Genomic DNA, 54,885 nt, shown 5'->3' on the forward strand with positions numbered 1-54,885 from the left:
GGGCTTGATGCCGGATGGAAGACCCTGACCGCTCTACAGTCGCGGGGTCGGCTGTGATGAAGGCGCCCGGCTTGGGTCCGCCCCGTCACATTCCCTTTTCATCCGGAAGGGCGTAACACCGATCCGGAACCATCCGTTATGTCAGGATGGTCAGTCGACCATCCGTTATCGGGATGGTTAGGCAAGCGCAGGGGTGAAGTCAACCGGCCTTGGCGGCCGCTCGATCACCGGCTACGAGGCGTTGCCACGCCAACACGACTTACTCTACCTAAAATATCGTCTTTTATCAGAGACTTACGTCATAAATATTTATCCCGCGCGCCGGCTTTTCGCCGCAATTGCGTCGCAAGCGGAGTGCCCGACCATCTCCGCCCTTGACCGGGCCTCTCCCCGCCTAGTTGTCTAGCCATGCTTATGAAATTGGATCGGCGCCGTTTCCGCGCGCTGCGTGTTTTCTTCGATCCGGGACGCCTGCGGGCGCTGACCCGGCGTAGCGAGGTCGGCCTGTCGCTAGCGGGCGCCGTTGTCGGCATCATCTCGGGTCTTGCCGTCACCGGCATGAGCTACGTCTCCAATGAGCTGCATCAACTGGTCTTCGGCATCGCCGACAGCGAACGACTGAGCTCGTCCGAGATCGAGAATAAGATGCTGCTGCTCACCGCCCCCGTCATCGGCGGCGCCCTGCTTGGCCTGTTGCTCCTGGTGCTGGCGAAACGGCGCAAGAAACCGATGGTCGACCCGATCGAGGCCAATGCGCTGCATGGCGGCCGCCTGTCCTTGACCGACAGCATCATCGTTGCCGTGCAGAACCTGATCTCCAACGGTTTCGGCGCCTCGGTCGGCCTGGAGGCCGGCTATACCCAGCTTGCCGCCGGGCTCGCCTCGAAATTCGGCCTGAAGCTGCAGCTTCGCCGCTCGGACCTGCGCACCCTCGTTGGCTGCGGCGCGGCGGGCGCCATCGCCGCCGCCTTCAACGCGCCGCTGACTGGCGCTTTCTATGCTTTCGAGCTGATCATCGGCACCTATACGATCGTGTCGCTGACGCCTGTCGTCGTCTCTGCCCTTGTCTCCACCCTGATCGCAAGGCTGCTTGCCGGCAGCGATTTCACCATCGATATCGGCAGCTTCGGCTCGGTCGTGCCGGCCGATTATATCCCGGCACTGCTGCTCGGTGCTTTCTGCGCCGGTGTCGGCATCCTGATCATGCAGGGCGTCGCCTTTGTCGAAGAGCTGGCGCGCAAGAGCTCGATCGCCCCCCCCTTCCGCCCGGCCCTCGGCGGCATCATCGTCGGGCTGTTGGCGATGATCTCGCCGCAGGTGCTCTCGGCCGGCCACGGCGCGCTGCATCTCAATCTTTCCCGTGAGGTGGCAATCCCGACGCTGATCGGCCTCTTCCTCTTGAAATCCTTCGCCTCGGCGATCTCGATCGGCTCCGGCTTCAGGGGTGGGCTGTTCTTCGCCTCGCTGTTCATGGGCGCCCTGCTCGGCAAGCTCTTCGCCTATTGCGGCCCCTATTTCGCCGATGCGACGCTGACGCCCGTCATCTATGCCGTGGTCGGCATGAGTTCGCTCGCCGTCGCCGTCATCGGCGGGCCGCTGACCATGACGTTCCTGGCGCTCGAAATCACCGGCGATTTCCCGATCACGGCGCTGGTGCTCGCCGCCGTCATCACCTCCTCGCTCGTCGTGCGTTCGACCTTCGGTTACTCCTTCGCCACCTGGCGCTTTCATCTTCGCGGCGAAAGCATCCGCAGCGCCCATGACGTCGGATGGATCCGCAACCTGACGGTCGACAAGCTGATGCGCGCCGACGTCAAGACGGCAAGGGCGGGCATCTCTCTGGAGGAATTCAAGCAGGCCTTCCCGATCGGCTCGACCCAGCGCGTCATCCTCGTCGAGGAGAGCGACAAATATGCGGGCCTTGTGCTGGTGCCGGAGATCTACGCCAATCCGACCGACGCCCAGGACGAGGGCAAGGCGCTTGCCGATTTCATCCGCTACCGCAACGATTTCCTGCAGCCGCAGATGAATGCCAGGCAGGCGGCGGCGATCTTCGACAAGAGCGAAAGCGAAGCGCTCGCCGTCGTCAACAACCTGATCGAACGCAAGGTGATCGGCCAGCTCAGCGAAAGCTATACGCTGCGCCGCTACAGCGAAGAACTCGACCGCCGCCGCCGCGAGGTCTCAGGCGAGATCTGATCCGTCGTCGCGCCATCGGATCGACGCTTCAGGATACGGCGTCGGCGAGCTTGAACACGTTTACCACTTTCGAAACCCCGCGCAACTCGAAGGATCCCAGACATTCGTTGGCGACGGCGCAGGTGACGGCGAAGCTTTCCGACATCAGAAGGTGATGTCCGAGCGTGCTGCAGAGTTTTTCGAGGCGCGAAGCCTCGTTGACGGCGCTGCCGATCACCGTGAAATCAAGCCTGCCGCGTGCGCCGATATTTCCGTAGAAGACCTCGCCGAGATGCAGCACGACATCGACGCCGATGTCAGGACCTCCATCATTCCTCCGCTGACCGTTCAGCACCTTGTTGGCTTCCAGAATATTCTTTGCGGAAGCCAGTGCGGCCATGCAGGCCTTTTGCGGATCTTCAGCATCGGTCGGAAAGATCGCCAGCACGCTATCACCCATGAACTTGAGGATCTCGCCCGAATTTTCCTCGACATGCCAGCCGATCAGCTCGAAATGTTCATTCAGAAACCCGGCGATTTCGCCCGGCTGATAAACCTCGGTCAGCGCCGTGAAGTTTCTCAGGTCCGCAAGCAGGATCGCAGCATTGATCGCCCCTCCCTTTCCCCTCTGAATATCGCCTGCAAGGATGCGTGCACTTGTCTTGGCGCCTGTATAGACGGCGAGGATATCCGATGCGGTTTTCGTTGCCGCGATACGGTAACAAGCCAGCCCCAGCGCCGGGAAGAGCTTCGCGACGATCGCCAGTTGATCATCAGAAAATCCGCCCGGCCTGTTGCTTGTGAGAGACAGACTGACTCCGCGTAGCGCAGCCTCCTTCGGGAACTCCAGCAGGCTGACCAGGTGATCCGTGCCGCCGCTATGCGCGAATTCCGCAAGCTGCGGGTAGTCATCGACACCCTCACCCTTGGCGATGTTCCAGCGACCTGACGTTTCGCCACGGCCCAAAAGAAAATAGATCGGGGTCTTTTCGAAATTCAGCACTCCTGCAGTGCCATATTCGGCATTCTCGATCGTGGTCGCACCGCCGCGCACGAAATTGGCCGAGACGCCGCCATACATGGGATGAATAGACGGCATTGAAATGCTTCCCCGCCAGATCGGAAAGCCATCCGCGATCAGCCGATCGCACAATCCGGCTATCAGCTCGGCTATATGCTCGGCCGTGATTCCATGTTCTATAAGCCACTGAATATGATTGTTAATTTTCAAACCTCCACATGAGCCGCCACAATCTTAAGATGGCAAATCGGGCAAATGGGCGGCAATCCGAACCGGGTCGCCACGACATCCAGTGATAGCCCGACCAAACCGATGTTTCTAGCCATCGAGCTCAGCCACCACAACCGTAGGGCAGATGGCAGAGAGATTGATACCGGTATCGACGCACTGCGAGGTTTTACGCCCGATGCGGACGCCCGCCGTGAGACACTAGCGGAACCTGCTCCAGTCTGCATCCTGGGAGGCGACGAAGGGTATTTCGCCCCTCGACACGGCAATGTCTTTCAGCATGTGATCTGGCAAGGCGCCAAGCTGATTTGCCGCCGATCGCCTGCGCCGCCGGACGACAAGGGCGCGCAGCGGAGAGGTAAGCAGCGCCATCACTTTGCGCAGTCGCAGCTCGACCGCGCCGGACAAGAGCTTCTCGTTCATTGTGATCCCCATGAATTTGCGCATGCCGATGGCAAGATCGCAACCCGGAGAACCGGCCGGTGACTCGTTCGCCGGCCGGTTCCGACATCCTAGCGCGCCGAATGAGGGCCGATGAGCGTCGTGATCTCCGTCACCCGGTCCGCCGGAAAGCCACCCTTTTCCGCGTGCCGATAGACCGCTTCCGCGCTCTCGGCCTCATGAACGCAGTACATCTTGTCCCCGGTCACATAGCTGGTGATCCAGGTATAGGGTTCGCCAAGGGACGCCACGACGGCGTTGGATTTCGCCGAGATCTCGCGCAGGGTTTCCTTGTCCATGTCCCCGAGACCTGGAATGTTTCGTTCGACAACGAATTGCGGCATTGTTTTATCCTTTCATGATGTTTTGAGTGAGCTGGCGCTTCATCAACCGTGCGCATGCCGGCAACTGACGTCAGGGTTCATGTCGGCGAACGGTCCCTTCGGATTGTTCTTCCATGCCCAGACGTGCAGCTCGTAGAAAGCTGGAAGGCCGTAGCGGTTCGGGGCGTTCGTGAAACTGAACAGCTGGCCGCCGAGATTGGCGGGACCTTTCGTGGTGATGTATTCGACAGCGACGAGTTTCATCTTGCCGTGTTCGTCAGGCTCGTACATCACGGCCTCCGGCCTGGTGAGATCAATGGCCTCATCCTTGATGAGGTCGGCACTGACATAGTGGATACCCATCGCACCTCCATCTATGCCGCTGGTGCATGGGATCGGCGAATAGCCTTCCTTGACGGCTTGGTTGACGTCCCGGAAGCGCGCATTGGCCTCCCGGACCTGTTCCGGCAGGCCGCCGCCGCCGAGCGCTGCAGCCGGAAGAGCTGCCATAATGAGAAGCGCCGCGATCGGCGCTTTTGTCGCTTTCATGAAGATTGCCCTCCAATTTCTGGTTGTCCAAGCCGATTGGATTCCGGCCGGCAGTGCGTTGTAAAAAATCCGCGCGATGAAACATCTCCCGCATGGGGGATGAAATCTTCCGCAAATCCCGGAAATGAAGGCGCCATGGCCGGCGACAATTGACCGGGCTGGCCGGGCTGATGCAGGATTGTGATCATGGAACAGCAGCTGTCGGAAATTATTGGCGCTATTTATGATTGCGTGGCCCGGGAGGATGCCTGGCCAAACGCTCTTCGTCTGATCAATGGTCAGGTGAATGGTTTTCTAACCACGCTTGCCGTCTTCGACACCACCACGCGGTCCGCACGGCTGGCCCAGATCGCCTGCGACGACGGAGAGGCCATCCGCACCCTCGTCGCGCATGCGAAGGACGTCCCGTTCTTCCACCTTCTCCACCGAATGGAGATCGATCAGCCGGATACGCTGGAGCGGATGTTTTCCCTCTATGGACCCGATGGCGAAGCCGTCTGGAAGAGTGGTGCGCTCTACCAGAACTTTCATGCCAGGTATGGGGTTCTAAACTCGATCGACATGGCCGTGCTGAAGCGCCCGACCCGTGTCGGGACGATCAACATTTCGGTGCAATACGAACCGAGCGAACGACGTGTCTTCGACATCGTCGGGCTGCTCGGTCCGCATATCCGCCGTGCCGTGACGATCCACGACATGTTCGAGATGGAGCGCGCCGAAGCCGCCGTCCTCAGGGAGGTCATCGACGCCCTCGATCATGCGGTCTTCATCGTTGCAGAAGACATGACAATCCTCTTCGCCAATGAAGCCGCCGAAGCACGGCTGCGCGAGCAGCACGTGGTCCACTCGCTTTCAGGCCGTCTGGCCGCTCGCTACAGTTATGCAGGCGCCGCCCTTTCCAACGCCGTGGCGCTTGGCGCGCGCGACGAAATCAGTCTCGCAGCCGCTGGGATCGATGTTCCTCTTGCCTCGGCGGAGCGCCCCGCCGTCGCTCACGTTCTGCCGTTGCAGCGGCGCTCCGAAAGGGGACGCTTTGAAAGCCGGGCGGCGGCGGCGATCTTTCTCGCCGCGGCGGGAACGGTGATCCAGTCGGCCGTCGATGCCGTTGCTGCCCTTTTTGCTCTCACGCCTGCCGAACGGCGCGTGGTCGGCTACGTGTCCGAAGGCATGACGCGATCCGAGATCGCAAATGCACAGGGCGTTGCCGACGGCACCGTGAAATCGCAACTGGCCGCCATCTACGACAAGACGGGAGCGGAAGACCAGCGCAGCCTGCAGCAGCTCGTACGCGAACTCAGCCCACCTGTCAGGCGCACCTAAGAAGTCGACATCAACCTTCGGCCGACTGACAGCAGATGCGAAAAGGCACGCCGGCGCGACAGCAGATGCGGGCATCTCCGCTCACATCCTGACCGTCATTCCGCCGTCGACCGTCAGCACATGGCCGTTGACGAAGGAAGCGGCGCCGCTTGCCAGAAACAGCGCCGCGCCAGCGATCTCGTCTGGCCGTCCCCAGCGCTGGACCGGGATGCGCTGGCGCACGAAGGGCATCAATTCCTCGTTCTGAGCCATCACCGCATTCGTCTCGGTGGCGAACCAGCCGGGCGCAATCGCGTTGCTGGTGATGCCGTACGGGCCGAACTCGACCGCCATGCCGCGCATCAGGCCGGTCAGGCCCTGCTTGGCTGCTGGATAGACGCAGTCGCCAGGCATGACGACATGGCCGCTGATCGAGGTCACCGCGATCAGCCGGCCGTGATTGCGTCGCTTCATCAACACGGCAGCGTCGCGCGAAAGCGTGATCGCCGCCGCCAGATCGGTGCGCAGCAGCTCTATGATCGCATCATCGTCGAATTCAGCCAGCGGCCGCCGGTCGCGGGCACCGACATTGTTGATCAAAATATCGAGACGACCATGGATCTTGTCGATATCGGCCACCGCAGCACGCTGTGCCTCGCGATCGGCGATATCGAATGCGGCGGCCTCCGCCGTGCCGCCCGCGGCACGGATGGCCCTGACGGCGCCTTCCAGCGTCGCCGCCGTGCGTCCGTTGACGATGACATGCGCGCCGGCTTCTGCGAGGGCGCGCGCCATCTCGAAGCCCAGACCACGGCCGCCGCCGGTCACCAGCGCTACCTGCCCTGCCAGTGAAAATCTATCCAATACGCTCATAGTTTTCGTCACTCTCAACCGGGTCAGTCGCGACAATTAATGGACTCAGTCAACTAATTTGGCAATAGCCGAACGACGGCACCAAATGATGGAGAGGCAGCCCCGTCCGGTACACATCGGGCCTAACCGAGCAGCCCGGCCAGCCAGCGTGGATCGAGATGACGTTCCAATTCCCGGGCGACGTCGTCGAGCGCCTGCTCGACGCTCTCGCGGTAATTCCTCCGCTCGCCTGATAGCCCGAAGCTTTGAAGCAGCCGGGCGCGGTAGGCGTCGCTGCCGAAGAGCCCGTGCAGATAGGTGCCCATGATCCGGCCGTCGGCCGACAGCGCCCCGTCGGGCGCGCCATCGATGATCGCCGAAGGCCTGATGCAATCCGGACCGCGGGTGATGCCGAGATGGATCTGGTAGCCGGCAAGCGGCGCGTCAAATTCCGCGGAGCGAGCCTGGCTGTTGCGCACGGTCTTTTCCGGCGCCATCTCGGTCTCGATGTCGAGCAGCCCAAGCCCCGGCGTCTCGAGCGTCCCGCCCTCGATGCCGAGCGGATCATGTACCGCGCGGCCGAGCATCTGATAGCCGCCGCAAATGCCGATCACCCGGCCGCCGCGCCTGACATGCGCCTGGAGGTCGCGGTCCCAGCCCTCAGCCCTGAAGTCGGCGAGATCCGATATCGTCGATTTCGAGCCGGGAAGCACAACGAGGCTCGCATCGGCTGGCATCCGCTCGCCGGCGCGAACGAAGACCAACTCAACATCCGGCTCGGTCCTCAGTGGATCAAGATCGTCGAAATTGGCGATACGTGGCAGCACCGGCACGGCGATCTTCAGCGCGCCCGTCCCGCCCCTCGCCAACCGTTCGAGCACGGCCGAATCTTCGGCCGGCAGGCGCGCAGCACCCCTCAGCCAGGGCACGACGCCGAAACACGGCCAGCCGGTAAAGCCTTCGATGGCGCGGATGCCGTCGTCAAACAGCGAGACGTCGCCGCGGAACTTGTTGATGATATAGCCCGCAATCATCGCCCGGTCGCCATCATCGAGGATCGCATGCGTGCCGACCAGCGAGGCGATGACACCGCCGCGGTCAATATCGCCGACAAGCACGACGGGCACGCCCGCCCGCGTCGCAAAGCCCATATTGGCGATATCGCCGGGCCTGAGATTGATCTCGGCCGGCGATCCCGCACCTTCGACGATAACGAGGTCGGCACCCGCAGCCACTTTTTCGAAACTTTCGAGCACGGCGCCGAGCAACTCAGGCTTCAGCCGCTGATAGTCGCGTCCCTTCGCCTGTCCGAACACCCTGCCCTGGACGATGATCTGGCTGCCATTGTCCGATTGCGGCTTGAGCAGCACAGGGTTCATGTGGACCGAGGATGGCGTGCGCGCAGCCAGCGACTGCAGCCACTGCGCCCGGCCGATCTCGCCGCCGTCATCGGCGACCGCCGCATTGTTCGACATATTCTGTGGCTTGAACGGCCGGACCGTCAGCCCGCGATTGGCCGCCAACCGGCAGAGCCCTGCGACCAGAACCGTCTTGCCGACATCGGAGCCGGTTCCCTGCAGCATGATCGCTCTTGCCATGGTGGCCCGCATTCGCCTCTCGTTCAGGCGAGGCCTACAATGGGCGGTAATCCCAGGTCAAGACTTGGCCTCGGTCAAGACTTGGCCCCAGTCACGTTCCCACACAAACGCGAAAACCGCGCATGGCCTTGGCTCTGCGCGGTTTGCCGAAAAACTCAGGCGTCTTCGCCCTTACACGGCGAAGCTCGCTTTCTCCGGTACGCACTACCTGAACCAGAGAAGCGGCGGTCATTGCTGCCACGCCCCAACTGATAACGGCACATTCTTACCGGAGAGTTATTGAAGGCTTACGCAAATGTTAATTTCGATCTTTTTTGACATTCTCGTCGAAATTTCTGCCGAAGATCCGCCGCCGGTCGCCAAGAGCGTGCTTTTCGCCCAAGGGCGCCAATTTCGGGATGCCGACATAAATTCTTCGAATTCAATAATTTAGTCACGCAACCATAAGCAGAAGATGGTTGATTTCTGCGAGCGAACGCGTAGGCTCCGTCATAACGCGCCATTGTCGAACATGGCCTGCGACGAGTTGCCGGAGCCGCAAGGACGGACGGTGCCATGAACCGGAAAGCCTGTTGCTGTATCGCCCGGCAGGCGTTTTCCCCTCGGGTGCCAGAGATATTTGTCGGTTGATTTCAGAGCCTGCGCGTCCGCCTAAGAAGAATTCGGGGAATGACGATGAAGACGTTTCTGATTCCGGCCGTCTTTGCCGCGGCTCTTTCTACCGTTGCGCCGGCTGAAGCAGCCGAATGCGGCAGCGTTTCGATCGCCGAAATGAAGTGGGCCTCGGCAGGCATTGCGGCGAGCTTCGACAAGATCATCCTGGAAAAGGGATACGGCTGTTCCGTCACCATCGTCGATGGCGACACCCTGCCGACCTTCGCCTCGATGAACGAGAAAGGCGCCCCTGACATCGCCTCGGAATACTGGATCAATTCGGTTAGGGCCCTGCTCGATCAGGCCGTCAATAGCGGCCGGTTGGTGCAGGGAGCCGAGATCCTTGCCGACGGCGCCGTCGAAGGCTGGTGGATCCCGAAATTCATCGCCGACGCCCACCCCGACATCCGCTCGGTCGAGGACGCGCTGAAACATCCCGAACTCTTTCCAGCCGAGGACGACCTGTCGAAGGGCGCAGTTTACAACTGTCCCGCCGACTGGAGCTGCCAGATATCAACCACCAACCTGTTCAAGGCGCTTGCCGCCGACAAGAAGAGCTTCGAGCTTGTCGAGACCGGCAGCCCCGAACGGCTCGATGCCTCGATTGCCCGCGCCTTCGACAACAAGATCGGCTGGCTCGGTTATTACTGGGCGCCGACTGCCATCCTCGGCAAATACGACATGACGCGCCTGAGCTTCGGCGTCGGCCACAACAAGAATGAATGGGACCGCTGTACCGCGGTTGCCGGCTGTGTCAGGCCCGAGCTCAATTCCTACCCGGTCTCGCGCGCCTTCACACTGATGACCAGGTCCTTCGCCAGCCGCGCCGGACCTGTCACGACCTATCTCAAGACCCGCAAATGGGACAATGCGACGATCAACCAGGTGCTCGCCTGGCAGGACGAAAACCGCGCAAGCAACGAGGATGCCGCGATCTATTTCCTTCGCAACTACGAGAGCCTGTGGACGAAATGGGTGCCGGTCGATGTAGCCGAGAAGGTTAAGGCGAGCTTATAACGGCCAAAACACGATCAAGCATGGACGATTCGATGACAGGCAATGTTCCCTTTCCCGACCGCGATACCGTTGCGGAAAAGCTCGCTGGGCTGTCGGAGACCGACAAGTCATACCTGGCGCTGCTCATGGAAAACGCCGCCCAGGACGACAACCTACTCGACGGCCTGCGCCGCCATCTCGATCTCGCCGCCGGATCGCGTTTCCTGAACTCGCTGAAGCTCGAAAATCTGGGAATCTGGCTCGGAAGTCATACGCCGGACCGGCTGCAGATCCGGCTGATGGAAACCGCCCGCTCTAGCCAACATCCCGCCTACCAAGCCTTCCGGACCGGTCTCGACCGATCCGGCGGGCTGGAAAAGCTTTATCCCCCGGTCATCCGTTAGGATGATCCGGACGCGGCCGATAGTTGATCCCCGGGGTCAGCACCTCATCCGGCGACTCTAGCAGCGATCTGAACGGTCGTTACTTCTTCGCGGCGCGGTCGACTGAGCGGCCGGCGTCCTGCGTGGCGTTCACGGTATTTGCCGTATCTTTTCCGATGCCGCGGATCGTATTGCCGCAGGAGGAAAGGGCAAGAAGAACCATAAAAGCTGCGGCAATTTTGGCCGTTGTCGTCATCTCGGATATCCTTGTTTGAAATCAACCCCGAACGGCGACAATTGCCGTCCCGCGCCAATAACGCACGACAAACCAAAAGGTTCACTGGCCATAAATATACCCGCTAGAGACACGCGTCCGATAGGACGCGCTATCACTTTCGATCGGCGCATAATCTGTCCGATACAGCTAGGCAGCGACCGCCTTTGCTCTCTCGGCAAAGGCGCCGCGAATGCTGTCAGCCACCGTCTCGATCGGCCCCGACACCTGCGAGGCGGTCAGCAGGCGGATGTCGAAGGCGCCGAGTTCCGGCAGCCCTTCCTGGGGGCCGAGGATCGCCATGTCTTCGTTGACATAGGACAGCGGCAGCGGCGCGATGGCGAGATCGGAAAGCACGGCGGCGCGCTGCGCCATCGTGTGGCCGCTGAGATAAGCGACGCGATAATGCCGCTTGTTGCGTTCGAGCTGGGAGAGCGCCTCCTGGCGCCAGATGCAGCCGTCTTCCCAGATCGAGATCGGCAGCGGATCGCGGCGATGCGCCGAACCGCACTTGGCGCCGGCCCAGACCAGCCGCTCGCGGAACACCACCTCTCCGCCCGTCGGGAACGGCCGTGTCGCACAGTTGATCAACGCGAGGTCGAGCCGCTGCTCCTCCATGCGCTTCTTCAAACCCTGGCTCATGTCGATCGTCACATCGACCATGATGCCGGGATAGCTCTCGGCGAAACTCTTCAGGATGCTCGGCAGCAGCCGTTCGCCGATATCCTCCGGCGCGCCGAGGCGCACGACGCCGCTGAGCTCCGGCATGATGAATCGCGACACCGCCTCGTTCGACAGAGCCAGCATGTTGCGGGCATAGGACAGCAACATCTCACCGTGGCGCGTCAGCGATACCGAGCGGGCGTCGCGCAGAAACAGCGTTGCCCCCAGTTGTTCCTCAAGCTTCTTGATCTGCATCGACACCGCCGATGGCGTGCGGAAGACCGCCTCTGCGGCGGTCGAAAAATTGCCTGTCTCTGCGATCGCCACGAAGGTACGCAGCACCTCGTTGTCAAGCAGCGGAATGGGACGGCGAAATGGAATGCTCATCGTCACATCTTTCAATTTTTCTGATTTATAACCCCATATCATTTTGTTTGATTGAATGTCAATTGAACCCGATATTTCGCGTGTCGGCAGCTAAATGCAGCCAAGGAGGCCCGACATGTCTCAAACAACCATCTGGAATATCGTACAGGCCCTTTCCGCATTCAAGGCGCAAAGGCGCAGGGATGCCAACCACGAGCATGCGCTCCGGGAGTTAAGGCGCTTTCCGCCACATCTGCTGGCAGATTGCCAGCGCGAGCTAGAGTTGGCCGTCCCGGAGCGCCGCGCGTGCGATGGGACGCGGTAGAGACGCTTGATCGCTTTGAATCCGGTCATAATCTGGGCAGATCGATGCCGGTCAACTCACAACGTCGCCGCTCGACCTGCGCTGCAGCGGATGATCGACGGTCGAACGCCGATCACATCCCGCCCAGCAATTTGAAGGCAATGATCCACATCGTGAAAGCGACGAGCGTTTCCAGCATGCGCCAGGATGAAGGTTTGGAGAAAATCGGCCGCAACCGCTTTGCGCCATATCCGAGCGAAAAGAAGAACAGGAAGGAACCCGTCACCGCCCCTGCCGCAAAAGAAGTCTGCTCTCCCGGATATCGAGTCGATATCGTGCCGAGCAGCACGACCGTGTCGAGATAGACGTGCGGATTGAGCCAGGTGAGTGCGAGGCAGGTCGCGAGTGTCTGCCGAAAGCTTGACGACTTTGCTTCCCCGGCCGTCAGAGCAGCGGAGGATCGCAAGGCGGAATAGAGGCTTCTTGCTCCGTACAAGACCAGAAATGCGGCTCCGCCATAGCGCATGACCGGATCGAGCCATGGCATGAACCTGGCGATTTGCTGCAGGCTGGTCACGCCAAGCACGATAAGCGCGGCATCCGATACAGCGCATGCGAGGCAGACGGCAAAGACATGTTCGTTGCGCAAGCCCTGGCGGAGGATGAAGGCGTTCTGCGCGCCGATGGCGACAATCAGGCTGAGGCCCATCATCAGGCCGGTTCCATAGATCGAAAAATTCATCGCTTCGGCCAACGCCCCTCATTTCGGTGAGGCTGCGCTATCGCGATTAGGAGAATTAGGCTAATTAATCCATCTTACTCCAATTAAGCAAAACTAATCCATGCTCGACTATCCCGCTCTTCGCGCCGTCGCAACCATTGTCCAGACAGGCAGCTTCGAAAGAGCCGCGACCGCGCTGAACGTGACGCCTTCGGCCATTTCCCAGCGCGTGAAGCAGCTCGAGGAGCGTCTAGGCGTCGTCCTCATCGTCAGAGGCACGCCGTGCACGGCGACCGAAAAGGGAGAATGGCTCTGCCGCCATATGGAAAATGTCGGCATGCTCGAAGCAGAACTCTTCGGGCAGCTGCCGGCCCTCGTCGATCCCAACGAACCACGCCAAAGGGTCACGCTTCAAATCGCGACGAATGCCGATAGCCTCGGGACATGGTTCGTGGAGGCCATGTCGAATTTTGCCAAAAGCTCTTCCTATCTGCTGAATATCGCCGTCGACGATCAGGACCACACCGCCGAATGGCTGCAGCGCGGGCGGGTGATCGCCGCCGTCACCAGCCTGGAAAAGCCGGTCCGCGGATGCAGGCGTTTTGCCCTTGGGGTTCTGCGTTACCAGGCCACGGCAACGCCCGATTTCGTCGCGCGCCATTTTCCACAGGGCGTGACATCAGAGGCGATCCGCAACGCTCCGGCGCTCACCTTCAATCAGAAGGACAGGCTGCAGAGCAGTTGGATCAGGCGAACGTTCGGACGCGATCTCGATTATCCCACCCACTGGCTGCCGTCGCCGCAGAGCTTCGTCGAGGCGAGCCTTTCGGGCATGGGATGGGGAATGAACCCGACACAGCTGACCCGCGAGCACCTCGCATCCGGACGGCTAGTCGAGCTGGTGCCCGACACTCCGCTCGATGTCTCGCTCTACTGGCAGATAAATCGCCTCGCCGCCGACCGCCTGGCGGATCTGACGCGCGAAGTCGTCACCGTGGCCCAGCGCCGTCTTTGATGCATCACTCAAAAATGCGGCATCATCCCGGTGACCGGGTTGCTTTTATCAGACGTAAGCCGTGCGGCTGCCGAACTCGCTGGTCTCGTCAAAATTCGTCGTGCCGATACGCTCGCTTTCGCCGGAAAGTTCTTTCGGAACGTCACCGGCAGGCTTCGATGCAGCAGACGCCTGAGTTTGGCTGCTCTCGCTCGCTTCGAGCTTGGCGATCTTCGCCTCCAGCGTATCGATAGATTTTTCGATCGTGGCGTTCTCTTGCTCGTCCTGCGTTTCCGACAGGGCTGCCTGCTTTTCGGCAAGCTGCGCCTCGAGAGAGGCAAGTTGGTCTGACGAACTGGAAGACGAGGTTGAAGCGGCTGAACTCAAAATGGTGGATGCAGAACTGGAAATTGCGCTGACCATGAGCATGACTTTCGATGATGGAATGTCATCGTTCTAGCCACGGATGGTAAATGTTCGATAAATAAAGTACCGTATGGTACCAAAATAATGAGAGGGCTACGCGAATAGCGCTCTCCTACGCGATGGCGATGATCTCCAGTTCCTGGCCGCCTGTCTCCACCATATCGCCGACAGCCTTGCCCATCAAAAGCCGTGCGACTGGCGAGACATAGGAAATCGATCCGGCCTTCGGATCAGCCTCGTCCTCTCCGACGATGCGATAGGTCTGCACCCGCCCGTCGTCACGACGGAAAGTCACCGTGCTGCCGAAGGCGACAGTATCGATTGACGTAGGGGAAGGCATGAGCTGAGCGGTGCGAAGTCTTGCCGTTAAGTAGCGAAGATCACGCAAAGGACTGGCCGCCTGCCGCCGCCTTTCGTTCACGTCTTCGATTGGGCTCGCAGCATCATAGGCCTCGCGAGCCTGCTGGAACTGTAATTCCAGAGCCTTCAACCCCGCTTCCGTGACAAGGTTCGGATGAGCCGAAATCGGACGATCGGGCAGCAGGGTTTCCGAAGCGGTTTCGAAACTCTCTTCCTTGGTAAAAGCGACGGCCAATCTCGAACTCCATTTTAGCGCGATGCGCTCTTCTAGCTGATGGGCAATTGCCTCGAAACGATCGTCGGAACCATACACCGACCGCGGACGAACCGCCAATCTTGCTTCATAGGCAGCCATCGCCGGCGGCAGAGGCAACCGCTTTCAAGGTCACGGCCCCGTAGCTGTTAAGCGCGGGAACGTCCTGTAACGCATGGCGGTGCTCGGCACCCCTATTTCGAGACGTGCTGGGGTTTGCCCTTCCTCTTGGTCGATGCAAATTCCTCAAGCTGTTTCTCGCTCATGGATTCCACCATCTGTTTCGAGGCGCCTTTGAGTTCGCTCTTCGGCGTCTCGCCACGCTTGGCCGAAAGTGCGGCGCCTGCCGCCTTCTGCTGGGCCTTGGACTTGGCTGGCATATCGATCTCCTTTTGCTCGAACAGAACGGCCGCCGGCGTCAAAGCTTCTTGAGTTCCTCAGGCTTGTGTGCCGCGCGCTTTCCCGATTTGTCGCTCTCGACTATATATTGCGGCTCGGCCTTCGATGCCTTCACGCTGTGGCCTTTGATCTTCGTCGGACTGCTCTGCTTTTTGACCACCCTGCCCTCGGTCTTTCCCTGGCTAGTATTCCAGCTTACCTCATCGCCCCTCTTCAATTGCTTCGACATTGGCGGGCTCCTTTTGCCGAAAAGAGTGAGTAGTTTTTGGACGACATCGTGCTCTGATCATCCTGTTCCAAGGAGGCTGCGGCCCGCAAGCCGCAGCCGACCGGCTGTCAGTTGATGGTGGCCCACTGGCTTCGAACATCCCTGGCGTTCTTCGACAGATGGACGTGAGCATCCACGTGATCGACCCAATCGATCGGGATCAAGTGGTGCTTGCCGTCCTCCGAATCGAGCTTCGTCAGCTTGATGCGCGTGGGGCCGTCGAGGTGATCGACTGTGCCGACATGGGTGCCATCGGCAGCCCGCACTTCCATATGTTCACGGATCTGCTCTGCGGAAATCATCGTTTCCTCCTTTGCAACATTGTCAGGTACGAAGCGGCAACGAGGTGGAGCAGACTTGGTTCCAAACACGCGCACCGTGTTCAATCGGCAGTCACGTCCCAATTGTCACCCGGATTGAAGGTCCTGACGCCAGCAGCTATTTTTTCGGTCTCCCGGCCGAGATCGGCCTGGTAGACCGTGCCGTTCGCGTTCACGACGAAGGTGTGCACGCCGGTTTCGCCATATCGGATCGGCCAGGCGATAAGGGCAAATCCTGCGATCATGTTGCCGTTGATCACATAATCGAACTCTCCGCCCGCGATGTTCGGCCCCTGGCTGTCGATGATCCTGTAGCGATAGCCGTAATAGCCCTCGCCGGCCTTGGCCTTATCAAGCGCCGCATTGTCTTCGAGGGCATTGCCCGCCGGGCTATCACCCTCGCCGAGATCAGGCGACCAATAGAGACCATCGGTTTTGCCGTCGCTGCTGATCAGTTTCTGGGCATACTCCAGGACGCCGTCATCATCGTGGTCGGCGGAAGAATATTCCTTTTGGGCGTCGACATAGGCCTGCATCGTGTCGATAGTCTGCAATTCGTTCTCGCCAACGCGACGATTGATGATCTCCTCGAACCCGGCATAGGTGTCGAAACCCCATTTGCCATCGTCGCCCTTCACGATCGGAAATGGCAGAGGCCATAATTTGTCGCCGATCTCGATGATCTTGCGGTTATCGACGTCCTTGACGACGATCTTCTTGCTTGTGCCGTCCCGGATCTGTGCGTAGGTGTCCATCACCCCTTCGCCTGCTTTCGCTTTCGCTGCATCGATGCCCAGCAGCGCCGTAAACTTATCGAAATCATCAGCCGCCAAGGCCGCCTTGAAAGCGTCGATGGCCTGTTCCGGCGTCTCGAATACGGGCGGATCGCTCTGCGCGGCGAAGCCCGAGATGACGGTCGCATCGGATGGCTCCGCTGCAGATGTGGAAACCGGATTGGTGGCGAGAACCGCAAAAGCGAACACCGAACCCAGAAGCATGTTTCTGACTGATCTGGTCATGACTTTCCTCCTTCTTCCGGTTATCGACGACGGCCGCCGCCACCACCGCCGCGGCGGATTTCTCCACGACCGCCACCGCGATTGCCGCCGGCCATGGCCTGTCTGCCGCGGTTGGACTGCATCTCAGCGCGCCTGCCGCTATCGACCTGGCCGAGTGCCGACGGCTTTCTCGGCCGGCTGTCGACCCGGGCCGCGGGCTTCGGCTTTGCGACCGGGCGTTTGGCGTTGACCCCGGGCCTTGCGTTTTCGGCAGCCCTGTTCGGCGTCCTTGCCTCGGGCCTGCGGGTCTGCGCAGCCTGCGCTCCCTTCCCGCCCCCGGAGACCACTCCCGAATTGCCTGCCTTGTTGCGAGCAGCATTGACCCTGTCCGCATCGATCTTGCTCTTGCGGACATCGTTGACGCTGACTTTGCGTGGCTGGTCGCGGACCGTGTTCGCACGGTCGTTGCCTCTTGCTCCGACCCTGTTGTTGCCGTTCGCCTCGATACTGGTCCGGAAGGAGCTGCGGTCGATCTTGTTGAACTGCGCACTGTCGAACCCGATCTTGCTGCGGTCGACGTTTTTCCAGTCGACGTCGTTGATATTCACTTTGCCGTTGATGTTGTTGAAGCAGTTGTTGCAGTCGATATCAACGTTGCCGTTCCAGCGCCCGCCCCATACACCCCAACGGTTCCAGTCGACGGCAGCCGCCCACACTGCTCCCGTCACCACGCCGGCAAAAAAGGTGGCGGTCGGATAGTAGTAGTTCGGATACGGCTCGGAATAGTAGCCGATCGGCGCGGCCACATAGTTCGGTTCATACAGCATCTCCGGCGCATACTGCGGAACGTAGATCTTGTCGGGACTGGCGGAGACGATCACCACATTGTCGTTCTCCTGGCTGACCTTGATCTTGTCGTCGCTCTTGATGATGCCGTCGGCGACCGCTTTGTCGCGCAGTTGCTGTATGGCGATCAGAACGTCCTTCTGCTGGTAGGAGAGCGCCTCTCCGAGAGACTGCGTCCAGTCCAGATCCTCGCTCATCATCGTGACGATCTGAGGATAGTTCAGCAGCGATACGATGCTGCCGTCCCACGTCGTCTTCGGCTTGAGCTCGGGCTGCTTCTTCAAGGTTTCGAGAAACCGGGCTGCTTCCACGACCTGCAGAGGATAGAGCGACGCCGATGTGACGAGCGCGACCAGTTCGTCCGGATAAAGTGCAATCCGCGCTACCAGGATTTCGAGTTCGTCCTCGCTCAGCGGCGCCGGCGCGTCGTCTTCCGCCGCGACGGGACTAGAAGCGGCAGGCTCCTGCGCGGCGGCGATCGGCATCGGATGTGGCGAAAACGGGAACCCTGCAAAAGGCAGGAACAGGCCCGTGGCGATTAACAATGCATGAGGTCTAGCCATCTCAAATCCTCCTTGCGGTCAGACATGGTGTGTAGGCTGCCGGCTTTAGTATATTCACATATACTTACATTCATTCCAGTGGCGAGGAAATGTCATGCCGATATCCTCTTCGTTTCCCTCGTCCGCGGCCACAGGATGACGGCAAACAGCAGCGCGTAGATCAAGGCCGCTGCGACATAGACGATGCGGGTCGCGAAGGATTCTGCAGCACTCCCCGGCAGAGGCGAGACCCCGAGGCCGAACAGGATCAGGAAGGTTGTCAGGGCGCCGGCAAAAACCGGGGCGTCCTTCGAGCGACCAGCCGCGCGCCCTCCGATGAGGAGGACGACGACGAGAACGATGAGGAAGATCGAGAAAAGATTGGGGCGCAGCGATAGCGCGGCATAGGCAACGGAGGCGAGCACTCCGCCGAACAGGTTGACGACCACGAGCCCGATCGCCACTCGCGCACTCGCGGCAACGTCGAGCTGCCCGAGCAGCGAAGCAACAGTGATCGGAATGACCGCCGCAGCGGTCAGGTTGTCGCTCGTCAGGCAGATCACGACGGAGCCCAAAAGGATGACCGTGTTTGCCAGCGCCCGAAGCAAGGCCGGCGGCCGCTCGTCGATCGCCACCGCCTCAACCTCCGGGGAGAACGGCTCGGGAAAGACCGCATGGGCGAACCACATCAGAGCCGTGCCGGACAACACCCCGGCGACCAGGATGGACAGGATGGAATTGGCGAGCTCCTTGTTCAGGATGCCGAGCAGAGGCACGATGATCGAAACGACGAGCACGAGAAAGACGGCCGGTCCTCCCTTTCCCGTCGACTGTGCGGCGAAGCACGCAAAATAGGTCAGCCCCAGGATCAGCAGAAATGGCGCCGGACGGTCGCCGAGCACCTTGGTCAGAACCATCATCGCCATCCCGGCGATCAGGATGATCATCGCCGCGCCGATGGTCTTGCCGAGCGGCATCGGCCGCGAACTTCCGAGCAGAAACTGGGCGGCAAAGAGCGGACCGAGGAAGGGCACAATGGCCCCCGCATAGACTGCGAGCGTGAAGCCGATCGAGACCGCGAACGCAACCCGCAGCCCCTTGCGTTTCTGCTCCTCGACCGCGAGGCTCCTCTCAGCGGACATAGGTCAGCACCGACATGATGCGGATCCAGAGCGATCCCCAGGCATTGGTGACCGGGTTGTCGCCGGTGTAGATGACGACGGTCGCCTGCGAGCCGTAGCGTACGCCGCCCTTGGGCCGCTGCGCCTCCTCGATGATGAGGCGGACCGGAAACCGCTGCGGCTCCTGGACCCAGCCGCTATCGCTCCGGATCGTCGGCAATCCGGTGTTCGGGTCCGTGCTCCCTTGCGATACACCGAAACCAACGCTCTCGACCTGCGCCGGAAACACCCGACCGGGAAGCGCGTCGAAAAGAACTTCCGCCCGGTTGCCGACGGCTACCTTCTCGAGGCTGTTCTCCTTGAAGGCGGCGGTGATCCAGATCGTGCCGACATCGATAAAGGTCATGGCTGACTGTCCAGCCGACACAACCTTACCCGTTGTAAGTTGGAGGTTGGTCACGACCCCGGCCGAAGGTGCCTGAACGGTGGTCCGCAGCAGATCGAGTCGTGCCTTTTCGAGCGCAGCCAGAGCTGCCCGGAGCTGCGGATTGTCATTTCCGCTCGGCCCGAGCTGCTCCTTGGCCTTGGCCAACTCAGCCTCAGCACCGGTGACGGCCGCCTCTGACTGACCGAAAGCCGATTTGGTTGAATCAGCCCGCGCTTTGGAATACACGCCCCTCTTTTGCAGCTCTGCGGCGCGCGCAGCTTGTTCGCGAAGATTGTCCCGATCGACTTGGGCCGTTACGAGCTTTGCCTGCGCCGCATCGACAGCAGCCGTTGAGGCGCCCATTGACTGGCCGACACTTGCAAGGCTCGCCTCGGCCTCACTGACCGCGAGTTCATAGCGCTCGGGATCGATACGAAAGAGAATCTGATTGGCCTCGACGCGCGAGTTGTCGGCGACGCCGACTTCCACCACCCGGCCGGTAACTTCGGGCGCGATGCCGACGATATAGGCTTGGACCTGAGCCTGCGAGGTCGACGGCGTGCGCCGCTCCATGAAGATGGAGAGGACGAACAGGACGAGCGCAAGGAGGAGGACGATGAGTGCTATCCTGCGGAGTGGATTCCGAGGCGTTGGGGAAATGGCAGGCTCGTCCAAGTTTTCGGAAACCACGGCAATATCCTTCGGAGGCGTTTCGTTTCGTGGAAGCGCAAAGTTTCAGCGCCGGACATTTGTCGCGATGGTCGTTGCCGGGCGATGGAACGCAAGTAGGTAACCGTAACATACGCCTCGCGATGGCTTGCCGCGTGCGTAGTCTCTCCTCGTCAGCGAGCGGTTGGCGGTACCGAGGCGTCAAGCGCGCCCTCTATCTCCTTGGAGAGTTCGGCGATCAGTTCCTGGTATTCGACGACGCGCTCCTCGCGTTTCGGATCGGTTGAGACGTTCCATTTTTGCAGCGCCGATTGGGCGTCGGCAAAGTCCCTGCAGATTTCCCGAAAATCCTCACTGCGGGCAGAGAGATCGTCGATCGCCTTGATCCTGGCTGGAAACTGCCGACGGACTGCGGTCACGTCTTCGTCCATGGTCCACTCCTTACCGGCATTCGAGACGTCGCCACTGCAACGTGTGCCAGATCCCGATCTTCATGGACGACGATCGGTTCGTGGAGTATGTTACCGTAACATACGGTCTGGCAGCGATGTGACTCCACGGGGGATTGGGGACAGACATGCAGACATCGATACCAGCAGAGGGGTCTGCTGCACCCATTTCTTCAAGGCCGGCGCCTCAAGCCGACGATATCAGCGAGCAACTGGAACGTGTCGTCTCCAGCCCTGAATTTCCGGGCGTCGGTCGCGCGGCAGCGTTTCTCCGCTATGTCGTCTCGGAAACCCTCGAGGGTCGGGACAACCGGATCAAAGCCTATTCGATCGCGATCGAGGTGTTCGGCCGGGATCCCGGCTTCACCCAGGACGATCCGGTGGTCAGGATCGAGGCCGGACGGCTGCGGCGGTCGCTCGAGCGCTATTATCTCGTCGCCGGGCAGCATGACCCTGTCAGGATCGACATCCCCAAAGGCGGATATGTTCCAACCTTCGCCTGGTCCTGTCCGGAGTCAGCCGAAATTGGAGACGAAGACGCTGGCGAAACATCGCCCTCTGAGGTCCGCCCCGGAGGCTGGTGGCGCGCAAGGCGGGTGTTGTTGCCGGGTGCTGCTGCGCTCGCTGCGGTGACTATTTCGCTCTATTGGATCGGGACGCGATCTCCCGCTCCGTCGCTCGAACGCGTTGCAAGCCTGTCGCCCGATCGTCCGGCCCTCGTGGTCGCTCCCTTTGCCAATCTCGGCGAAGGGCCGGAGGCACAGCTCTACACGGCTGGCCTGACCGAGGAACTGATGACCATCCTGCCACGGTTCAAGGAGATCAAGGTCTTCGGCCGCGAAACGTCCAAGTCCCTCCCCGCCGATGTGGACGCATCGGAGATTCGGGCCGAATTCGGCGCACGCTACCTCCTTGCCGGCGGGGTACGCACGTCGGGCAAGCGTCTTCGTGTGACGGCGAGACTGCTCGATACCTCGGACGGCGAGATCCTCTGGTCGGAGAACTATGACAATGATCTCGCATCGGGAGACCTGTTTGCGATCCAGACGGATGTCGCCAGAAAGGTCGCGACCGCCATCGCCCAACCCTACGGGGTCATGGCACAGATCGACTCCGCCGGTCCGCCGCCGGACGACCTCGGCGCGTATGAGTGCACGTTGCGCTTCTATGCCTATCGTTCGGAACTGAGCGCCGAAGCGCATGCGCGCGTCCGGGATTGCCTAGAAGCTGCGGTCGCGCGGTTTCCGAGCTATGCGACCGCCTGGGCAATGCTGTCGATCGTCTATCTCGATGAGGACCGGTACAAGTTCAATCCGACACCAGGCCAGGATTCAGCCATACAGCGTGCACTCGATGCCGCCAGGCGCGCAACCCAGATCGATCCGAACAATACGCGCGGACTTCAAGCACTGATGACGGCGCTGTTCTTCGACAGGCAGCTGGCTGAATCACTTCGTGTGGGCGAGCAGGCGCTCGCCACCAATCCCAATGACACCGAACTGATGGGCGAGTTCGGAACGCGGCTTGCGATCGCTGGCCAGTGGCAACGTGGAGCAAGCCTGCTGGACCAGGCCATCGCGCTCAATCCAGGCAGCGGCGGCTTCTACCACGGAACGCGAGCCCTGGCCGCCTACATGCTCCGCGACAACCACACCGCCGTGCTGGAGATCAGGCAGGCGAACATGCAGAAGTTCCCTCTCTTCCATGTTGTTGCCGCCATCATCTACGCAGAAGCTGGCATGATGGACGACGCCCGCCGGGAAGGACAGGTGTTCGTCGGCATGCGACCAGACTTCCTGCCGAACATTGTAACGGAACTCGCAATGCGCAACATGCAGCCCGAAGATCGCGATCGTCTGATCGAAGGACTTCGCAAAGCGGGGATGACGGTGCCCGATCCCGACGCAATTGCGTCGACTGCCGCCACCTCGGACCTGCAACCTCGCTGATACTGTCTCCCCGACCGTAACATACCCGATCATACGGGCACGCCATCTCGTCTTCGCATAGTCTGACCTCAGTGCCGACTTCGACCGCCGCGGCGTGCGGCGTCGAGGCCCGTACAAACTTGACAGGGCTATGAGGAACGCCAGTGAGCACAGCAAAATGTCTTGACGGCCGAATTCAACCAAGCCCTTCCCTAGCGCAATTCCAGCAAAAGTGCGCAGCGGTTTTGCGTCCGGAATTGCGTGAAAACAAAAAGACAGAGCATTTCCGTGGCTCGGAGAAACTAGGTAATGCTCTGGGTTTGAAATGGATATCGGCTCTGCTGCTGCTCTGCGCATTGGCCGGATGCGGAGGCCACCCGAAGAACGTGCTCATCCCGGTTGCCGATAGCGCGCCGAACGCCACCAAGGTCGCCATGCTCGTGACCACGACGCGCAGCCGCTCCACGATCCAAGGCGAAATGTTCACGGGCGAACGCGCACTCGCCCCGGCCTTTGCCGACATCACCGTATCCATCCCGCCTGCGAACGTCCGCAAGATCGGCGAAGTCGCCTGGCCGAAAAGGCTTCCATCCAATCCGGCAACGGACTTCGCAACCTTGAAAGCCGAGGAGATCACGCGCGACGACGCCAAGAAATGGCTGAGCGCCTCTGTCAGGAAGAGCCGCGACCGCAGCGTGCTGGTGTTCATCCATGGCTTCAACAACCGTTTCGAAGATTCCGTCTATCGCTTCGCTCAGATCGTCAAGGATTCTGGCGTCCACAGTGCGCCCGTGCTGGTGACGTGGCCGTCGCGCGGAAGTCTGCTCGCATATGGCTATGACAGGGAGAGCACCAACTACACGCGCAACGCATTGGAGATGCTCTTCCAGTATCTCGCGAAGGATCCAGAGGTGAAGGAAGTCTCGATCCTGGCGCATTCGATGGGGAACTGGCTGGCGCTGGAAGCGCTTCGGCAGATGGCGATCCGCAACGGCCGCCTCCCTGCCAAATTCGAGAATGTCATGCTGGCCTCGCCCGACGTGGATGTCGATGTCTTCCGCCAGCAGATCGTCGACATGGGCAAGCAGCATCCGAAGTTCACCTTGTTCGTTTCGCGAGACGATCGCGCGCTCGCGGTATCGCGCAGGGTATGGGGCGACGTCGCCAGACTCGGCGCCATCGATCCCGAGCAGGCCCCCTTCAAGAAGGAACTGGCCGACAGCCAGATCACAGTCATCGACCTCACCAAGGTCAAGGCGGGCGACAGGCTGAACCACGGAAAATTTGCGGAATCGCCCGAGGTCGTTCAGCTCATCGGCGCGCGGATTTCCGACGGCCAGACGCTGACCGACAGCAAGGTCGGGCTCGGGGATAAGATCCTCGCCGCGACGACGAGCACGGCGGCGGCGGCGGGCAGTGCAGCCGGCCTGATCCTGGCCGCCCCGGTCGCGGTCGTCGATGCGGATACCAGAGATAATTACGCCGGCCAGGTCAGCGGCCTCACGGGTCCCGTGGGTAGGCAGCCGAAGGCATCCGAGTGCACTGCCGCAGGTCGATCGAAGGAGACATGCAGGCAATAGCGCGTCAGCAACCGGCAGACGGAACAGCTTCATCGAGATCAGGATAGACGATGCTACCACTTTCCAAGATCCGCATGGTTAGACCGCTTCTCGCCGGGGCCATCCTGGCGTCCATTCTCCTTTGTGCCTCCAGTGCCGTGGCGCAGAGCGCCACGCCTGCGAGCCCACAGCCTGAAAGTGTCCAGCGCTTTATCGGCATGTTTTCTGATCCTGACGTCCAGCGCTTCCTGCAGCAGCAATCGGAAGCAGCAAAGGCAGTAACGGAACCACCCGTCGCAACGCCGAACGCCGAGCCCTCATTCTCGGAATTCACGATGCGGTTCCGTGTCCACGCTTCCAACCTTCTCGGGGCTATCCAGTCCTTTCCTTCGGAGATGATGCGTGGTGCGGCCATACTCGACCAGGACGTCCAGGCGAACGGCGGGACGCGGCCGATCTTCCTGGTCGCGGCCTTCGTCGCCGTCGGGCTGGCCGCGCAATGGCTGTTCTGGTGGATCAGCGCCGGCTGGCGCTCATGGATGGCACGTGCACCCTATGCGACGGTTCTGGAAAGAGTGACCGCATTGACTGCGAGGCTTCTGTGGGCGGCATGTTACGTCCTTTCGTTCGGTCTCGGCAGCATTGGCTTCTTCCTGCTGTTCCAATGGCCGCCAGTCATCAGGGAGATCGTCGTCGGGTACCTCTTCGCAATTGTCGTCTTCCGTCTGGCGAGCGCGCTTTTCGACGTGTTCCTGGCGCCGCGGGCGGAGGAAGGGGGTGGATTTCGTGTCGTCCCGATCACAAGCGATACCGCCGGCCACTGGGCAAAACGCCTGGGCTATCTCGTCGGCTGGTATGCCTTTGGCTGGGTGAGCATCCGCCTGCTCGGTACTCTCGGCTTTTCGGTCCCGGCCCGACAGCTCGCCGCCTATTCTCTCGGCCTCGTGCTGCTTTTCATCGGTATCGAAGCCGTCTGGAGACGGCCGTTTCAATTGGCTGCCGGTCAAGCGAGCCGGATCGGCCTGCGGACGCGGAACTGGCTCTGGACAGTCTATTTCGTTGCCGTCTGGCTGTTGTGGGTGGTCGGCGCCATGAGACTGTTCTGGATCGCCGTGGTCTGCGCCGCCCTGCCCGGTGCCATCGCCCTCACCAAGGCGTCGGTCAACAATATTCTGCGCTCTTCCACGGACGAAGAGGACGGCCACAAGAAAGGCACCGTCGTCTCGGTGATCGTCGAGCGCGGCATCAGGGCGGCGCTGATCGTCGGCGCCATCATCCTGCTTGCCGATGCGCTCGATATCAGGCTGACGCAAATGACGATGCAGGATTCGCCGCTTCTACGCCTCGTGCGTGGCCTCCTCAGCGCCGGGATCATTCTTCTGGTCGTCGATCTTGCCTGGAGCGTCGTGAAAGTGCTGATCGATCGCAAGCTCGGCGACACCGAGGCCGTCCTGGAAGTCGGTAGCGAACGAGAGCGGCGGCGCACGCGTCTCAGAACACTCCTACCGATCCTTCGCAATTTCCTGATGATCCTCTTCAGTGCCGTCGCAATCATGATGGCACTGTCATCGCTGGGGGTCGAAATCGGTCCGCTGATCGCAGGCGCCGGCGTGGTTGGCGTCGCGATCGGCTTCGGGGCGCAGACTGTTGTCAAGGACGTGATCAGCGGGATGTTCTACCTGCTCGATGACGCCTTCAGAGTGGGAGAGTATATCCAAAGCGGCAGCTACAAGGGCACCGTCGAGTCCTTCAGCCTGCGATCCATCAAGCTCCGGCACCAGCGCGGCGCGGTCTACATCGTGCCCTTCAGCGAGCTTGGAGCAGTCCAGAACATGAGCCGCGACTGGGCGATCGAGAAGATGACGATCACCATCACTTACGATTCCGACATCGAGAAGGCCCGCAAGATCATCAAGAAGATCGGCCTGGAACTGTTCGAGGATCCGGAGTTCAAACCGACGACGATCGAGCCGTTGAAGATGCAGGGGATAGACAGCCTCGGCGACTCAGGCCTGCTCCTGCGGATGAAGGTCATGACGCTTCCGGGCCAGCAGTTCACGCTGAAGCGGCGGGCCCTGCGGATGATCCATGAGGCGTTCAACGAAAACGGCATTAAGCTCGCCGTGCCGACTGTCCAGGTCTCGGGCGGCAGGGACGACGCTATTGCAGCCGCTGCCCAGCAGACGCTCGCCGCTCACAACGCGGCCACCGCTGCGGGCCCGGCCTGAGGCCGGCGCTTTTAGGCAATGAAACGAAACACGAGAGCAATGGGAGGAAATGAAATGAAGATCCTGGTCATCCTATCGCACATGCTTGCGACACTTGCCGTCATGATGACGGTCAGCGCGCCCGTCCTCGTTCCCGCAACGGCCGAAGCCGCCCGTCGTGGCGTGGCGGCATGTGGTCCGAGAGGCTGCGGCGCTGCAGCCTGCGGACCACGCGGATGCGCTGCGGTCGGACGCCGAACCGCTCCCGTCGTTCGCCCGCCCGTCCGGCGCGGTGTCGTGGTCGTCACCCCTCGCCGCTACTGGCGTCCGGGGACCGCCATCGCCGCGGGTGCTGCCATCGGCTTCGTCGCCGGAGCTGCGGCCGTTTCACTGGCAGGCACGCCGCCGCAATCCGGTCAATGCTGGTATTACACCTCGCCCGCCAAGACGACGGGCTTCTGGGACGTATGCCCGCGCTGAGTGCTCGCAGAAAAACTGGCGAGTTCGTTTGGTTCTCTTCGTCACTATCCTCCCCCGGGCGGGGAGGGTCTCGATTTCCGCGTCACAAATTTAGAGGGCACGTTCCATGGATTTCACAGTCATCGATGCCGCACTCGTCGGAAAACTTCTGCTGCTGCTTCTGATCGGCATGGGGCCGAAGATTGCCCTGGTGCCGTTTCTGGAAAAGACCCACGCCTTCGATACCGAAACCAAAGTGCGCATCGGCCGCCAGATGGTTATGATCGCCGTTGTCACGGCACTGATCCTTTTTGCCACCGGCGCTCTGCTGATGCGGCTTCTCCACATCACGGGCGGCGCCGTCGCCGTCGCCGGCGGTATCATCCTCGCGCTGATCGCCATCAAGATGGCATCAGGACCGACAGAAAAGCCGCATGACGACATTGCGGCGCCAGTCGATCCGGACAAGCTGGCCGTATTTCCGCTTGCGGTCCCATACCTGCTCAATCCTGTCGGCATTACGGTCATCATCATCGCGTCGGGCGAAGTCGTCTCGATCGCCAGCGCGATACTCGTCATCGGCCTGATCCTGATCGTCGGCGCGTTGGACTATCTGGTGTTCACCAACATCGACAAGCTCGCCAAGCGTATGAAGCCAGTTACCATGATCGTCTCGGAGGTCGTCTTCGGCATTCTGCTGACCGCAGTCGCAGTCCAGCTGATCGTCGTCGGGCTTGGCAATCTCGGGATCATCACCCCGGCCGCTGCACACTAGATCCGACAATTTTAGGCCGGACCGGCCTAAAGTTTGAACCGGGATTCTAAATCAAAGAAATAGAGCGTGATGTCGTCCGAAACCTCTCACGCATTTCGGCATCATATTTAGCTGCAGATTTGCGATCCCCCTGCACGGAAAGCCGGGGGATTAAGCTCGATGCCAGGCTGCAAAGGTGCCACAGACGGCCGGCGGGCACGCAACGATCATTCAATATCTCTGATGTTATCCATAAGATCTATTCGTTTGAATGATGAGTTTTCAAGGCCCATATTAGGATCATGGACATGGACGAACCTCCCATTGACGACCATGCCCCAGACCCTAGAAAGGAACCGGAAAATGACCACTCTCACCTATCGCGGTGGTGGTAAGTCCCTCACCTCCAGCGAAAGCCGCTTCGACCTGGCACATTATGCCCGCAAGCTTGTGCTCGCCTGGACGCGCTGGCAGACGGCCCGTGAAATCGAAGCCATGCCCTTCGACATTCGCAAGGACATCGGCTGGCCGAGCACGGACGACAACAAACACCGGACCATGTAATGAATGCGACATTCCTCCCAAGATAAGGGCGGCGCCTGCCTCGTGCAACGCCGCCTTTTTCGTGGCCTGATCGTCCATTCCTAAGCCATTTTCAACATTGAATTTCAGTCGCCTATGAGCCTCTCTTTTGCATTGCCCGCAGCCGTTCCCACGGTTTGATCGGCCAAATCGCCGGCGATGTCGCATATTTGCTCTTCCCGGCCGCATTTTTCCATGCCAGTGTCGCTTTCAGGACATCGGCGCGACGCATTCCGCGCAACGAATGTGTCATCGCCCCTCGAGCATGGATTTCGCTATGAACAGGATGCAGATCAAGAAGCGTTCGGTAGTCTTCTTTATGGTACCGCAATTCACCATGCTGCCCTTTTCGGCGGCCGTGGACACCTTGCGCATCGCCAATCGCATGCTCGGCTATCAGGCCTATACCTGGCGGCTGACCTCCGTCGATGGAGAAAAGGTCTATTCCTCCTGCGGCATCGGCGTCGAGGCAAATTCCTCGCTTGCCGAGGAGCGCCGTCATCTCGGCGGCGAAAACCGGCCGGGCATGGTGCTTGTCTGTTCCGGCATCGATGTCGAGCAGTTCAACAACAAGTCGGTCAATGCCTGGCTGCGTGAATGCTACAATCGCGGCGTCGCCGTCGGCAGCCTCTGTACGGGCGCGCATGTGCTTGCCCAGGCCGGCCTCCTGAACGGCAAGCGCTGCGCCATCCACTGGGAAAACCTGCCGGGCTTTTCGGAAGCCTTCCCGCAGGCGGAAGTCTATGCAGATCTCTACGAGATCGACGGCAATCTCTACACCTGCGCCGGCGGCACCGCCTCGCTCGACATGATGCTGAACCTCGTCGGCGAGGACTTTGGCGAAAGCCTTGTTAACCGCATCTGCGAGCAGCACCTGACCGACCGCGTGCGCAACCCGCACGACCGCCAGCGTCTGCCGCTGCGCGCCCGTCTCGGTGTGCAGAATGCCAAGGTGCTGTCGATCATCGAGCTGATGGAAGGCAATCTCGCCGAGCCGCTCTCGTTGATCGAGATCGCCGACGGCGCCGGCCTCTCGCGCCGCCAGATCGAACGGCTGTTCCGCCAGGAGATGGGCCGTTCGCCGGCCCGCTACTATCTGGAAATCCGCCTCGACCGCGCGCGCCACCTTCTGGTGCAGTCGTCGATGCCCGTCGTCGAGGTCGCCGTCGCCTGCGGCTTCGTCTCGGCCTCGCACTTCTCCAAGTGTTATCGCGAACTCTACCATCGCTCACCGCAGCAGGAGCGCGCCGAGCGCAAGATGACGATGGCGACCGCTCGCCAGGCCGTTGCCGCTTGAGACAATAAGACGGCCCGTCGCCGCTTGAGACATTAAAAGCTGATCTCACCTGATGCGAAAGGATCGTCGCCGCCTGAGATTAAGGGCGGCGGCTTGGCCTCGCCCCAGAGGCGCTATTGCGCCGCCTCTTCCGTCATCTTGGCGTCGGAATAGACCTGGTTGCGGCCCCTGTGTTTGGCCATGTAGAGAAACTGATCGGCGGCGTTGAGGTAGTTCTCGAAGGTTTCGTAACCGGCGATTTCGGCGATGCCGATCGAAATCGTGACGCCGAGTTCCTCGTCGTCGGCCGTGACCTTCAGCCGCGAAATGTCCGAGCGGATCTCGTCGCAGAGCTTGGTTGCGGCTGCAGAATCCATCTGCGGGAAGAGGATGGCGAATTCCTCACCCCCGAGCCGCGAGAGAAGATTGTCGCTTCCCTCGAAGATCGTAAACAGCCTGTTTGCGACAGCCTTCAGCACCTTGTCGCCGATCTCGTGGCCATAGGTATCGTTCAGCCGCTTGAAATGGTCGATATCGAGAATGGCGACCGAGCTCGGCACCTTCAGCCGCAGGCACTCGTTCACCAGCTTCGGGCCGTTGTCGTAGAAATAGCGGCGGTTATAGAGACCGGTCAGATAGTCGCAGGCCGCCGCTGCCCTCAGCTGCCGCATCTGCGCCAGCGTTTCGGCATTGTTGGCGATGCGGCATTGCAGCTCCTCGGCGACGAAGGGCCGGTAGACGAAATCGCTGGCGCCGGCCTTGAGGAAACTCGCCGAAAGCATGCGGTCGTTGGAGGAGGAAACGCCGATGACACGCAGCCTGTCCGAACCGAAACGATGGCGGATGCGCCGCGTCAGCTCGTAGCCGCTCATATCGGGCATGTGATGGTCGGTGACGACGAGCTCGATATCGCTGTAGGCCTCGAGCGCCGCCAGCGCCTCGAGCCCCGAATTTGCCTCGACGACGAGATATTGCTGTGCCTTCAGGAGATCGACGAGCACTTGGCGCGCCGAGACGACATCGTCAACGACGAGCACCCGTGTCTTGCGGTTGGAGATCGCCCGCCGGACGGTGGCGACCAGATTGTCGAGCGCGAATTCATTGTCCTTCAGCACGTAATCGATGACATTGCGCTCCATGATCTTGTTGCGCGTGTTGAGATCGAATGTCGCGGTGAAGACGATCGCCGGGATATCGTGCTCGATCGTGCAGTCGAGCGCTTCGCCATAGGGCGAATCCGGCAGGTTGAGATCGACGACGGCCATGGTGTACCCGTGAGCGTCGTCGGCAAGTTCCTTGCGAAGAGCCTTCAGCGACGGGCAGGATTTGACGGCAAGGCCGAGCTCCGTCTGGAACCGGTGACAGAGCACCGCGGAAAACATCCGGGAATCTTCAACCAGAAGTATTTTGAGCCCGCCGGAGCGTAACCCGATGCCATCCCGCAGAAAATCCGCTTGAAAAGCCACAGCCGCTATTCCCCCATGCGCCTGACGGGCACGACTCGGCCCTCTCCCCGGTGGGGACGATAACCGAGAGACCTGTGCGCGTGAAGGGGACAAATAATGGCGCTGTTACTTGTAATTGCAAAAATTCGACGACTGTCCCCGACCGTCATTTCCGCCCCCCTGGCGACACCGATACTGGAAGGGCCGTCAGGCAACCGCCCGTTCCTTGCGCATCGATTGAATTTGCAGCAACGTATCGAGGTTCTGGTTGACGCGGCAGTAGAACTCCTCGTCGATGAAAGGACGCAGCATGAAATCATTGCCGCCGGCCTTCAGGAATCGCGCCGAAAGCAGCCGGTTCGAGGAGGAGGAAACGCCGATGATGCGCAGCTCGTGCGAGCCGATACTGGCGCGGATGCGCCGCGTCAGTTCGAAGCCATCGATGTCGGGCATGTTGTAGTCGGTGATGACAAGGCCGATATCGCGGTTGGCCTTCAGGATCTCCAGCGCCTTGCCGCCACTCTCGGCGACGCTGACACGGAAATTGTAGCGCTTCAGCCGGCTCGACAGCAGGGCGCGCGCAGTCGCGCTATCGTCGACGATCAGCACGTGGTGGCGATGATTGGTGAGGAAGCGGCATATCGATTCCGCCAGCAGGTCGACGGCGAAGATATTGTCCTTGAGGATATAGTCGACGATATCCTTGGCCATCAGCTTGTCGCGCATGTTTTCATGGAATGTGCCGGTGAAGACGATGGTCGGGATGGAGAGATCGACCAGATATTCGAGCGCTTCGCCGTTTTCGGCGCCGGGCAGGTTGATATTCGAGATCGCCAGCGTGATCGGATCGGAAGACTTGTCGTAGGAAACCTGCAGATCCTCGAAGTTGCGGCAGATCTCGACATCGATGTCGAACAGCTCCTTCAGACGTTTGCTGATCATCGAGGTGAATACGTTGGAATCTTCCGCGACAATAATGCGCGCACCCGCAAACATTTCCCCGGAATATTGCATCCCCGAAATACCTAGAAACGCCATAGCAAACCTTTGATGTAAAATCTGTCCCCGGATCAAACTGATACATCAATTGATTTGAGTAATTATTAATCGGCGCGCCTGGATATAAATGAAGAGGCGGCCCGATCGAGCCGCCTCCGACTTCTTTGCGGATATGATTAAGAAATCGGGCGCGAAGCGCCGCATTCTCGGCATCGAAAAGGCTTTCGCCGACAACCGTCGCATTATAGGTCGAACCGAGGTTTTGATCTTCAGCTTCGTGCCTTCCTTGGCGTAAGCCGGCCGCCGACGAGCCCACCCGGCTGGCACCGCTCGGCCGAAGCGATTATAAACGAGCCATCGACCCCGACCCGCCGACAGGTTCGCCCATGATCCAATCCGACACGGTGATCGAATGGCTTCTCGACTCCGACCCGTCGATCCGATGGCAGGTGATGCGCGACCTGCTCGATGCTCCGGAGCGGGAGTGGATGACTGAGCGGGCCAAAGTCGAGACCGAGGGCTGGGGCGCCAGGCTGCTCTCCTGCCAGGATGAGGACGGGCAATGGGCAGGCGGCGCCTTCCTGCCCGCCGGTTTCGACCCGCGCGAGTGGAAGCAGCGTGGCCAGCCGTGGACGGCCACGACCTTCTCGCTGTCGCAATTGCGCGAGTTCGGTCTCGATCCCGCCTGCGATTGCGCCAGGCGCGCCGTCAAATTGATCGGCGCCAACGCCCGTTGGGAAGAAGGCGGCCAGCCCTACTGGGAAGGCGAAGTAGAGGAGTGCATCAACGGCCGCACCGTTGCCGATGGCGCCTATTTGGGGATCGACGTCTCGCCCATCGTCGACAGGCTGGCCGGCGAGCGTCTCGACGACGGTGGCTGGAACTGCGAGCGGATCAATGGCTCCGTCCGCTCGTCTTTCGCCAGCACCATCAATGTGCTGGAAGGTTTGCTGGAATACCAGAGATCGACCGGCGGCACGCATCGGTCTCGAGAGGCGCGCAGGACGGGTGAGGAGTTTCTGCTGGCCCGCAACCTCTTCCGCCGCCTTGGCACCGGCGAGCCGGCCGACGAACGCTTCCTGCACTTCCTACATCCGAACCGGTGGCGCTACGACATTTTGCGCGCGCTCGACTATTTCCGCGCCAGCGCAATCCTGACCGGCGCCGACCCCGATCCGCGCCTCGGTGAGGCAATCGACCACCTTCGGTCCAGACGCTTGCAGGACGGCAGCTGCCGCTCGACAACAGCCCTGCCGGTCGAGTGTGGTTCGAGGTCGATGACGGGCAAGGCAAGCCCTCGCGGTGGATCACGCTCCGGGCGATGCGGGTGCTCAGATGGTGGGATGCCCAGCTCTCAATCAATGCCTGACGGCAATCCCAGCCCACGTAGGAAATGCCCCTCAAGCCCCCGCAGCAATTCGGCGCGGGCCGCGGGCGTCTCACCGATGCCGGGCTGATTGACCACACCGTGCAGGGCGTTGAACAGAAACACCGCCGTAAAGCGGGGATCACTGACCGACCAGGCATTCTCGCCAGCACCAGCGGCAAGCAATTCGTTCAGATGGTCGATCAGGATGTTGCGCGAAAGCCCCTCCCGCGTTGCAGGAGGAGCCGCCACGAAGGCGAGATGATGCAGCCCAGCCGCGTCGAGATAGCCAGTGGCGCATGCCGTCGACCAGGCCGCCAGCTTCCCGCGCCAATCCTCATACCGCAGTCCTTCGACCGCCGCGACGATGCCATCCAGCACGCCCTGCAAGAAGCGGGCGCGCAGCGCCTGGAGAACATCGGCCTTCGAGGAAAAGTGCAGGTAGAAGGTGCCCTTGGCGACCCCCGCCCCGGTCGTGATCTCCTCGATCGTGGTCTGCTCCAGGCCCTTTTCCAGAAACAGCCGCTCAGCCGCGGTCATCAGCTCGTCGCGCCGTTCTTCGGGTGGCTTGGTTCTCGGTTTTGAAACAGGATTGGCCGGCGGCAAGACTGGTCCACTCTCATTGACGGCGCGCGGGATCGGTCCTGTGCAGGTAGCCGGTAAACACGTCGCGCATTGCGGTGCTCTCGATATCAGGCAGCAGGCGACCGACTTCACCGCGATGATAGCCGGCATGCGTCACCACATGGGCCAGCATCTCCTCGCGGGACATGCGCCCGCGTCCGCCATCGGTGAAGGTGAAGTCGACGACCTCCTCCATTTCCTCGGGCGTTATACGCGAGGTATAATCGATATACCAACGATCCGTATCCCGGATATCGGAGGACAACTGTGCCAAGGGCGGCGCTTCGCTGCTCCAGCTCGCCGCATAGGAGTGATCCAGCCGTTGAAGATTGGCGGTGAAGATGCGATCGACGAGATGGGCGTGATTGAACACGCGAAGGGCCGATCGGAACTCATCGGATCGCGCCTCCACGCCGAGCGCGTTCAAGGCATCGAGTAGCTCGTCGTCGACGCTGGCTTTGTATTGGAACAGAGAGTTCAACAGGGTCTGCGCGCTCATGGCAATCTCCGGGCATGAAACGGGTGGCGCCGGCATCAAACCGGCAGCCTCCATCTACATCACTGACTGGTGGTCAGTCAATACGATCCCGATCTCTCTGCCACCTGCCCTGCCGCGCGTTCTTATGTGTCGTTACGCGCAGCAGCCGCTCGCTGCCGCTTGCGGCCCACAGCAGGCCGCCGCCTTGCTGTTCTCCTCTGCCAGCCATCGGTCGCGCGGCTTGCAGCTTGACGGCCGCGGCGAAAGCGCAACATGGACGGCGCCGGCACGGAGAACCGGCATCGCTGCGCAATAAAGCTGCATTGGCCGCACGCCGTCGCTGACTTCGAAGGTCAGCTTCGCCGAACCATCCAGTTGCACATGATCGGAAACCTTGCGGATGATTGCATGGAACTTGCCGGCCGGCATATGCGTGCGGTCGCCTTCCTCGATATCCCAGAGCTGGATGAAGATTTCCGCCCACGCTTCAGGATTGGCGCCGCAATCCAACGCCGAGAATTGGCCCGCCTTGACCTCGGTGACATGATAGCCAGGCTTTACCGCCTTGCCGTCGTAATAGAAAATCAGCGGAGAATCCTTGGCGCCGGTAAGCACACTGAGCAGCAGGCCGAGATCGATTTCGTTCTCTTGAATTTTGCTGTTGTCGATGACGTTCATTTGCGCTAAACCTCGTTTCAATGATTCAAGGATTATTGAAATATGGATCAACGTCAAGCCCTCATCGCATTCGGCGCGCTCTCGCAGGAAACCCGCCTTCACATCGTCCGCATGCTCGTGGTTTCGGGTCCCGACGGCATGGCGGCAGGCGCGATCGCTGAGAAGGCGGAGGTCTCGCCCTCTAATATCTCCTTCCATCTGAAAGAGCTGGAACGGTCGGGGTTGATCGCGCAACAGCGTGAATCCCGATCGATCATTTACACCGCGAACTACGAGGCACTTGGTGGCTTGGTTCGCTTTCTGATGGAAGATTGCTGTTCCGGGCATCCGGAAATCTGCGCACCTGCCGCGGAGGTCGCGGCCTGCTGCGCCCCTAAAATGAAGGAGAAATTGCAATGACCCCTGACCGCATTTACAATGTGCTCTTTCTCTGCACGGGCAATTCTGCCCGCTCGATCTTGGCTGAATCCATCCTTGAGACCGAAGGCAAGGGTCGATTCAAGGCCTATTCGGCCGGCAGCCAGCCGAAGGGTGAAGTCAATCCCTATGCGCTGAAGGAGCTTGCGGCGCAGGGCTACCCAACAGTCGGCCTCCGTTCAAAGAGCTGGGACGAATTCGCCGAGCCGGGCGCTCCGGAGATGGACTTCATCTTTACGGTTTGCGACAGCGCTGCCGGCGAGGCTTGTCCCGTCTGGATCGGTCATCCGATGACCGCCCATTGGGGCGTCGAGGACCCGGCTGTCGTCGAGGGCAGCGAAGTCGACAAAGGCCGCGCTTTCGCGCAGGCCGCCCGCTTCCTCAAGAACCGGATCAGCGCCTTTTTGAGCCTGCCTCTTTCCTCGATCGACAAGCTCGCCCTGGAATCGCACCTGCGCCAGATCGGCACCATGGAAGGCGCCAGCATTAAACAGCCCAAGGCGAGCTGATGGGTTTCGATTTGAACCAGCAGGCCTTGGAAGGGCACGACGACAGACTTCGCGGCGCGCTCGCAGGCGCCGGGCTTCCGGTCGATGACCTCACAAACGCCGGCCGAAGCTTCTATCGGTTTTCACGTGGCGGCGAGACGGTCGGCTTCGGCGGGCTGGAACTCTATGGCGAGACTGTACTCCTGCGTTCCATTGTCGTGCTGTCCGATCAGCAAGGCTTTGGCTTCGGCCATGCGATCACCCTTAGCCTGCTCGATCAGGCACAAAGGAAAGGCGCCACTGCCGCCTATCTGTTGACAGAAACAGCCGCCTCCTTCTTTCAATCGCTCGGCTTTCGTCCGATCGCCCGCGATGAAGCGCCGGCCGAGATCCTGACGACGCGGCAGGCCGCAAGCCTGTGCCCGGCATCGGCCGCCCTGATGGTCCGGAGCCTGCCGGCATGAGCGCGCCGATGTTTCCCCCGTCTCGACGACTGGTCGCCGAAGCGCTCGGCACGCTGCTGCTCGTAGCAACCGTCGTCGGCTCGGGCATCATGGCGGATAGCCTGACGGACGATACGGCGCTTGCGCTGCTCGGCAATACGCTGGCAACGGGGGCAATCCTCGTCGTCCTGATTACGATCTTAGGCCCGATTTCCGGGGCTCATTTCAATCCGGTCGTGTCGCTGGTGTTTGCGCTCCGGCGCGAACTGCCTGCCTCCTCCGTTCCCCCCTATATCGCCGCGCAGATCGTCGGCGGCATTGCCGGAACGATGCTCGCTCATGCGATGTTCGCCCTCCCCGTGCTGCAGGCCTCGGAAACCGTGCGCACCGGCGGCGCGCAATGGCTCTCTGAAGTGACGGCAACCTTCGGCCTCGTCTTCGTCATCTTAGCCGGTGTGCGCTTTCGCGCCGATGCCGTGGCATGGCTGGTCGGCCTTTATATCACCGCCGCCTACTGGTTCACCGCCTCCACGTCCTTTGCCAATCCCGCCGTCGCGATTGCTCGATCGCTGACGCACACCTTTTCCGGCATCCGCCCGATCGATCTACCGGGGTTTATCGCCGCTGAAGTCCTCGGCGCCTTGCTGGCGCTGATGCTTGCGGGATGGCTGCTGATGGAAGCCCGCGATCCTGAAACTCTCACCAAGACGGAATCCGCCTCATGACCATAGATGTTACGATCTATCACAACCCCGAATGCGGCACCTCGCGCAACACGCTTGCGATGATCCAGAACGCCGGCATTGAGCCCAACGTTATCGAATATCTGAAAAACTCGCCGTCGCGCGACCAGCTAATCAAGGTGATTGCGGATGCCGGTTTGAGCGTTCGCGAGGCGATCCGCGAAAAGGGCACGCCCTATGCGGAGCTCGGCCTCGACAACCCTGATCTTACCGACGAGCAATTGCTGGACGCGATGCTGAAAAACCCGATCCTGATCAACCGGCCCTTCGTCATCACGCCGCTCGGCACGCGTCTGTCGCGGCCCTCGGAACTTGTTCTCGAAATCCTGCCGGAAACGCATCAGGGCGCCTTCACCAAGGAAGACGGCGAGAAGGTGCTCGATGCCGGAGGCAAGCGCATTGTCTGATTTGCCTGCCATATCACCGATGCATCTGCGTCAACCGGATATGGACGCGCTCAGGCCGGCGTTCTCGACGCACAAGCCGCGCATCCTGATCCTTTATGGCTCGTTGCGAGCAGTGTCCTACAGCCGCTTCCTCGCACAGGAGGCCGCGCGGCTGCTCGAATATTTCGGCTGCGAAGTGCGCATCTTCAATCCGGAAGGTCTGCCGCTGCCTGATGCGGCGCCGGCGAGCCACCCGAAAGTTCAGGAGTTGCGCGAATGGTCGGCATGGTCTGAAGGCCAGGTGTGGGTCAGCCCCGAACGTCATGGCGCGATGACCGGCATCATGAAAGCGCAGATCGACTGGATTCCATTGTCGGTCGGCTCTGTTCGGCCGACGCAAGGCAAGACGCTGGCGGTGATGCAGGTCTCTGGCGGCTCCCAGTCCTTCAATGCGGTAAGCCAGCTCCGCATCCTTGGACGATGGATGCGGATGATCGCAATTCCCAATCAGTCCTCGGTTGCAAAAGCTTTCCAAGAATTCGACGCGGACGGCCGTATGAAACCCTCGTCCTATTACGACCGCGTCGTCGACGTCTGCGAGGAACTGGTGAAGTTCACGCTGCTGACCCGTGATGCCTCGAACTATCTGACCGACCGCTACAGCGAGAGGAAGGAAGAAGCCGAAAAGCTCGAACAGCGCGTGAGCCTCAGATCCCTATGACAATCAGCACCGAACGACCACCGGTAGCGGCCATTGCCGCGCTCGGGCTGACGCAGATCATCGGTTATGGATCGCTCTATTACAGCTTCAGCATCCTCGCCCCCGACATGGCCCGTGATTTGGGCTGGTCATCTGAATGGATCTTCGGCGCGCTCTCTGTGGCCCTTCTGATCGGCGGTCTGGCCGCACCTCTCATGGGCACGTGGATTGATCGCTTCGGCGCAGGCAGGATCATGACGTCGGGCTCGGCGATTGCCGCCGCCGCCCTCGTCGCCTGCGCCTTCGCGCCGGGAAAGATCGCTTTCGTCGCGGCATTGATCGGCATCGAGATCGCCTCGAACCTGGTGCAATATGGCGCAGCCTTCGCCCTGCTCGTGCAGATCAGGCCGCAGGTCGCCCAGCGCAGCATCACCTATCTGACCCTAATCGCCGGCTTCGCCTCAACCATTTTCTGGCCGATCACCACGGCGCTGCATGCGCATCTCTCATGGCAGAACGTCTATCTGATTTTCGCCGCGCTCAATCTCGTTGTCTGCCTTCCCATTCATGCCTGGCTCTCCCGTGGCATCAGCCAAACCAGGGGACGGACCGGAGAGGAGGCCGCAAAACGCGCCGAGCCGAGCCTTCCGCCGTCGGTGCGCAGGCTGGCCTTTATCCTGATGGTGACAGGCTTTGCTTTGGAAAGCTTCGTGAACTCGGCGCTTCTGGTTCACATGGTGCCTGTGATGTCGGCCCTCGGCCTCGGCGCCATGGCAGTGGTGGTCGGAACGCTCTTCGGCCCGTCACAGGTGCTGAGCCGCCTCATCAACATGGTCTTTGGCGAGAGCTTGTCGCAAGTGATGCTCGCGATCATCTGCGCCATCTTGCTGCCGACAGCCCTTGTCATCCTCATCGCCACCGCACCCTCGGTGCCTGGTGCGCTGGTCTTCGCCGTCGTCTTCGGCCTCGGCTCGGGGCTTAACAGCATCGTCTACGGAACCTTGCCGCTCGCGCTCTTCGGAAGCGATGGCTACGGCCGGCGGCAAGGACAAATCATGTCGGTTCGTCTCGTCGTCTCCTCGATGGCGCCGTTCGCGCTTGCCTTCCTGATGGGCTATCTCGGCGTATCATGGTCACTATCGATCGCTGCATTGCTCAGCACCGTCGCCGTTGCCGCATTCTTCGCCATCACGCGGCTGACGCGCCCGGTTGTTGCCCGGCCGGAACCTGTTCCCAATCCCGGAGAAGCTTGAGCGCATTAGTCGGGACAGGCGCTACTTGACGACGGCCGAGCCCTTGACGATGTCGATCGTCTCGCCGCCGTCGAGCCCGATGCGGTCGCCGTCGGGCGTCGTCATGAAGCAGCCGGAAGCACAGAGGTTTTCCGAAGCGCCGGCATCGACCACAACCTCGACGCGCTGGCCGCTCTCGGTGATGACGAGCACGACGGCGGCTGGATCGGTGTTGGTGATGGATGCCGCTTCAGCCGCGGGTGCGGCAAGCAGCGGGACAAGCAGAACGGCGGCAAATCTTGCCATCATGTGCGGCGGCGCTGGCGCGCCCTCCCCTCGAACGATCGGTGCTGCCCCCGGCAGCGATCCCGATAGTGGAGATCATGCACATATAGCTGTGAATGATGGCTGAATGACCCGTTCAGCCTTTCCGATTGCCGTCTGCCGTCTTGCTGCGCAATTGCCGCACCGGCTGCTCTTCCTCCTCCATGGGCGTGTCGGCCGAGTTTTCCTGCTCGTTGGGTTGATCCCTGCCCGCATCGGCAAGCGCGGGACGAGCCTCTCGATGGATGGTAAGATCGGTCTGTGGCAGCGGGATCTCGATGCCCTCGGCCTTGAAGCGCTTAAGGATCTCGATCCTGAGATTGTTGCGCACCGCCATGCCGTCACCCATATCGGCGAGGAAGAAACGCAGCTCGAAATCCAGCGAATAGGGCCCAAAGCGCAGGAATTCGACATGCGGCTCCGGATTGCGCATGACGAGCGGTATCTTGGCCGTCAGTTCCAGCAGGATGTCCATCACCTGCTGCGGATCGGCGTTGTAGGCGACGGAAACCGGAATTTCCGAGCGACCGATCTTGTTGCGGTGTGTCCAGTTACCGACGAGGCCGTTGATCAACTCCGAATTCGGCACGATGATCGACTGCTTGCGGAAGGTCTCGATCTCCGTGGCGCGCACCGAAATGCGTTTGACGATGCCTTCGGCCGTGCCGGAAACGACATGGTCGCCGACCTTGAACGGCCGTTCGACGAGCAGGATCAGGCCGGAGACGAAGTTGGAGACGATGTTCTGCAGGCCGAAACCGATACCGACCGAAAGTGCGGAGGCGACGAGCGCGAAGCTCGACAGATCGATGCCGGCCGCCGAAACGCCAATGATCGCCGCGATGCCGACGCCGAGATAGCCGATGCCCGTCTTGACCGAATTGCGCACGCCGAGATCGACATGGCTTCTCGCCATCACATTACCGTCGAGCCAGCGCTGCAGCCAGCGCGTCAGCAGGTAGACGCCGGCAAACAAGAGAATGCCGGTGCAGATGCCGAGCAGCGAGATGCTGATACCGCCGAGCCTGACCTCGGTGAATAGCCTATAGGCAAGAATCTGCAGGTCCTGCACATGGAAGCCCCACATCAGCAGGATCAGCGGGATGCCGACGAGAAGCGCCACCGCATAGATGGCAAGGCCGACAAGCAGGCCGGCCTGGTCGATCGCCACCGGCCCGAGCTTGAAGCGGCGCGTCAGGAAGCTTGCGAAGAAGGTGTCGCCGAAGCTTTCCTGCCTTGATATCGCCTTGCCGGAAAGCAGGCCGACATACATAGTGACGACGACCGCGCCGGTGATGATGAGCTGCGTGGCGACGAAGCGCGCGAGCCCGACATAACCGGTCAGCGCGGTGAGGATGAGGCCGGCGCCGACTACCCGCAGGATGATCGCCATGCCGCGCGGCCAATGCCTTCCCGGCGCATCGGGATCGCCGTTCCTGGCCAGCATCGGCTTGCCGAAGGAGACCGCGATCAGGATCAGACCGATGATCAGCGCGGCGATCAGGCTTCTGACCACGGTCAGCACCAGCGGCGAGCCCATCGCCTCGCCGATCGTGCCAAACAGATAATCAAGCGCGTTGACGATCGCCATCGCCAGCAGGCAGTAGCCGATCGAGCGCGCGCCGAGATTGGAAAGCCGAACGAGGCGCCAGCGCGGTTCGTGCGGTGCGAAGATGGCATTGACGAAGCGGCCGACGAAATAGACGAGCCCGATCGCCCCGAACAGCGCGCCGATGACAGGTGCGATGTCGGGCCTCAGCACATTGAACCCGTTAAGGAAAAAGAACGAGGTGACGAGCAGCACCGAGAGCGCCAGGGTGCGGATCAACGTCGACCAGAAGGCGATCGACAGCCGGCCGATATAGGACGGGTTCTCGACAGCCTCGTCGCGCTGCAGGTAGGAGCCGAACAGCCGGTAGCTGCCGGAGAGCAGGATCAGCGCCGCGGCAAGCGACAGGAAGATCGCGGCAAACATCGGGAAACGCTTGAATTTCCAGACGAAGGTGGCCCAGCTCGACAGCGCCTGCGAGAATTCGCTGGCCTCGTGCACAAAGGCGCTGCCGGCATCGTCGAGCACCGAGACCGAAATCTCGGTGCGCCTGAGCAGCGTATCGGCAAACAGCCGCCGCCGCATCTCGGTGATCTCGTTGACGAGCTTCGTCACCGTGATCGAGAGGTTTTCGGCATCGCCCGTCAGCGCGTTGATCTGCGCGCGTTCGGCGGCGAGCGCGTTGCGCTCCTGGGTGACGACCTCGGCTTCCGGCGGCTGTCCGTCCTTCGGCGGATCGCCGATCTCGACAAGCCGGTTCTTGATCTGGTCGAAACGCGGCCTAAGATTGACCGATATGGTGATGACGGCGCGTCTGAGCTCGTCGGCCTTGGTCGCAAGCCCGACCAGGGCATCGTCGTTGTCGGCATTCTGCTTGACGCCGTCCTGAAGCGCCGTCAGTTGGACCTTCGCCTTGTCGATCTCCTTTGTCGCCTGGTCGAACGGCGTATCGGCGAGCGGCGCCTGCACGGCCGCCGGTGCCTGCGGCTCCTGTGCGAAAGCCGCAACACCCTTGAAATGCGCGCCCGCGACCGCCAGCGTCAGCAGAAGAATGGTGCGAAGCAGGATCGGTCTCAGCCGCAAAAGCGCCTCCGGGAAAGGTTGTCGTCGGAATAGAATGCCAGCTTGTCTTAGTAAAGAAAGGCGACAGAAAGGCGGAAGCTCCCTGGAAACCCTTAGAAACCGGCATCGGGCCGGGTGAGATAGTCGCATTCCTCAGCCGTGGACTCCCGCCCGAGCATGACATTGCGGTGCGGAAAACGGCCGTAGGTGGCGATCACGTCGCGGTGGCGGATCGCATAATCGAGATATTCGGCATCGCCGAGCGCGCCGAACAGTTCCACCGATCGCTCCTGCTCGCCAAGGTCCTCGGCATGTTCGAACGGCATGTAGAAAAAGGTCCGGCATGCGGGTTCGACCGCCTGATCGGCGCCCGACGCAAGCGCGACTTTGGCTTCCCGAAGCGCCAGCCCATCGGTCGCAACGGCAAGCGCCGTGCCGCGATAGATGTTGCGGGGAAACTGGTCGAGCACGATGACAGCCGCCAGCCGGCTCTCCGCATCCGCCCGCCATTCGGCGTCAACACCCGCGGCAAGGGCCTGATGGGTATCGCGAAAAACCGTGCTGATCTCCGCGTCGAGGTCAGGCGTCGCGCGGAACCACAGCTCCCGGCCGCATCTGACGAACCAGAAATCATAGACTTCCTTCGGTGTGCGAATCGTCGTCATGTCTCCTCCCCTAGCGTCATGTTCCTTGCTGTGATGTCGGTAAACTATTGTAGAGATGGGACAAACGGCCTGTTGTATAGCGGCGAACGAGAGAAACATCGTCGAGTCCAGCGTCAAACGCTACTTCACCTCGTGCAACGAAAACACCAGCGTCGCCTTGGTTCCGTCGTGGCCGGGGTCATAGGCGAAATCCGATTTCAAGCTGGCGGCCATCGCCGTCAAAATGCGTGTACCAAGGCCGGTTCCCCTGGCCGGGCTCGATGGGTCGAAACCGGCGCCGTCATCCTCGACGATGACACGCAATGCCTCGTCCGTCTGGTCGACGATGACGCGGATCTCGCCCGGCACGCTGTCCGGATAGGCATATTTGAAGGCATTGGTGACGAGCTCGCTGACGATCAGCCCGAGCGTGATCACCTTGTCTGTCGCCAGATTGACCGGCTGCGCGGTGAGCACGATCCGGTGCGGTCGCTTGTCGTCGCGCATCGAGGTTTCGAGTTCGGTGAGCAAGCTGTTCAGATATTCGTCGACCTGCACCGAGCCGACCTGGCGGTTGGTATAGAGCCGGCGGTGCACGCTGGCGATGGCATTGATGCGCATCTGCGTTTCGTGCAGCGCGTCGATCGCCACTTGATCCGTGGTCATCGAGGATTGCATACGGATCAGCGCGCCGACGAGGCCGAGGCTGTTGGCGATGCGGTGATTGACTTCGGTAAGCAGCATTTCGGCAAGGTCGCGCTGCTGGCGGATCACCTCCTGCGCCTGCGCCGTCTCGCGGCGAAAACGCGCCCGCTCCAGCGCCTGTTCGAGGGCGGCGGCGAGCAGGTCGAAATAATCGGCTGAGATCCCCTTCAGCATGTAATCGTCGGCGCCGGCCTTCAGCGCCGCGACCGCGATGCTGGTATCGTCCGAACCCGTCGCATAGATCACCGGCGGATGATCCGGCATCGCCGTGATGCAGGGCAGAATGTCGAGGCCGGTCTCGCCGGCCAGGATATGATCGAGCAAGACGGCGTCGATACCGCCTTCGCCGAGTCTCGCAAGGCCGGCCGCGCCGCTCTCGGCCCGCTCGACCGAAAAGCCACGCCCACGCAGGTTTTTCTGCATCAGTAGGGCAAGCCCCTCGTCGTCGTCGATATAGAGGATGTGGATCAGGGCATCCGCATCGCCGCTAGAATTGCTCATTCGGTCTCCCGGCGTTCTCTCGCAGCGACGACCGCCCGCAAGCGTCCGAGTCGTCCGCATGGCAATGTCGTATTGTATTGACCGCCCGGGGTAAACAGCGGTTATCCCTCGCTCTTGTTGCAGGCGGCGCGGAAGAAGGATGTCGGGAATCCGGCATTTTCAGAACATGACCCTGGCCTGGGGAGGATCCCATGGAAGCCGTTGAAGGAGATGGGGAAACGAAGAACCTGAAATGAGATGCATAAACGCCGAGCGGCCCGATTGGTTCCGCAGCAAGCTAACTTTTCTGGAATTTCCGATGGCCGGATACTTCGGCCCCCGCCTCCGCCGGCAATTGCAGGAAGCGCAGCGACGAGACGACGCCGATCGCGCCGACCACGACGAAAGCCCAGCGGAAATCGGCAAGAACCGGATTGTCGGCGCCCCTGAGAGCCGAGCCGATGTTGAGCACGGCCGCCGCCACCGCCACGCCGAGCAGCATCGATACCTGCTGCAGCATGCTCGACAGCGTCGAGGCCGAGCTTCGCTGCGCCGGGCCGATATCGGCGAAGGCCAACGTGTTCAAAGCGGTGAATTCCATCGAGCGCGACAGGCCGGCAAGGAAAAGCAGCGCGTGGATGAAAAATGGCGGCGTCTGCGGCGAGAGGAAACCGCAGCAGACGATCGAAAGCGCGGCGATCAGCCCGTTGACCCCAAGCACTGTGCGAAAGCCGAAGAAGCGCAGCAGCGGCGTCGTCACCGCCTTCATGCTGAAATTGCCGAGGAAATAGACGAGCAGATAGGTGCCGGCGGCAATCGAGCTGAGGCCGAAGCCGAGCTGGAACAGCAGAGGCAGCAGGAACGGCGTCGCATTGATGGCCATCCGGCAGGCCGTGCCCGCCGACAGCGTCGACATCGAGAAGGTCTGGATGCGGAAGGCAGAAAGGTCGAGCAGCGGATTGTCGACGGCAAGGAAATGCCGCGTCGCCATGACAGACAGTACGATGCCCGCCGCCAGCATTGATAAGACGGGCAAAAGCCCGCCGTCCCATTTGACCGAGAGTTCGAGCGCGGCGAGCAGAAAGGTCAGTCCCGCAGCGCTGAGGACGAAGCCCAGGAGATCCAGCCGGCCCGGATTGGTCTCGCGCTGCTCCGGCACGAAACGCAGCACCAGCGCGATGCCGAGAATGCCGATCGGGATGTTGATGAGGAAGTTCCAGTGCCAGCTGGCATAGGTGGTGATGAAGCCGCCGAGCACCGGGCCGATCACCGGCGCCGTCAGTGCCGGCCAGGTGATCAGCGCGATCGCCTGGACGAGTTCCGACTTGCGGGCATTTTTCAGTACGATGATGCGCCCGACCGGCGTCATCAGCGCACTGCCCGCCCCCTGGACGGCGCGCCACAGCACAAATTCCGCAAGGCTGCCGGACAGCCCGCAAAACAGCGAGGCGCCGGTAAAGACAGCGATCGACATCAGGAAGATGCGGCGTGCGCCGAACCGATCGCCAAGCCAGCCGGACAGCGGAATGAAAGCCGCCATCGTCAGCATGTAAACGGTGATGCCGATGCTCATCGACACCGGCTGCACGCCGAAACTTGCCGCCATCTGCGGCAACGAGGTGGTAACGATCGTGCCGTCGAGGATCTGCATGAAGAAGGAAACGGCAACGACCAGCGCCACGATCTTCGCCTGGCGGCCGCTCGCCGCCTCTTGCCCATTCTCGCTCGTCTCAGCCGTGGTCATCGATCTGCCAATAAAAATTCCGGATGACGCGGCAGGGAAACGGGAAGGAAGCCGATCGAAGATCTGACGCGCGGAGGTGCGCGGACTTGGAAAGCCGCGCACTGGCTGAATACGCCCGTTGCATCCGGCCGGAAAGGCTAAATCTCGCACTACGCAGGAATATTCCCGATGCAGCCGGATAGCTGGCCACTATCAATCCCAAGAAAGGATTCAAGAAAAAGGCCCCGCCGAAGCGAGGCCAAGCTTGATCCGCTCCGGGGAAAAACAGGAGCGGCGCGCAGTCCATACCGTGTGATCCATGTCGCAGCGAGGCCAGATGTCGCTGCATCGGTACGCTCGCCAAAGAATTTTTCGCGATCCGCCGGAAAAGATCGGCCCCCAAAACTATCCGCCCAGGTGGCGCGACACCTGTCGCATCGCAGCAACGATTGGCGCTTGCAATGTTTATAAAAATAGATATCACTAAACATATTGCTAAACATGATGATTGAGGAGTTCATGTGAGCATTCTCTGAAGTGGGTGAACATGCGACGCCGGCGGGGAGCCGGCCCTTAGTTCTGGGAGGAACTTATGCAGAAAACATCGAAAGCCCTTTTCGGGCTGGCCACGGCATTTGTCATGTCGTCGGCATTGCCCAATCTCGCCAAAGCCGATGAACTGACCCTGTGCTGGGCCGCATGGGACCCCGCCAATGCGCTGGTCGAGCTCTCGAAGGATTTCACCGCCAAGACCGGCACGCAGATGAAGTTCGAATTCGTTCCCTGGACGAGTTATGCCGATCGCTTCCTCAACGAGCTGAATTCGCACGGCAAGCTCTGCGACCTGATCATCGGCGACAGCCAGTGGATCGGCGGCTCGGCAGAGAACGGCCATTACGTCAAGCTCAACGACTTCTTCGACAAGGAAGGCATCAAGATGGATGACTTCGTGCCGGCGACGGTCGTCGGCTACTCGGAATGGCCGAAGAACACCCCGAACTACTGGGCGCTGCCCGCCATGGGCGACGTCGTCGGCTGGACCTACCGCAAGGACTGGTTCGAGAAGCCGGAACTGCAGAAGGAATTCAAGGAGAAATACGGCCACGATCTCGCAGCGCCGAAGACCTACGACGAACTGAAGCAGATCGCCGAGTTCTTCCAGAAGCGTGAGATCGACGGCAAGACCGTCTACGGCGCCTCGATCTATACCGAGCGCGGCTCCGAAGGCATCACCATGGGCGTCACCAACGTGCTCTACGACTGGGGCTTCCAGTACGAGAACCCGAAGAAGCCCTATGACATGGAAGGCTTCGTCAACTCGGCCGACGCGGTCAAGGGCCTCGAATTCTACAAGTCGCTCTATGATTGCTGCACCCCGCCCGGCAGCTCCAACGTCTACATGGTCGAATCCGCCGACGCCTTCAAATCCGGCCAGGTCGCCATGCAGATGAACTTCGCCTTCACTTGGCCCGGCCTTTACAAGGACGAGAAGGTCGGCGGCGACAGGATCGGCTTCTTCCCCAATCCGGCTGAAAAGGCGCATTTCGCCCAGCTCGGCGGCCAGGGCATCTCGGTGGTCTCCTATTCCGACAAACGCGATGCCGCCCTGCAATACATCAAGTGGTTCGCACAGCCCGATGTACAGGCCAAATGGTGGGAACTCGGCGGTTTTTCCTGCCTGAACTCCGTCGTCAATGCGCCAGGCTTTGCCAAGAGCCAGCCCTATGCCCAGGCCTTCCTGGACTCGATGGCGATCGTCAAGGATTTCTGGGCCGAGCCGAGCTACGCCTCGCTGCTGCAGGCCATGCAGAAGCGCGTCCATAATTACGTGGTCGCCGGCAACGGCACTGCCAAGGAAGCGCTCGACGGTCTGGTGAAAGACTGGAGCGACGTCTTCAAGGACGACGGCAAGATCTGACGCGTGTCATCCCTGATGCGTGCCATCCTCGACAGGATGGCGGCCCGGATCGGCAGACGAGCCGGGCCGCCAGATCTCTCATATCCTAATAGACCCCGTACCCCAAAAATACCAGGTGAAGACTTGACCATTTCCCATTCCTCCATCGTCGAGAAGGCAGCCGATGCGACTGCGAGGGCAACGCCCTCCTCGGTCGCCCGGCGCGTCCGCGGCCTCTCCGACAGGGCGATCGCCTGGCTGTTTATTGCGCCTGCCATCACCCTGCTCTTGGCGATCAATATCTTCCCACTGCTTTGGGCGGTCTATCTCTCCTTTACCAATTACCGCGCCAACCGGCCGAATGCGCCGGTCCTGGGCGTCGGCCTTGGAAATTACCAGCGCGTTCTGAACGACCCCGATATCTGGCAAGCGATGCAGACTACCGCGCATTTCGTCTTCTGGACGATCGTATTGCAGACGGTGATCGGCTTCACGCTCGCCTACCTGATCGACCGCAAGTTTCGCGGCCATGCCTTCTGGACGACGATCATCCTGATCCCGATGATGCTGTCGCCCGCCGTCGTCGGCAATTTCTGGCGCTTCCTCTACGAGCCGCAGATCGGCCTCTTCGCCTATGCCGTGTCGATGGTGTCTGGCATCCCGACGTCGGATATCCAGATGCTCGGCAATGTCTCGCTGGCGCCCTGGGCGATTATCATCGTCGATACCTGGATGTGGACGCCCTATGTGATGCTGATCTGCCTAGCCGGGCTGCGCTCGATCCCCGACTATATCTATGAGGCGGCCGAGGTCGACCGCGCCTCGCCATGGCGCCAGTTCTGGTCGATCACCGTGCCGATGGCCCTGCCCTTCATCATGCTCGCCGTACTCTTCCGCGGCATCGAGAATTTCAAGATGTTCGACATGGTGACGCTGCTCACCGGCGGCGGGCCGGGCTCGGTCACTGAGGTCGCCTCGATCACGCTGAAACGCGCCGCCTTCGAAAGCTGGGCGACCGGCCGGGCCTCGGCTTTCGCCATCATCCTCTTCGTCGCGGTGTTCGGCCTCGCTAACATCTACGTCAAGGCATTGAACAAGGTGAAGCAACGATGAGCGCCGCCAACTCAGCCCATTCGGTTGTCGTACCGAGCCTGTCCAGCAAGCGCATCGCCGGCACCATCGTCGTCCTCTACGCGCTAATCACCCTCATCCCGCTCGTCTGGATCTTCCTGACCAGCATCAAGTCGCCGCCGGATTCGATCAGCTATCCCCCGAAGATCGTCTTTTCGCCATCGCTCGAAGGTTATTGCAATCTGTTCACCACGCGCACGCGGCAGACACCTGATTATATCGCCTCGCTGCCGGCACCGGTCGGCACCTGCGATGAGGTGACGCGCAAGCGCAACATGGTGATAGCAGGCCCGTCAAACTTCCTGCCGCGCTTCATCAATTCGCTGGTGATCGCCTTCGGCTCCACCTTCCTCGCGGTCTTCCTCGGCACGCTCGCCGCCTATGGCTTTTCCCGCTTCAAGATCCCGCTCGCCGACGACCTGATGTTCTTCATCCTGTCGACGCGCATGATGCCGCCGATCGCCGTCGCCATCCCGATCTACCTGATGTATCGCGAGCTCGGCCTTTCGGACACGGCGCTCGGCATGATCCTGCTCTACACCGCCGTCAACGTCTCGCTCGCCGTCTGGCTGCTCAAGGGTTTCATCGACGAAATCCCGCGCGAATATGAGGAAGCGGCGATGATCGACGGCTATACCCGCCTGCAGGCTTTCCGCAAGGTCGTGCTGCCGCAGGCGACCACAGGAATTGCCGCCACCGCAATTTTCTGCCTGATCTTCGCCTGGAACGAATATGCCTTCGCCGCCCTTCTAACCTCGGGCGAGGCGCAGACCGCGCCGCCCTTCATCCCGACGATCATCGGCGAAGGCGGTCAGGACTGGCCGGCGGTTGCCGCCGGCACGACGATCTTCCTGATTCCGATCCTGGTCTTCACCATTCTCCTGCGCAAACAGCTGCTGCGCGGCATCACCTTCGGAGCCGTCCGCAAATGAGCCACCTGATCGAAACACGCACCCCTGCCCGTCCGAAACGGTCGTTCTTCCTGCGCCGCGGCCCGATGGAGACCATCGCCACCGTGTTGATCGGGCTCGGCTTCCTGATGCTGTTCCAGCCCTTCCTGCTGGTGCTCTACACCTATTCGCTGGTCACCCTGCTTGCAGGCACCGTCATGTTCATCATCGTCTCGAAATTCCCGGAGTGAACCATGGCGGATATCCGGATCGAAAATCTCCGCAAGGAGTTCGGCAGCTTCGTCGCCGTCGAGGATTCGAGCTTCACCGTCCATGACGGTGAGTTCCTGGCACTGCTCGGTCCATCAGGCTGCGGCAAGACGACGACGCTTCGCATGATCGCCGGCCTCGAGCTGCCGAGCAGCGGCAAGATCTATCTCGACGGCGAAGACGTCACCTTCAACCGCGCCAGCGCCCGCGACATCGCCTTCGTCTTCCAACTCTTCGCGCTCTACCCGCATATGAACGTGCGTAAGAATATCGGCTTCCCGCTGCTGTCGCAGGGCATGCCCAAAGCCGAAATCCGTCAACGCGTCGAAGAGACCGCCCGCCTGCTGCAGATCGACCATATTCTCAACCGCTCGGTCTCGGGCCTTGCCGGCGGCGACCGGCAGCGCGTGGCGCTCGGCCGCGCCATCGTCCGGCGCCCGAAATGCTTCCTGATGGACGAGCCGCTCGGCACGCTCGATGCCGAGTTCCGCGAGATCATGGTCCACGAGCTGCGAGAACTGCACAACCGCATCCATGCCACCACCGTCTACGTCACCCACGACCAGCACGAGGCGATGGCGATGGCCGACAAGATCGCCGTCATGAACCATGGCGTCATCGAGCAGTTCGGCACGCCGCAGGAGATCTATGCCAAGCCGGCGACCATGTATGTCGCCGATTTCATCGGCTCGCCGCCGATGAACTTCATGCGCTTCACCTCGGGCCTGAAAAGCGGCGACAAGTCGATCCTGCTCGACGGCGTCGATGTCGCCGTTCCTGAGATCCACCAGGACATGGCCGAAAGCCAACTGGCGCTCGGCGTCCGGCCGGAGCATATCCGCTTCAGCGACGCCTCGGCGCTGCGCGGTGCCGTCTATGGCAGCGAATATCTCGGCACTAACCAGGTCGTGGCTGTGGAAACCCAGGGCGGCCTGATCAAGGCCCGCGTTGCCGCCAATCGCAGCTTCCAGATCGGCGAAAGGGTCGGCCTCGAATTCAACCCGGCGAAACTCGCGCTCTTCGACTGCACATCGGGCCGTGCCGTACCGTCCTCGCTCTATCAGGAGACCCGGCATGGCTGATGTCGTCCTCAGGAACCTCGCCAAGCGCTTCGGCGACACCCAGGCTTTGGCCGACCTCGATCTTTCGATCCGCGACGGCGAGTTCGTCGTGCTGCTCGGTCCCACAGGCGCCGGCAAGACCACGACGCTGCGGCTGATCGCCGGCCTCGAAAAGCCCGACAGCGGTGGCATCGAGATCGGCGGCCGCAATGTCGCCGCCGAAGCGCCCGCCGAACGCGACGTCGCCTTCGTCTTCCAGCAATATTCGCTCTATCCGCATATGACGGTTTACGAGAACCTCGCTTTCCCGCTGAAGGCGCCGGTCCGCAAACTCAGCACTGCGGAGATCGACCGGCGCGTGCGCGAAGTCGCGCGCATGGTCCGGATCGACCACAAGCTGGAGAACCGCTCTACCAGGCTTTCCGGCGGCGAGATGCAGCGTGTCGCGATCGGCCGGGCGCTGGTGCGCCGGCCGGCGATCTATCTTATGGACGAGCCGCTGTCCTCGCTCGACGCCAAGCTGCGCGCCGAACTGCGCCTGGAGCTCAAGCGTATCCAGAAGGAACTGGGCTCGACGCTGCTCTATGTCACCCACGACCAGGTGGAAGCCATGACCATGGCCGACCGCATCGGCATCGTTGCCGAGGGACGGCTGATGCAAGTAGGAACACCGCGCGAAATCTACGGCAATCCCGCCAACCTGCATGTCGCCGCCCGCCTCGGCCAGCCGCATATCAACCTTCTGCCGGCGGACCTGCTCCCGGGCGGTCAGCCGCCGGCCGGCACGAAAACCGTCGGCGCCCGCACCGAACATCTTGATATCGTCGTCGGCAAAGATGCCAACGCCGAGATCGACTGGATCGAACATCTGGGCGACCAGAACCATCTGCACATCAGGGTCCGCGATCCCAGGCAGGCCGCGCGGGAACACAAGCTCGTCACACTTGCGGATCCATATCTGGCGATTGCGCCGGGCGACCGGATCAGCCTGACGCTACGTGATCCGCTTTATTTCGATGTGGCTGGACAGCGCCTGTCCTGACCGGCAAACAGACTTGATGATGGCATGAAAAACAAACAGACGGGTCTCAATCGATGAAACACTTCTTCAACCGCAGGGAAAACATCGTCACCGAAGCCTTGGACGGTCTGCTTCTGACGAGCAGCAAGGGTCGTCTTGCCCGCCTCGACAGCTTTCCCGACATCAAGGTGATCCTGCGTGCGGACTGGGACAAGTCGAAGGTGGCGATCATCTCAGGCGGCGGCGCCGGCCATGAGCCCTCCCATGCCGGCTTCGTCGGTAGGGGCATGCTGACGGCTGCCGTATCCGGCGAGATTTTCGCCTCGCCGAGCGTCGATGCCGTGCTGACGGCGATCCGCGCCGTGACCGGCGAAAAGGGCGCCCTGCTGATCGTCAAGAACTACACTGGCGACCGGCTGAATTTCGGCCTCGCCGCCGAAAAGGCGCGCGCCGAGGGCTTCGACGTCGAGATGGTCATCGTCGCCGACGATATCGCCATCCCCGGCATCAACCAGCCGCGCGGCGTCGCCGGCACGCTGTTCGTCCACAAGATATCGGGCTATCACGCCGAAAGGGGCGAGGACCTGAAGACGGTCGCAGCCCATGCCGCGGCTGCGGCCGGCGACATCGTCTCGCTCGGCATGTCGCTCTCCACCTGCAGCGTGCCCGGCCAGTCGCACGAAGATCGTCTCGGCGAGAACGAAGGCGAACTCGGCCTCGGCATCCATGGCGAGCCGGGCGTCGAGCGCATCGCTTTGCAGCCGGTTGCCGATATCGTCTCCACCATGGTGGCGCGCCTAACCCCGACGCTACGCGAGGGCGGAAACCACGCGCTCCTCATCAACAATCTCGGCGCCGTGCCGCCGCTCGAAATGACCGTCATCGCCAATGCCGTGCTGTCCTCGCCGCTTGGCCGCCGCGTCCGGCTGATCATTGGCCCGGCGCCGATGATGACCGCGCTCAACATGAACGGCTTCTCGCTGTCGCTGATCCGGCTGGACGCCGTGCGTGAGGCCGCGCTGACGGCAGCGGTCGAGCCGCATGCCTGGATGCCGGCCGTCGAACGCCACGAGATCAGGGTCATCGCCGCACCGAGAACATCGGCCGCCTTGAACGGCGCGAACGGCGCAGCTGGAGATGACGCCCACAACCGGCGCCTGATCACGGCACTCTGCGAACATCTGATCTCGCAGGAAAGCGAACTCAACCGGCTGGATGGCCGCGTCGGCGATGGCGATACCGGCTCGACGGTGGCGACGGGCGCCCGCAGCGTGCTGGCTCGCCTCGACACGCTGCCGCTCGACCGGCCGGCGGCAACGCTTGCCTCGCTCGGCGATATCCTGGGCACCAGCATGGGCGGATCGAGCGGCGTGCTGCTGTCGATCTTCTTCACCGCCGCAGCAAAGGCGATGGCCGACAAGGCCGATATATCAGCAGCCCTTATTGCCGGGCTCGACAGGATGACGTTCTATGGCGGAGCCGAAGTCGGCGACCGGACGATGGTCGATGCGCTGTCGCCTGCCCTGCAGGCGCTCGCATCCGGCGATGTCGCGGCGGCGGCCAGGGCTGCTGCCGCAGGTGCGGAGTCGACGAAGACGATGATGAAGGCGAGAGCCGGACGCGCCTCTTATGTCGGCGAAAGGGATCTGGCAGGTGTCGCCGATCCCGGCGCCGTCGCGGTTGCCGGCGCGTTTGGCGTGGCGGCAAGCCTCGCCTGACCAAAGAGACGCTTGAAAGCCCGCGGGAGGCGCGGCGACAGGGAGGATGACAGTGCAGGCGGAACCGGTGCTTGTGGCAGGGTTGATCGAGGTGTGCCGCGCGACGATCGCGGCAAACACCGATCATCTCTGCGCGCTCGATCGCGCCATCGGCGATGGCGATCACGGAACCAACATGCGGCGCGGCTGCGAGGCGGTGAGCGCCGAAGGCGAAAGCCTGTCCAGCCTGCCCTTCCCCGACGCCATGGAAAAGATCGGCCTGACGCTGGTGATGAATGTCGGCGGTGCCGCCGGGCCACTCTACGGCACGCTGCTGATGGAGATCGGCCGCGAGCTTCGCAAAAACGACGAGAAGGCCGATTTTTCCCTGGTGCTGAAACAGGCGATCGATGCCGTCGCCAGACGCGGGCGTGCGCATGCCGGCGACAAGACCCTGCTCGACGTGCTCTATCCCGTCCATGCCGCGCTGGCGAAGCGGTCTCCGCTCGGTGACGTCGCCCGCAAGGCCGAACGTTCCGCCAGCCGCACGGCTGACATGAAGGCGATGCGCGGGCGCGCGGCCTATCTCGGCGACCGTTCGATCGGCCATGTCGATCCCGGCGCGTCGAGCTGCGCGCTACTGACCACGGCGATCTGCCGCTATCTCGGGGAGCACCGCCCGCAATGAATGGAAAGACCGCAAATGTGGGTATCGTGATCGTCTCCCACTCGCCGCTGGTGGCAA

General features: G+C 61.3%; 57 protein-coding genes and 2 pseudogenes (1 of these 59 only partly in view). 30 read left to right on the forward strand and 29 right to left on the reverse strand.

Going from position 1 to position 54,885, the window contains the following annotated elements; translation table 11 throughout:
- Positions 1 to 408: 408 nt before the first annotated feature.
- The gene (locus ACM5SV_RS29970) at positions 409 to 2,199 is read left to right on the forward strand and encodes a chloride channel protein (RefSeq protein WP_222014947.1); all 1,791 of its coding nucleotides are present in this window, start codon (positions 409 to 411) and stop codon (positions 2,197 to 2,199) included.
- Between the two features lie 28 nt (positions 2,200 to 2,227).
- Here the strand turns inward: ACM5SV_RS29970 and ACM5SV_RS29975 are convergent.
- The 4 genes and pseudogenes from ACM5SV_RS29975 to ACM5SV_RS29990 all read right to left on the reverse strand — a co-directional run bounded on the left by ACM5SV_RS29975 (position 2,228) and on the right by ACM5SV_RS29990 (position 4,740).
- Positions 2,228 to 3,525 (reverse strand): annotated as a pseudogene (locus ACM5SV_RS29975) (adenylate/guanylate cyclase domain-containing protein).
- Between the two features lie 103 nt (positions 3,526 to 3,628).
- Positions 3,629 to 3,874: a DUF1127 domain-containing protein gene (locus ACM5SV_RS29980; RefSeq protein ID WP_313903243.1), complete on the reverse strand. Its 246-nt coding sequence runs from the start codon at positions 3,872 to 3,874 to the stop codon at positions 3,629 to 3,631.
- Between the two features lie 65 nt (positions 3,875 to 3,939).
- A complete protein-coding gene (locus tag ACM5SV_RS29985) occupies positions 3,940 to 4,212 on the reverse strand; it encodes a DUF4242 domain-containing protein (RefSeq protein WP_003560176.1) in 273 nt (90 codons plus the stop codon).
- A 42-nt stretch (positions 4,213 to 4,254) separates the two neighbouring features.
- Positions 4,255 to 4,740, reverse strand: a complete 486-nt coding sequence (locus ACM5SV_RS29990) for a hypothetical protein (protein ID WP_222014950.1) — start codon at positions 4,738 to 4,740, stop codon at positions 4,255 to 4,257.
- A 186-nt stretch (positions 4,741 to 4,926) separates the two neighbouring features.
- Between ACM5SV_RS29990 and ACM5SV_RS29995 the strand changes: the two genes are divergently transcribed.
- The gene (locus ACM5SV_RS29995; RefSeq protein ID WP_419425468.1) at positions 4,927 to 6,060 is read left to right on the forward strand and encodes a helix-turn-helix transcriptional regulator; all 1,134 of its coding nucleotides are present in this window, start codon (positions 4,927 to 4,929) and stop codon (positions 6,058 to 6,060) included.
- A gap of 81 nt (positions 6,061 to 6,141) precedes the next feature.
- Here ACM5SV_RS29995 and ACM5SV_RS30000 read toward each other — a convergent pair whose 3' ends face one another.
- A complete protein-coding gene (locus ACM5SV_RS30000) occupies positions 6,142 to 6,912 on the reverse strand; it encodes an SDR family oxidoreductase (RefSeq protein WP_222014952.1) in 771 nt (256 codons plus the stop codon).
- Positions 6,913 to 7,034: 122 nt separating this feature from the next.
- A complete protein-coding gene (locus ACM5SV_RS30005) occupies positions 7,035 to 8,489 on the reverse strand; it encodes a cobyric acid synthase (RefSeq protein ID WP_222015030.1) in 1,455 nt (484 codons plus the stop codon).
- Between the two features lie 669 nt (positions 8,490 to 9,158).
- Here ACM5SV_RS30005 and ACM5SV_RS30010 point away from each other — a divergent pair.
- Positions 9,159 to 10,160, forward strand: coding sequence for a glycine betaine ABC transporter substrate-binding protein (locus ACM5SV_RS30010; protein WP_199788701.1), 1,002 nt, complete (start codon positions 9,159 to 9,161; stop codon positions 10,158 to 10,160).
- Between the two features lie 20 nt (positions 10,161 to 10,180).
- Positions 10,181 to 10,543: a hypothetical protein gene (locus ACM5SV_RS30015; protein WP_199788702.1), complete on the forward strand. Its 363-nt coding sequence runs from the start codon at positions 10,181 to 10,183 to the stop codon at positions 10,541 to 10,543.
- A gap of 79 nt (positions 10,544 to 10,622) precedes the next feature.
- On the opposite strand, the gene ACM5SV_RS30020 is transcribed toward ACM5SV_RS30015, so the two are convergent.
- Complete coding sequence (locus ACM5SV_RS30020; RefSeq protein WP_003560194.1) at positions 10,623 to 10,778, reverse strand: hypothetical protein; 156 nt, start codon at positions 10,776 to 10,778, stop codon at positions 10,623 to 10,625.
- A gap of 168 nt (positions 10,779 to 10,946) precedes the next feature.
- On the reverse strand, positions 10,947 to 11,888 hold the full coding sequence (locus ACM5SV_RS30025) for a LysR family transcriptional regulator (protein WP_199788703.1): 942 nt from the start codon (positions 11,886 to 11,888) through the stop codon (positions 10,947 to 10,949).
- Positions 11,889 to 11,961: 73 nt separating this feature from the next.
- Between ACM5SV_RS30025 and ACM5SV_RS30030 the strand changes: the two genes are divergently transcribed.
- Positions 11,962 to 12,150: a hypothetical protein gene (locus tag ACM5SV_RS30030; RefSeq protein WP_105006439.1), complete on the forward strand. Its 189-nt coding sequence runs from the start codon at positions 11,962 to 11,964 to the stop codon at positions 12,148 to 12,150.
- 112 nt (positions 12,151 to 12,262) lie between these two features.
- On the opposite strand, the gene ACM5SV_RS30035 is transcribed toward ACM5SV_RS30030, so the two are convergent.
- Entirely contained in the window at positions 12,263 to 12,871 is a 609-nt protein-coding gene (locus ACM5SV_RS30035) for a LysE/ArgO family amino acid transporter (protein ID WP_222015032.1), read from the reverse strand.
- A gap of 100 nt (positions 12,872 to 12,971) precedes the next feature.
- Between ACM5SV_RS30035 and ACM5SV_RS30040 the strand changes: the two genes are divergently transcribed.
- Entirely contained in the window at positions 12,972 to 13,865 is an 894-nt protein-coding gene (locus tag ACM5SV_RS30040; protein ID WP_222014953.1) for a LysR family transcriptional regulator ArgP, read from the forward strand.
- Positions 13,866 to 13,913: 48 nt separating this feature from the next.
- Here ACM5SV_RS30040 and ACM5SV_RS30045 read toward each other — a convergent pair whose 3' ends face one another.
- The 10 genes from ACM5SV_RS30045 to ACM5SV_RS30090 all read right to left on the reverse strand — a co-directional run bounded on the left by ACM5SV_RS30045 (position 13,914) and on the right by ACM5SV_RS30090 (position 20,904).
- Positions 13,914 to 14,273 carry a hypothetical protein gene (locus ACM5SV_RS30045; protein ID WP_012757855.1) on the reverse strand — a complete coding sequence of 120 codons (360 nt, stop codon included), beginning with the start codon at positions 14,271 to 14,273 and terminating at the stop codon, positions 13,914 to 13,916.
- 109 nt (positions 14,274 to 14,382) lie between these two features.
- Positions 14,383 to 14,865, reverse strand: a complete 483-nt coding sequence (gene greA / locus ACM5SV_RS30050; protein ID WP_012757856.1) for a transcription elongation factor GreA — start codon at positions 14,863 to 14,865, stop codon at positions 14,383 to 14,385.
- Between the two features lie 212 nt (positions 14,866 to 15,077).
- Positions 15,078 to 15,263, reverse strand: coding sequence for a DUF3008 family protein (locus ACM5SV_RS30055; protein ID WP_003560205.1), 186 nt, complete (start codon positions 15,261 to 15,263; stop codon positions 15,078 to 15,080).
- 38 nt (positions 15,264 to 15,301) lie between these two features.
- Positions 15,302 to 15,511: a DUF2945 domain-containing protein gene (locus tag ACM5SV_RS30060; RefSeq protein WP_012757857.1), complete on the reverse strand. Its 210-nt coding sequence runs from the start codon at positions 15,509 to 15,511 to the stop codon at positions 15,302 to 15,304.
- 107 nt (positions 15,512 to 15,618) lie between these two features.
- Positions 15,619 to 15,852, reverse strand: a complete 234-nt coding sequence (locus ACM5SV_RS30065; RefSeq protein WP_012757858.1) for a DUF2171 domain-containing protein — start codon at positions 15,850 to 15,852, stop codon at positions 15,619 to 15,621.
- Between the two features lie 80 nt (positions 15,853 to 15,932).
- Positions 15,933 to 16,889 carry a DUF2950 domain-containing protein gene (locus tag ACM5SV_RS30070; protein WP_017994393.1) on the reverse strand — a complete coding sequence of 319 codons (957 nt, stop codon included), beginning with the start codon at positions 16,887 to 16,889 and terminating at the stop codon, positions 15,933 to 15,935.
- 20 nt (positions 16,890 to 16,909) lie between these two features.
- Positions 16,910 to 18,277, reverse strand: a complete 1,368-nt coding sequence (locus tag ACM5SV_RS30075) for a DUF3300 domain-containing protein (RefSeq protein ID WP_221991476.1) — start codon at positions 18,275 to 18,277, stop codon at positions 16,910 to 16,912.
- Between the two features lie 92 nt (positions 18,278 to 18,369).
- On the reverse strand, positions 18,370 to 19,398 hold the full coding sequence (locus tag ACM5SV_RS30080) for a DUF2955 domain-containing protein (RefSeq protein WP_017994395.1): 1,029 nt from the start codon (positions 19,396 to 19,398) through the stop codon (positions 18,370 to 18,372).
- Positions 19,388 to 20,494, reverse strand: coding sequence for an HlyD family secretion protein (locus ACM5SV_RS30085; protein WP_012757862.1), 1,107 nt, complete (start codon positions 20,492 to 20,494; stop codon positions 19,388 to 19,390). The genes ACM5SV_RS30080 and ACM5SV_RS30085 overlap by 11 nt, the downstream gene beginning before the upstream one ends.
- A 152-nt stretch (positions 20,495 to 20,646) precedes the next feature.
- Positions 20,647 to 20,904, reverse strand: a complete 258-nt coding sequence (locus ACM5SV_RS30090; protein ID WP_012757863.1) for a hypothetical protein — start codon at positions 20,902 to 20,904, stop codon at positions 20,647 to 20,649.
- Positions 20,905 to 21,050: 146 nt separating this feature from the next.
- On the opposite strand from ACM5SV_RS30090, the gene ACM5SV_RS30095 reads away from it, so the two are divergent.
- The 7 genes from ACM5SV_RS30095 to ACM5SV_RS30125 all read left to right on the forward strand — a co-directional run bounded on the left by ACM5SV_RS30095 (position 21,051) and on the right by ACM5SV_RS30125 (position 29,708).
- On the forward strand, positions 21,051 to 22,871 hold the full coding sequence (locus tag ACM5SV_RS30095) for an adenylate cyclase (RefSeq protein ID WP_222014954.1): 1,821 nt from the start codon (positions 21,051 to 21,053) through the stop codon (positions 22,869 to 22,871).
- Positions 22,872 to 23,014: 143 nt separating this feature from the next.
- The gene (locus tag ACM5SV_RS30100; RefSeq protein WP_113545862.1) at positions 23,015 to 24,430 is read left to right on the forward strand and encodes an alpha/beta hydrolase; all 1,416 of its coding nucleotides are present in this window, start codon (positions 23,015 to 23,017) and stop codon (positions 24,428 to 24,430) included.
- Positions 24,431 to 24,480: 50 nt separating this feature from the next.
- The gene (locus ACM5SV_RS30105) at positions 24,481 to 26,637 is read left to right on the forward strand and encodes a mechanosensitive ion channel family protein (protein WP_017994398.1); all 2,157 of its coding nucleotides are present in this window, start codon (positions 24,481 to 24,483) and stop codon (positions 26,635 to 26,637) included.
- A gap of 54 nt (positions 26,638 to 26,691) precedes the next feature.
- Positions 26,692 to 27,096 carry a hypothetical protein gene (locus ACM5SV_RS30110; protein ID WP_017994399.1) on the forward strand — a complete coding sequence of 135 codons (405 nt, stop codon included), beginning with the start codon at positions 26,692 to 26,694 and terminating at the stop codon, positions 27,094 to 27,096.
- Positions 27,097 to 27,202: 106 nt separating this feature from the next.
- Entirely contained in the window at positions 27,203 to 27,850 is a 648-nt protein-coding gene (locus tag ACM5SV_RS30115) for a MarC family protein (protein ID WP_017994400.1), read from the forward strand.
- A 342-nt stretch (positions 27,851 to 28,192) separates the two neighbouring features.
- On the forward strand, positions 28,193 to 28,393 hold the full coding sequence (locus tag ACM5SV_RS30120; protein WP_026157393.1) for a hypothetical protein: 201 nt from the start codon (positions 28,193 to 28,195) through the stop codon (positions 28,391 to 28,393).
- 295 nt (positions 28,394 to 28,688) lie between these two features.
- Entirely contained in the window at positions 28,689 to 29,708 is a 1,020-nt protein-coding gene (locus tag ACM5SV_RS30125; RefSeq protein WP_003540607.1) for a GlxA family transcriptional regulator, read from the forward strand.
- A gap of 113 nt (positions 29,709 to 29,821) precedes the next feature.
- On the opposite strand, the gene ACM5SV_RS30130 is transcribed toward ACM5SV_RS30125, so the two are convergent.
- Complete coding sequence (locus ACM5SV_RS30130; RefSeq protein WP_017994403.1) at positions 29,822 to 31,153, reverse strand: diguanylate cyclase; 1,332 nt, start codon at positions 31,151 to 31,153, stop codon at positions 29,822 to 29,824.
- A 186-nt stretch (positions 31,154 to 31,339) separates the two neighbouring features.
- Positions 31,340 to 32,170 carry a response regulator gene (locus ACM5SV_RS30135; protein ID WP_012757872.1) on the reverse strand — a complete coding sequence of 277 codons (831 nt, stop codon included), beginning with the start codon at positions 32,168 to 32,170 and terminating at the stop codon, positions 31,340 to 31,342.
- Positions 32,171 to 32,517: 347 nt separating this feature from the next.
- On the opposite strand from ACM5SV_RS30135, the pseudogene ACM5SV_RS30140 reads away from it, so the two are divergent.
- A pseudogene (locus ACM5SV_RS30140) lies at positions 32,518 to 33,500 on the forward strand (squalene cyclase).
- Here the strand turns inward: ACM5SV_RS30140 and ACM5SV_RS30145 are convergent.
- The 3 genes from ACM5SV_RS30145 to ACM5SV_RS30155 form a co-directional block, all read right to left on the reverse strand.
- Entirely contained in the window at positions 33,486 to 34,232 is a 747-nt protein-coding gene (locus ACM5SV_RS30145; protein ID WP_313903244.1) for a TetR/AcrR family transcriptional regulator, read from the reverse strand. The pseudogene ACM5SV_RS30140 and the gene ACM5SV_RS30145 overlap by 15 nt on opposite strands.
- Positions 34,117 to 34,620 (reverse strand): DinB family protein, encoded by a 504-nt coding sequence (locus ACM5SV_RS30150; protein WP_017994408.1) that lies wholly within the window; start codon positions 34,618 to 34,620, stop codon positions 34,117 to 34,119. Before ACM5SV_RS30150 ends, ACM5SV_RS30145 begins: the two co-directional genes overlap by 116 nt.
- 132 nt (positions 34,621 to 34,752) lie before the next feature.
- A complete protein-coding gene (locus ACM5SV_RS30155) occupies positions 34,753 to 35,277 on the reverse strand; it encodes a DUF6428 family protein (RefSeq protein ID WP_017994409.1) in 525 nt (174 codons plus the stop codon).
- 42 nt (positions 35,278 to 35,319) lie between these two features.
- Between ACM5SV_RS30155 and ACM5SV_RS30160 the strand changes: the two genes are divergently transcribed.
- From ACM5SV_RS30160 to arsK, 7 genes are read left to right on the forward strand one after another with little or no spacing between them, the layout of a single operon-like run.
- Positions 35,320 to 35,676, forward strand: a complete 357-nt coding sequence (locus tag ACM5SV_RS30160; protein WP_012757878.1) for an ArsR/SmtB family transcription factor — start codon at positions 35,320 to 35,322, stop codon at positions 35,674 to 35,676.
- Positions 35,673 to 36,203 (forward strand): arsenate reductase ArsC, encoded by a 531-nt coding sequence (locus ACM5SV_RS30165; protein WP_017994410.1) that lies wholly within the window; start codon positions 35,673 to 35,675, stop codon positions 36,201 to 36,203. The genes ACM5SV_RS30160 and ACM5SV_RS30165 overlap by 4 nt, the downstream gene beginning before the upstream one ends.
- Complete coding sequence (gene arsN2 / locus ACM5SV_RS30170) at positions 36,203 to 36,646, forward strand: arsenic resistance N-acetyltransferase ArsN2 (protein ID WP_222014958.1); 444 nt, start codon at positions 36,203 to 36,205, stop codon at positions 36,644 to 36,646. Before ACM5SV_RS30165 ends, arsN2 begins: the two co-directional genes overlap by 1 nt.
- A complete protein-coding gene (locus ACM5SV_RS30175) occupies positions 36,643 to 37,350 on the forward strand; it encodes an aquaporin (RefSeq protein ID WP_012757880.1) in 708 nt (235 codons plus the stop codon). Before arsN2 ends, ACM5SV_RS30175 begins: the two co-directional genes overlap by 4 nt.
- On the forward strand, positions 37,347 to 37,775 hold the full coding sequence (gene arsC, locus ACM5SV_RS30180; protein WP_012757881.1) for an arsenate reductase (glutaredoxin): 429 nt from the start codon (positions 37,347 to 37,349) through the stop codon (positions 37,773 to 37,775). The genes ACM5SV_RS30175 and arsC overlap by 4 nt, the downstream gene beginning before the upstream one ends.
- Positions 37,750 to 38,475, forward strand: a complete 726-nt coding sequence (arsH, locus tag ACM5SV_RS30185) for an arsenical resistance protein ArsH (RefSeq protein ID WP_012757882.1) — start codon at positions 37,750 to 37,752, stop codon at positions 38,473 to 38,475. The genes arsC and arsH overlap by 26 nt, the downstream gene beginning before the upstream one ends.
- Positions 38,472 to 39,707 carry an arsenite efflux MFS transporter ArsK gene (gene arsK, locus ACM5SV_RS30190; protein WP_012757883.1) on the forward strand — a complete coding sequence of 412 codons (1,236 nt, stop codon included), beginning with the start codon at positions 38,472 to 38,474 and terminating at the stop codon, positions 39,705 to 39,707. Before arsH ends, arsK begins: the two co-directional genes overlap by 4 nt.
- Before the next feature lie 21 nt (positions 39,708 to 39,728).
- Here the strand turns inward: arsK and ACM5SV_RS30195 are convergent, their stop codons facing one another.
- The 5 genes from ACM5SV_RS30195 to ACM5SV_RS30215 all read right to left on the reverse strand — a co-directional run bounded on the left by ACM5SV_RS30195 (position 39,729) and on the right by ACM5SV_RS30215 (position 46,194).
- Entirely contained in the window at positions 39,729 to 39,995 is a 267-nt protein-coding gene (locus ACM5SV_RS30195; RefSeq protein ID WP_017994411.1) for a hypothetical protein, read from the reverse strand.
- A 112-nt stretch (positions 39,996 to 40,107) separates the two neighbouring features.
- Positions 40,108 to 42,642 carry a mechanosensitive ion channel family protein gene (locus ACM5SV_RS30200; RefSeq protein ID WP_222014967.1) on the reverse strand — a complete coding sequence of 845 codons (2,535 nt, stop codon included), beginning with the start codon at positions 42,640 to 42,642 and terminating at the stop codon, positions 40,108 to 40,110.
- Positions 42,643 to 42,734: 92 nt separating this feature from the next.
- Positions 42,735 to 43,286, reverse strand: a complete 552-nt coding sequence (locus tag ACM5SV_RS30205) for a DUF924 family protein (protein WP_012757886.1) — start codon at positions 43,284 to 43,286, stop codon at positions 42,735 to 42,737.
- A 120-nt stretch (positions 43,287 to 43,406) separates the two neighbouring features.
- Complete coding sequence (locus ACM5SV_RS30210; protein ID WP_012757887.1) at positions 43,407 to 44,471, reverse strand: sensor histidine kinase; 1,065 nt, start codon at positions 44,469 to 44,471, stop codon at positions 43,407 to 43,409.
- A gap of 277 nt (positions 44,472 to 44,748) precedes the next feature.
- Positions 44,749 to 46,194, reverse strand: coding sequence for an MFS transporter (locus ACM5SV_RS30215; protein ID WP_222014972.1), 1,446 nt, complete (start codon positions 46,192 to 46,194; stop codon positions 44,749 to 44,751).
- Between the two features lie 571 nt (positions 46,195 to 46,765).
- On the opposite strand from ACM5SV_RS30215, the gene ACM5SV_RS30220 reads away from it, so the two are divergent.
- From ACM5SV_RS30220 to dhaM, 9 genes are all read left to right on the forward strand, one after another.
- Positions 46,766 to 48,091, forward strand: a complete 1,326-nt coding sequence (locus ACM5SV_RS30220) for an ABC transporter substrate-binding protein (RefSeq protein WP_011652417.1) — start codon at positions 46,766 to 46,768, stop codon at positions 48,089 to 48,091.
- Positions 48,092 to 48,214: 123 nt separating this feature from the next.
- On the forward strand, positions 48,215 to 49,183 hold the full coding sequence (locus ACM5SV_RS30225) for a carbohydrate ABC transporter permease (RefSeq protein WP_012757889.1): 969 nt from the start codon (positions 48,215 to 48,217) through the stop codon (positions 49,181 to 49,183).
- A complete protein-coding gene (locus ACM5SV_RS30230; protein WP_012757890.1) occupies positions 49,180 to 50,133 on the forward strand; it encodes a carbohydrate ABC transporter permease in 954 nt (317 codons plus the stop codon). The genes ACM5SV_RS30225 and ACM5SV_RS30230 overlap by 4 nt, the downstream gene beginning before the upstream one ends.
- Positions 50,130 to 50,342, forward strand: coding sequence for a hypothetical protein (locus tag ACM5SV_RS30235; protein ID WP_012757891.1), 213 nt, complete (start codon positions 50,130 to 50,132; stop codon positions 50,340 to 50,342). The genes ACM5SV_RS30230 and ACM5SV_RS30235 overlap by 4 nt, the downstream gene beginning before the upstream one ends.
- A 3-nt stretch (positions 50,343 to 50,345) precedes the next feature.
- The gene (locus ACM5SV_RS30240; RefSeq protein ID WP_221969566.1) at positions 50,346 to 51,443 is read left to right on the forward strand and encodes an ABC transporter ATP-binding protein; all 1,098 of its coding nucleotides are present in this window, start codon (positions 50,346 to 50,348) and stop codon (positions 51,441 to 51,443) included.
- Complete coding sequence (locus tag ACM5SV_RS30245) at positions 51,436 to 52,464, forward strand: ABC transporter ATP-binding protein (protein ID WP_029870650.1); 1,029 nt, start codon at positions 51,436 to 51,438, stop codon at positions 52,462 to 52,464. The genes ACM5SV_RS30240 and ACM5SV_RS30245 overlap by 8 nt, the downstream gene beginning before the upstream one ends.
- A 53-nt stretch (positions 52,465 to 52,517) precedes the next feature.
- On the forward strand, positions 52,518 to 54,161 hold the full coding sequence (locus ACM5SV_RS30250; RefSeq protein WP_168251385.1) for a dihydroxyacetone kinase subunit DhaK: 1,644 nt from the start codon (positions 52,518 to 52,520) through the stop codon (positions 54,159 to 54,161).
- A 46-nt stretch (positions 54,162 to 54,207) separates the two neighbouring features.
- Positions 54,208 to 54,828, forward strand: a complete 621-nt coding sequence (dhaL, locus tag ACM5SV_RS30255) for a dihydroxyacetone kinase subunit DhaL (RefSeq protein ID WP_113545865.1) — start codon at positions 54,208 to 54,210, stop codon at positions 54,826 to 54,828.
- Positions 54,825 to 54,885 carry the 5' portion of a dihydroxyacetone kinase phosphoryl donor subunit DhaM gene (dhaM, locus tag ACM5SV_RS30260; protein ID WP_003540653.1) on the forward strand. 338 nt of this gene lie beyond the right edge of the window, so only the first 61 of its 399 coding nucleotides appear in the window; the start codon lies at positions 54,825 to 54,827; its stop codon lies beyond the right edge, outside the window. Before dhaL ends, dhaM begins: the two co-directional genes overlap by 4 nt.

The organism is Rhizobium sp. CRRU65, assembly GCF_048551595.1.
Taxonomy (GTDB): Bacteria; Pseudomonadota; Alphaproteobacteria; order Rhizobiales; family Rhizobiaceae; genus Rhizobium; species Rhizobium leguminosarum_J.

Excerpts from the sequence above, each read along its gene's own strand:
- ACM5SV_RS30060 (WP_012757857.1), bottom strand. The coding sequence starts at position 15,511 with ATGTCGAAGCAATTGAAGAGGGGCGATGAGGTAAGCTGGAATACTAGC.
- ACM5SV_RS30160 (WP_012757878.1), top strand. The coding sequence starts at position 35,320 with ATGGATCAACGTCAAGCCCTCATCGCATTCGGCGCGCTCTCGCAGGAA.
- ACM5SV_RS30080 (WP_017994395.1), bottom strand. The coding sequence starts at position 19,398 with ATGTCCGCTGAGAGGAGCCTCGCGGTCGAGGAGCAGAAACGCAAGGGG.
- ACM5SV_RS30245 (WP_029870650.1), top strand. The coding sequence starts at position 51,436 with ATGGCTGATGTCGTCCTCAGGAACCTCGCCAAGCGCTTCGGCGACACC.
- ACM5SV_RS30230 (WP_012757890.1), top strand. The coding sequence starts at position 49,180 with ATGAGCGCCGCCAACTCAGCCCATTCGGTTGTCGTACCGAGCCTGTCC.
- ACM5SV_RS30165 (WP_017994410.1), top strand. The coding sequence starts at position 35,673 with ATGACCCCTGACCGCATTTACAATGTGCTCTTTCTCTGCACGGGCAAT.
- ACM5SV_RS30070 (WP_017994393.1), bottom strand. The coding sequence starts at position 16,889 with ATGACCAGATCAGTCAGAAACATGCTTCTGGGTTCGGTGTTCGCTTTT.
- ACM5SV_RS30240 (WP_221969566.1), top strand. The coding sequence starts at position 50,346 with ATGGCGGATATCCGGATCGAAAATCTCCGCAAGGAGTTCGGCAGCTTC.
- arsC (WP_012757881.1), top strand. The coding sequence starts at position 37,347 with ATGACCATAGATGTTACGATCTATCACAACCCCGAATGCGGCACCTCG.
- ACM5SV_RS30040 (WP_222014953.1), top strand. The coding sequence starts at position 12,972 with ATGCTCGACTATCCCGCTCTTCGCGCCGTCGCAACCATTGTCCAGACA.
- ACM5SV_RS30250 (WP_168251385.1), top strand. The coding sequence starts at position 52,518 with ATGAAACACTTCTTCAACCGCAGGGAAAACATCGTCACCGAAGCCTTG.
- ACM5SV_RS30105 (WP_017994398.1), top strand. The coding sequence starts at position 24,481 with ATGCTACCACTTTCCAAGATCCGCATGGTTAGACCGCTTCTCGCCGGG.
- ACM5SV_RS30055 (WP_003560205.1), bottom strand. The coding sequence starts at position 15,263 with ATGCCAGCCAAGTCCAAGGCCCAGCAGAAGGCGGCAGGCGCCGCACTT.
- ACM5SV_RS30075 (WP_221991476.1), bottom strand. The coding sequence starts at position 18,277 with ATGGCTAGACCTCATGCATTGTTAATCGCCACGGGCCTGTTCCTGCCT.
- ACM5SV_RS30045 (WP_012757855.1), bottom strand. The coding sequence starts at position 14,273 with ATGCTCATGGTCAGCGCAATTTCCAGTTCTGCATCCACCATTTTGAGT.
- ACM5SV_RS30035 (WP_222015032.1), bottom strand. The coding sequence starts at position 12,871 with ATGAATTTTTCGATCTATGGAACCGGCCTGATGATGGGCCTCAGCCTG.
- ACM5SV_RS29970 (WP_222014947.1), top strand. The coding sequence starts at position 409 with ATGCTTATGAAATTGGATCGGCGCCGTTTCCGCGCGCTGCGTGTTTTC.
- ACM5SV_RS30020 (WP_003560194.1), bottom strand. The coding sequence starts at position 10,778 with ATGACGACAACGGCCAAAATTGCCGCAGCTTTTATGGTTCTTCTTGCC.
- ACM5SV_RS30155 (WP_017994409.1), bottom strand. The coding sequence starts at position 35,277 with ATGAACGTCATCGACAACAGCAAAATTCAAGAGAACGAAATCGATCTC.
- ACM5SV_RS30235 (WP_012757891.1), top strand. The coding sequence starts at position 50,130 with ATGAGCCACCTGATCGAAACACGCACCCCTGCCCGTCCGAAACGGTCG.
- ACM5SV_RS30095 (WP_222014954.1), top strand. The coding sequence starts at position 21,051 with ATGCAGACATCGATACCAGCAGAGGGGTCTGCTGCACCCATTTCTTCA.
- ACM5SV_RS30215 (WP_222014972.1), bottom strand. The coding sequence starts at position 46,194 with ATGACCACGGCTGAGACGAGCGAGAATGGGCAAGAGGCGGCGAGCGGC.
- ACM5SV_RS30205 (WP_012757886.1), bottom strand. The coding sequence starts at position 43,286 with ATGACGACGATTCGCACACCGAAGGAAGTCTATGATTTCTGGTTCGTC.
- arsN2 (WP_222014958.1), top strand. The coding sequence starts at position 36,203 with ATGGGTTTCGATTTGAACCAGCAGGCCTTGGAAGGGCACGACGACAGA.
- ACM5SV_RS30125 (WP_003540607.1), top strand. The coding sequence starts at position 28,689 with ATGAACAGGATGCAGATCAAGAAGCGTTCGGTAGTCTTCTTTATGGTA.
- ACM5SV_RS30220 (WP_011652417.1), top strand. The coding sequence starts at position 46,766 with ATGCAGAAAACATCGAAAGCCCTTTTCGGGCTGGCCACGGCATTTGTC.
- ACM5SV_RS30015 (WP_199788702.1), top strand. The coding sequence starts at position 10,181 with ATGGACGATTCGATGACAGGCAATGTTCCCTTTCCCGACCGCGATACC.
- ACM5SV_RS30150 (WP_017994408.1), bottom strand. The coding sequence starts at position 34,620 with ATGAGCGCGCAGACCCTGTTGAACTCTCTGTTCCAATACAAAGCCAGC.
- ACM5SV_RS30110 (WP_017994399.1), top strand. The coding sequence starts at position 26,692 with ATGAAGATCCTGGTCATCCTATCGCACATGCTTGCGACACTTGCCGTC.
- ACM5SV_RS30000 (WP_222014952.1), bottom strand. The coding sequence starts at position 6,912 with ATGAGCGTATTGGATAGATTTTCACTGGCAGGGCAGGTAGCGCTGGTG.
- ACM5SV_RS30195 (WP_017994411.1), bottom strand. The coding sequence starts at position 39,995 with ATGATGGCAAGATTTGCCGCCGTTCTGCTTGTCCCGCTGCTTGCCGCA.
- ACM5SV_RS30030 (WP_105006439.1), top strand. The coding sequence starts at position 11,962 with ATGTCTCAAACAACCATCTGGAATATCGTACAGGCCCTTTCCGCATTC.
- ACM5SV_RS30010 (WP_199788701.1), top strand. The coding sequence starts at position 9,159 with ATGACGATGAAGACGTTTCTGATTCCGGCCGTCTTTGCCGCGGCTCTT.
- ACM5SV_RS30120 (WP_026157393.1), top strand. The coding sequence starts at position 28,193 with ATGACCACTCTCACCTATCGCGGTGGTGGTAAGTCCCTCACCTCCAGC.
- ACM5SV_RS30115 (WP_017994400.1), top strand. The coding sequence starts at position 27,203 with ATGGATTTCACAGTCATCGATGCCGCACTCGTCGGAAAACTTCTGCTG.
- arsK (WP_012757883.1), top strand. The coding sequence starts at position 38,472 with ATGACAATCAGCACCGAACGACCACCGGTAGCGGCCATTGCCGCGCTC.
- ACM5SV_RS29995 (WP_419425468.1), top strand. The coding sequence starts at position 4,927 with ATGGAACAGCAGCTGTCGGAAATTATTGGCGCTATTTATGATTGCGTG.
- dhaL (WP_113545865.1), top strand. The coding sequence starts at position 54,208 with ATGACAGTGCAGGCGGAACCGGTGCTTGTGGCAGGGTTGATCGAGGTG.
- ACM5SV_RS29985 (WP_003560176.1), bottom strand. The coding sequence starts at position 4,212 with ATGCCGCAATTCGTTGTCGAACGAAACATTCCAGGTCTCGGGGACATG.
- arsH (WP_012757882.1), top strand. The coding sequence starts at position 37,750 with ATGCCGGAGGCAAGCGCATTGTCTGATTTGCCTGCCATATCACCGATG.
- ACM5SV_RS30005 (WP_222015030.1), bottom strand. The coding sequence starts at position 8,489 with ATGGCAAGAGCGATCATGCTGCAGGGAACCGGCTCCGATGTCGGCAAG.
- ACM5SV_RS30025 (WP_199788703.1), bottom strand. The coding sequence starts at position 11,888 with ATGATATGGGGTTATAAATCAGAAAAATTGAAAGATGTGACGATGAGC.
- ACM5SV_RS30210 (WP_012757887.1), bottom strand. The coding sequence starts at position 44,471 with ATGAGCAATTCTAGCGGCGATGCGGATGCCCTGATCCACATCCTCTAT.
- ACM5SV_RS30145 (WP_313903244.1), bottom strand. The coding sequence starts at position 34,232 with ATGCCGGCTATCATCGCGGTGAAGTCGGTCGCCTGCTGCCTGATATCG.
- ACM5SV_RS30175 (WP_012757880.1), top strand. The coding sequence starts at position 36,643 with ATGAGCGCGCCGATGTTTCCCCCGTCTCGACGACTGGTCGCCGAAGCG.
- ACM5SV_RS29980 (WP_313903243.1), bottom strand. The coding sequence starts at position 3,874 with ATGCGCAAATTCATGGGGATCACAATGAACGAGAAGCTCTTGTCCGGC.
- ACM5SV_RS29990 (WP_222014950.1), bottom strand. The coding sequence starts at position 4,740 with ATGAAAGCGACAAAAGCGCCGATCGCGGCGCTTCTCATTATGGCAGCT.
- ACM5SV_RS30090 (WP_012757863.1), bottom strand. The coding sequence starts at position 20,904 with ATGGACGAAGACGTGACCGCAGTCCGTCGGCAGTTTCCAGCCAGGATC.
- ACM5SV_RS30135 (WP_012757872.1), bottom strand. The coding sequence starts at position 32,170 with ATGGCGTTTCTAGGTATTTCGGGGATGCAATATTCCGGGGAAATGTTT.
- ACM5SV_RS30065 (WP_012757858.1), bottom strand. The coding sequence starts at position 15,852 with ATGATTTCCGCAGAGCAGATCCGTGAACATATGGAAGTGCGGGCTGCC.